Origin of the sequence: Pseudoflavonifractor sp. An44, from assembly GCF_002161675.1 — a bacterium.
Lineage (GTDB): Bacteria > Bacillota > Clostridia > Oscillospirales > Oscillospiraceae > Enterenecus > Enterenecus faecium.
Genome location: NZ_NFIH01000013.1, coordinates 1 through 57,671 on the forward strand (window position 1 = coordinate 1; position 57,671 = coordinate 57,671).

A 57,671-nucleotide genomic window follows, 5' to 3' on the forward strand; every position below is an offset into this window, starting at 1 on the left:
AACTTCATTTGGACGAATCCTCAATCCGTTGATTCTCGTTCGACTTGCATGTGTTAAGCACGCCGCCAGCGTTCATCCTGAGCCAGGATCAAACTCTCAATAAAATGGTATCTAAACGGCTTTCACCGCTTAAATCAATTTTATTGAAGCTAATCTCTTAACTTCAAAGATATGAATTGATGAGACCCTTCATTTCACTGTGTTTACCAGTTTCCATGAAGGACTCGTGTCCTTCTGGTGCTTTTCGTGTTTCTCATTGTTTAATTTACAAGGTACAAACCGCTCAAACAAGCGGAGCCTTATTATATCAGGCTCGCTCTTGGTTGTCAAGCACTTTTTCAAACTTTTTTCAAGTTTTTCTTTCGTGCTGTCATCCAACCGACTCGCTCGAACTTTTGTATCATATCACGCCGTTTCGCTCTTGTCAACACCTTTTTTGAACTTTTTCTCAACTTCCTGTTGGATTTCCGTTCCGGTGTTGCCCCTGCGTCAGGCGCTCAGTTAATATACCAAATCCATCCCCACTTGTCAACACTTTTCTTCGCCTTTTTTCGAGTTTTTTCGAACTTTTTCCTCAGGCCCCAGATATGGTGGTTTTACTCCCCCTCTACCACTATTTCCTCCGCCCCCTTGGGTACCAGGGCACACAGAACCGCCAAGGCCAGATTCCCTATGGGCCATACAATAATAGGTAGCATCTCCGTCCACCCCGTAAAGGCCACCGCGATCCCCAGGAGCACTCCCAGTACCGGGCCCTTCCCGTCTCTCCATACCCGGGCCAGCAGGCCCGCCCACACCAGGTCACAGATGAGCCACAGGGCGGACAGCAGCCCCTCCAGGCGGGCGCTCTCCCCCATGACTCCTGTGGTGACAAAGAAGGGATGGGGCAGCTCCCCGGCGGCATTGCCCAATACCCCCCGGGTGAGAGCCGCCAGAGCCACCCCCAGCAATCCCGCCAGCAGCAGCCACCGCCCCACCGGGCCGCCCTGCCGCTGACGGGGGGATACCTTATATAAATAGGGAAGCACCCATACCGCCATGGCCACGGTGCCCGCCGCCATGAGGGCGGAGGTCCAGCCGCTGCCCTGCCGGGTCCACAGGTAGGACACGGTGACCTGGGGGATGGCCAGCAGCCCTACTGCCACCAGGGCAGCCACCAGCACCATCCAGTAGATCTCCCCGCTCCGGAAGAAGGCGGCACACTTGCCCCAGCTCATCCATAGGACGGGCAGGGCCAGCAACAGCAGCAGCCAGCCGGACACCCCTTGGCTGCCCCCCACCAGCTCCACCCGCCGGGCACTCTGCACCAGCACATGGCCCAGCACCACCACCGACCAGAGGCAATAGATGCCCCGGAGGACCACGCCGTACCCGCCCCGGCACAGGGGCTTGTCCCCCTGGCGCAGCATCAGCCAGCGCAGCAGAGGCACCGCTGCCGCCGTGCCCACCAGTCCCCATGCCCAGTCCACCACACCGGCCTGGGACGCCGCCAGGGACAGCCCCGCCAGGGTCACCGCCGCCAGCACCTGGCGCAGGGACAGCTCTTTGCCTGTGTTCACGCCTCATTCCTCCCACTTACACCACCCGGTCTGTGCCAGGCGGCCACCGCTCTGCCCCACGCAGGGCAACTCCACTTGCCCCTGGGTGGTGAGGGTGGCCAGCGCCGCCGCCACCGTGGGGGCCTTGATTCCCTGATTGGTCAGGAGGGTCAGGTCCCCCTCCGGGTCGCTGCAACCCTCCAGCACCTCGCCCACCGGGTCCAGGGTCACCCACACCGTGGCGGTGGAGCCCAGCTCCTCGTCCCCCAGCACCTGGACCAGCACCTCATGGAGGTCCACGTCTGCCCCCACCACCAGATAGGACACCGAGGTGAGGGTGAGCTCCTGCTTGGCACACCAGGGGGCTTGTTCCAAGGCGGCGGCAAAGTCCACCCCCTCACAGATTCCCCCGATGGGGGTATCCTCCCCCTCGTCCAGGCCGCACACCGCCGTCAGCTCCACCGGGCCGGACCCCGCCACCCCCAGCACCCGCACCAGGGCCAGTTGGTCCGGCTCCCGGGCGGTGGGGGCGCAGCCGCACAGCACCAGGGCCAGAGACAGGGCCAACATCCACATCCGTTTCAACCTTGATTCCTCCTGTTCTGGGGATTGAGGTACCGGGGCCGGGTCTTCACCCAGGGCAGAGGCTGGCGGAACACCACGTGCCCCCGCTCCCCGCTGCCTCCGCAGGAGGCAAAGGGGGTGAGATAGGCCACCCCGAAGCTCTCCAGGGAGGCCAGGTGGTACACCAGGGCCATCCCCGCCAGCACCAGGCCCACCAGTCCCGCCACCCCGGCAGCCAAAGCGATGCCAAACCGCCACAGCCGCAGCGCCCCGGAGAAGTCCTGGCTGGGGGCGGTATACCCGGCTATGCCCGCAATGGCCACCATCACCAGCACCGCCGGGGACACCAGCTTGGCCTCCACCGCCGCACTTCCCACCACCAGGCCACCCAGGATGGACACCGTCTGCCCGATGGCGGCGGGCAGACGCAGCCCCGCCTCCTGCACCACCTCAAAGGCGATGAGCATCACCAGCACCTCCGCCAGGGTGGAAAAGGGCACGTCCGCCTTGGCGGAGATGATGGACAGCATCAGCTTCACCGGGATGAGCTCCGGGTGGTAGAGCACCGCCGCCACGTAGAGCCCCGGCAAAAACAGGGTCACCAGCATACACAGATAGCGCAGCACCGACAGGGCCGAGGCCACCATCCAGCTGGTGCTCCGGTCCTGGCCCGTGCGGTAGAAGCTGTCCAGGGTGGCGGGGAACAGCCAGCCCATGGGAATGCCGTCCACCAGCACCCCCACCCGCCCCTCGGCCAGCCCCGCACAGAAGCGGTCGGGCCGCTGGGTGTACAGGCTCATGGGGAAGGGGGTGCGAGTCTCCTCCCCCACCATATACTGCTCCAGGTTCCCCGTCATGAGCATGGCGTCAATGTCGATGGCCGCCACCTGCTCCTCCACCTGGCGGGCCAGCTGGGGGTCGGTGATACCTTTTATATAGAGAACGTCCACCGGGGTCACCGACTGCCGCCCCACAAAGGTCTCCCAGATGCGCAGCTCCGGGGCCCGGAGGCGGCGGCGCACCAGGGAGGTGTTGGTGCGGATGGACTCCACAAAGCAGTCCATGGACCCCTTCACGTCCGGCTCGTTGTCCGGGGGCGAGATGGACCGCTTCTCCTCGGTGGCGGTCATGAGGGTGAGCACCTTGTCTTTTCCCGGGAAAAACAGGGCCACCCAGCCGTTGACCAGGTCAAAGACCACCTGGTCGGCGGTGGTGCGCTCCTCCACCGCCAGGGAGTACAGGCACCCCTTGGCCATGCGGTCGTAGGCCTCGTCCAGAGTGGCCACCTCCGCCAGGTCCTTGCACTGGGTCAGGGGGCGGAGCACGTAGTCACTGGCCCGCTCGTTGCGCACCTGTCCCACAATGTAGAGCATCTCCACCGCCCGCTGAGGGTCGTCCCCCAGGTAGAGGGTGCGCCGCCCGAAATCGGCACACCCCTCAAAGACCTGGGCGATGCCGTCGGCGGTGAGGGGCACCGTCACCCGGGGCTCCCTTCGGGGGTGGGGCGGCGGTATTTGTTGGTGTCCCATGGGATTGCATTCCCCCTTTCATAAATTCCAGTATGCCGCCCTCCCCTCCCTTTTATACACTTCCTCCAATTCCCTCTTTACCATACCATTTTACTAGGAAAACACTGGACGAGCACCCAGGGGTGTGGTAGAATATCCACAGAGTCCACGCTGTGTGTGGAAATTTAGAACAAAGGTGATACCATGATTTACACAATCATCGCCCTGGTGCTGCTGGTGGCAGACCAAGTGGTGAAATACCTGGTGCGCACGGGCATCGACCTGGGCCAGTCCATCCCCTTCATCCCCCACCTGCTGGACCTGACCTTCGTACGCAACACCGGAGCCGCCTTCTCCATGTTGAAGGAACACACCTGGGTTCTCATTCTCATCTCCGCCGTGGTGGTGGTCGTCGTGGCAGTGCTCACCGCCCGGAAGGTGTTCCAGGGCTGGCTGGGCCTCACCGCCGCCATGCTGGTGATGTGCGGCGGCATCGGCAACCTCATCGACCGAGTGGTGCTGGGCTACGTCACCGACATGTTCCAGACCACCTTTATGAACTTCGCCGTGTTCAACCTGGCCGACTGCTACATCACCGTGGGCGTGGTGCTCCTGTTCATCTATGTGCTCTTTTTCTACCCGGAATCTGACACCAAGGAGGTGGACCCCCATGCTGGCTGCGACCTTCCCGGTGACGGTCACTGAGCCGGGCCGGGCCGATGCGGTGCTGTCCGCCGCCGTGGACGGGCTCACCCGCTCGGCGGCCCAGAAGTGGATGGAGGAGGGCCGGGTCACCTTAAACGGCAAGCCCGTGAAAAAGAACGCCCCCCTCAAGCCGGGGGACACCCTGCTGGTGTCCCCGCCCCAGCCCCAGGACATTGACCTCATCCCCCAGGATATCCCCCTGGACATCGTCTACGAGGACGACGACGTGGTGGTGGTCAACAAGCCCGTGGGGATGGTGGTACACCCCGCTCCGGGCCATCCTGACGGCACACTCGTCAACGCTCTGTTATATCACTGCAGAGAATCACTCTCTGGAATCAACGGAGAGCGCCGTCCGGGCATTGTCCACCGCATTGACCGGGACACCTCGGGGCTGCTCATCGTGGCCAAGAACGACAAGGCCCATCTGGCTTTGGCCGCTCAACTGCAAGACCACTCCCTGTTCCGCCTCTACCACGCCGTAGTGGTGGGGGGCTTTAAGGAGGAGTCGGGGACGGTGGACGCCCCCCTGGCCCGGCACCCGGTGGACCGGAAACGCATGGCGGTATGCCGCACCGGAGAGGGCCGGGAGGCCATCACCCACTGGCAGGTGGTGGACAGCCAAGGCGGCTACTCTCACATCACCTGTCGGCTGGAGACCGGGCGCACCCACCAGATTCGAGTCCACATGGCCTCCATCGGTCACCCCCTGGTGGGGGACCAGGTGTACGGCTCCAAGAAGCCGTTCCCCGGCCTTGTGGGCCAGTGCCTCCACGCCGCCTGCCTCACCTTCACCCACCCCACCACCGGGGAGCGCATGACGGTGGAGGCCCCGCTGCCCGACTGGTTTACCAAGACCCTCCAGCGGCTACACTTAACTTGACCATTTCCCCATCCACACCCAGAAAGGAATGATATCTATGAATCATCGCAAGGTTGCCATCATCGGCTGCGGCTTCGTGGGCGCCTCCATCGCCTTCAGCCTCATTCAGAAGGGGCTGTTCTCTGAGATGGTGCTCATTGACGCCAACCACGAGAAGGCGGAAGGCGAGGCCATGGACCTCAGCCACGGCCTGCCCTACCTCTCCCCCATGGAGATTTACGCCGGAACCTATGAGGACGTGTCCGACTGCGCCCTGGTCATCATCACCGCCGGGGCCAACCAGAAGCCCGGGGAGACCCGCCTGGACCTCATCGACAAGAACGTGGGCATCCTCAAGTCCATCATCCCCCAGATCACCGCCCGCCCCTTTGAGGGCATGCTGATGATCGTGTCCAACCCCGTGGACGTGCTCACCTACGCCGCCATGAAGATTTCCGGCTATCCCGCTCACCGGGTGTTCGGCTCCGGCACCGTGCTGGACACCGCCCGGCTGAAGTTCCTGCTGGGCCAGCACCTGGACGTGGACAGCCGCAACGTCCACGCCTTCATCATCGGCGAGCACGGGGACAGCGAGCTGGCGGTGTGGAGCGGCGCCAACGTCTCCGGCGTCCCCTTGGAGCGGTTCTGCCAGTTCCGGGGCCACAACGACCACGCCGGAGCCACCCAGCGCATCTATGAGGGGGTGCGGGACAGCGCCTACGAGATCATCCAGCGTAAGGGCGCCACCTACTACGGCATTGCCATGGCGGTGGCCCGCATCGCTGAGTGCATCGTCAAGGACCAGCGGTCGGTGCTCCCCGTGTCCGTGTGCCTGGGCGGGCAGTACGGCCTCAACGGCCTGTGCCTGTCTATCCCCTCCATTGTGGGTCGCCGGGGTGTGGAGCAGATTTTGGAGATCCCCTTGAGCGAGGAGGAGTCCAACGCCCTGCACGCCTCTGCCAAGCAGCTGCAGGAGGTCATTGAGCACCTCAATCTGTAATATTTCCAAATGAGAACCGGGAATGCAGGTGAACACTTGCATTCCCGGTTTCTTTTTTGGTAGCCTCTGTTTCTCCGATTTCTCGGGTATACACCTACGCCCCCGGTGGGGACGCTCCGCTGGGGTGACTTTCTGCCGCCAGAAAGTCACCAAAGACCGCCAAAGGCGGGGCCTTCCCCCGCCTTGTGGAATCCACCCCGCCGGTACTGGGTGTCCCTGCGTCCTCCTTTTTGCGGCCCTTGGCCTGGTGAGGTCACATGGATGGCACGGCAATTCTATTGTCAGTCTCAGCTTCTATGGCAAATAAACTTCTACCTCCAGGGCCTTACCCTGGTGAGCCGCTGTTCCCAGCTAACGAACATCTGGCTCCCGGCGGCGGGAACGCCGCTTCTCCAAGGTAGGCCCGGACGTGGAAACCACCCAGCCATAGGGCCAGCTGCCCCGTGTGGCCTGGTGTGGTGGCAGAACTAGGCGTCACAGCAAGGGTGACGGGCCGAATTTAGACTTGACGCAGGCCCAGCCTCGTACCCAAAGGGAGGTCCTTAGGGGGGAACGCCCTAAGCGGGTTTTGGTTTCTTTTGCCCGCTCAAAAGAAACCCCCAGCGGGTAGCGTCCCCACCAGGCTGGCAAGCCGGAACCATGGGCGGTTAGACCGACACCCCCTCCCTTTGCATAAGGGGGTCTTTTTGTTTCCCCCTTGACATTGTATCCCCCCTGTGATACTCTAACTGTACTAGGACAGCTAGTACAGTTCATACAGCTGAGAAAGGCGGTGAAGGCGGTGTTACATCTCAACTACCGAGACGGGCGGCCCATCTACGAACAGGTGAAGGAGGGGCTGCGGCAACTGGTGATCTCCGGGGCCATTCGCCCGGGGGATAAGCTGCCCTCGGTGCGGTCCATGGCGGCCCAGCTGGCCATTAACCCCAACACCATTCAAAAAGCCTACGAGGCGTTGGAGCAGGAGGGGTACGTGTACTCCATCCCCGGCAAAGGCAGCTTTGCCGCCGACCGCTCCGAGGTGGAGGACAAACGGCGGGAGGAATTGCTCGCCCAGCTATCCAAGGTGGTCCAGGAGCTGCGGTTTCTGGGGGTCACCGATGAGGAGATTTCCGCGGCGTGCGGACGGAAGGAGGAAGCCCCATGATTGAGGCAAAAGCAGTGAGTAAATCCTTTGACGGATTTCTAGCTTTGAACGATTTGGACATGACGGTGCCCAAAGGCTCCATCTACGGCCTGGTGGGCCCCAACGGGGCGGGCAAATCCACCATTCTCCGCCACCTGTGCGGGGTGTACCGCCCGGACGGCGGTGTCATCACCATTGAGGGCCAACCCGTATACGAAAATCCCACCATCAAGGAGCGCATGGTGGTGATTCCCGACGATGTGTACTACTACGGCTCGGCTTCGGTGCGGGAGATGATGAAGTTCTACCGGGGCATGTACCCCACCTTTTCCATGGAGCGATTTGAAAAGCTGGCGGAGGCCTTCCCCGAGGTGGACCCCAAGCGGCCCATCCGCCGCATGTCTAAAGGTATGCAGAAGCAGGCAGCCTTCTGGCTGGCCATGAGCTGCTGCCCGGACTACCTGCTGCTGGATGAGCCGGTGGACGGCCTGGACCCGGTGATGCGCCGTCAGGTGTGGTCCCTGCTGATGGGAGACGTGGCGGAACGGGGCACCACGGTGCTGGTGTCCTCCCACAACCTGCGGGAGCTGGAGGACGTGTGCGACCACGTGGGTATTTTGAGCCATGGCCAGGTGGTCATTGAGCGGTCCCTGTCCCAGCTCCAGGGCACCACGGTGAAATTGCAGGTGGCCTTCCCCGACGGGGTGCAGCCCGGGCTGCCCCAGGGGATGGAGGTGCTCCACCAGTCCCAGTTGGGCCGGGTATACACCTACATTGTCCGGGGCCGTGCGGACGAGGTACAGCAGCAGGTGGAGGCCATCCACCCCCTGTTTGTGGAGGCGCTGCCTTTGAGTTTGGAAGAGATCTTTATCTATGAGATGGGAGGGAACGACTATGCGGTGCGGGACATCGTTTTATAATGGGACCTTGGGCAAACAGCTCACCCTGCGGTTTTGGCCCCTGATTGCTCTGTATACGGTCATCTGGGCCATGTTTCTCCCCTTTGTGGCCATCACCACCCCCAGCCCCCTCCCCGATACCTGGGAGTCGCCAGAGTACATCCTCTACAATGTAAAATATGTTTTCCAGTGGGTCCCCCTGTTCCTGGCTGTGGGCTTTGGGGTGCTGGTGGCTATGGCGGTGTGCAGCCACCTGTACTCCACCCGCTCGGCCAACTTTACCGCCGCCCTGCCCCCCAAGCGCACCGCCATGTTTGCCACCCACTACCTCACCGGCCTGCTGTGGCTGGTGGTGCCCTTCCTGGTCATGGCCGCCATCGCCATGGCAATCTACCAGGTGAAGCTCCAGGATTTCACCACCGTATTCCAGGTCTTTGGGCCGGGCATGTCTATGGGCGTGGGGCTGCTGCTGTTTTTCTACTCCTTCGCCATGCTGTGCGGCATGCTCACCGGGCATCTGCTGGCCCTGCCCGCCTTTTACGCCATCTTCAACGGTCTGGTGGGGGGCGTGTGGCTGCTGCTCACCGCCATCTTCCAGGAGTTCTACTACGGCTATCCCGGCAACGTCTCCGTTGTGCCCGCCTGGGTGGCGTGGTGCACCCCTGTCTGGAACATCTTTTTCCAACATGCTACCCCGGACGGATTTGACCCCCTGGTGGTGGCCGTATACGCTGGGGTGGGTGTCCTCATGGCCCTGGGGTCCTGGCTGCTCTACCTCAAGCGGCCCATGGAGCGGGCCGGGGATGTGGTGATTTGGGCGGGTCTGCGCCCGGTGTTCCGCTACGGCGTGGCCCTCTGCTCCGGCCTGACCCTGGGCTCCTTTACCCGCATTGTGCTGAACCTGGGCCCCCTGGGTCTGGCGGTTTCTGCTATTCTTTGGAGTGTAGCGGGCTGCTTCGTGGCCCAGATGTTCCTCACCAAGTCGGTACGGGTGCTGCGGTACTGGAAGGGAGCGGGCGCCGTGGCCCTGTCCTTTGCCGCCCTGTTCGGGGTGATTCAACTGGACCTCACCGGGTACGAGACCCGGGTGCCAGACCCCGACGACGTGGCGTCTGTCTCCATCTCGGGCCTGGACAGCCTCCCCCGGGACACTGCCTCCAGCTTCCTGCACATCTCCACCAGTGACTCGGAGGCCATTTCCCTGGTCACCCAACTCCACCAGCAGTTGGTGGACCAGTTTGACACCAACGACTTCGACTGGTCCTGTGATTCCTCCACCACCCTGGACCTCTCCTACACCCTGGCCAACGGGACCCGGATTTCCCGCTCCTATCTCGTGCCCCTGTACGTGGAGGAGGAGAGTCAGCCCGGCACCATCACCTACCTGGCCCATGAGATCGTCAACAACCGCGATCTGATGCTTCAGTCCTACCTCTTCCCGCAAATGGCGAAGAACGGGTATCGGCTCACCGGCGTAGAGCTGTATGAGGAGTATGCTGTCGATTCCTCTAGTCTATCCGCCTCGGAGGCCCGCAAAGTCTACAAGGCGCTCCTCCAGGATATTCAGGAGGGCAATCTGCCCCACGGTCTGTTTGAGTACGACAATATCGTGATGCGCCTGGACCTCCTCTGGATCAGTCCTGACGTCAACAGCGCTTCCTATTATGGCGCCGCTGCCTCCGACATCCACTATATTAATGTGTGCCTCACCGAACAGGCGGAGCACACCCTGAAGGTATTGGAGGAATTGGGGTACTGATTCTCCACAAAAGCAGCCCCGGGAACATGTCTGGTTGACATTTCCCCGGAGCTGGAGTAAAATACACATAGATAAGGGTGCTACCGGCAGACGGCTAGCCCCCGTGGTTTTGGTTAAGAAGTAACCGCACGCTTGGAGGCAGGGCGGTTACTTCTTTTTACCTTGCAACAAGACAAGAAAACTGACAATCAAAATGCCAATCTGAATCAAATCAGAGTATGTCACATAATTCATCAGTCATCCCCCCTTTCCGGGGGGACTAAGAAGCACCCCCCGTTTATGTATAAGGGGGCGTCACCGCCTACCGATGCTGGTAGCACCAAAGACAGAATATCATAAATTGTGCTGTGACACAACACCCGGAGGAGGGCCACGCCATGACACCCAAGGAAGAATTTCTGGAGATCTTTCAAACCCACATTCACCGGGAGGGTTCCGCCGAGCTGCTGGACTACCTTTTAAATAAGAGCGACTTTTTCACCGCCCCCGCCTCCGCCCGCTTCCACGGCTCCTATGTGGGTGGGCTGTGCGAGCACTCGGTGAATGTGTTCCGCTGCCTGGAGGACTACCTGGCCCGCCCCCGCACCCGGGACGTGTACCAGCTGGACTACCCCATGGAGTCGGTGGCCATCGTGGCCCTGCTCCACGACCTGTGCAAAATTGGGTGCTACAAGGCAGGCACCCGCAATGTGAAAAACGACACCACTGGCCAGTGGGAAAAGGTGCCCACCTTCTTCTTTGAGGACAAGCTCCCCTACGGCCACGGGGAGAAATCGGTGTACATCATCTCCGGCTTCATGCGCCTTTCCCGGGAGGAGGCCATGGCCATCCGCTGGCACATGGGCTTCTCCGGCACCGAGGACAACCGCCTGGTGGGTCAGGCCTTCCAGCAGTTCCCCCTGGCCTTTGCTCTGGCCACCGCCGACATGGAGGCATCCTACTTCCTGGAAAAGACCTAAACAATCAGCCCCGGCTGCCACATGGCAGCCGGGGCTTACATTATTTATATATTCCATCCAAAATCTCAATGACCTGGGCCACCGCGTGGTCGTCGGTGTGGCCCACCAGCCTCGCCCCCCAGTCCTTCACCGGCTGGGCGCAGTTGGCGGGAGCAAAGGGAATGGCGGACACCTCCAGCATGGGGATGTCGTTCTGGTTGTCCCCCATGCAGTACACGTTCTCCGGCTTGATGCCCAGCAGCTTGGCCACATAGGCCACCATGGTGCCCTTGTTGGCCCCCTTGGCGGTGACCTCCAACAGATAGGGGTTGGAGAAGATCACCTCGTAGTCCTCCCCCCAGTGGGAGAGGAGATACTCCTGGGCCTGGACCAACATGGGGTGGTCCTGCTCCACAATCACCTTGGTCCAGGGGGTGGGCATCTGGTCCACCCCGCACTCCTGGTACGGCACTCCCACCCGGTTGAGGTGTTTCAGCGTGACCACGTTGGGGTTGTAGACGTAGATCTCCTCCCCGTGGTAGGCCTCAAAGGACAGGTCCGGGTACTGGGCGCACAGCTGGGCCATGTGTTCCCGGGCCTTGTGGGGCAGCTGGCTCTCTTTCACATACCGCCCCGCCTGGAAGTCATAGATTCCCGCCCCGTTGGACACCACCACCGGGGCGTTGAACTCCAGGTGTTCCTTTTCAATCTGGGGGGCAAAGGTGCGCTTGGCCCGGCCAGTGGCGATGGAAAACCGTCCGCCCTCCTGCATAAAGTACCGGATGGCCCGGTGATTCTCCTCCGACACCGTGAGGTGTTGATTATATAAGGTGTCGTCGTAATCAGTGTAGAGCAAAACCCCGTCAAACTTGCCCATGGGTATTGGCCTCCTTGTCATTCGCGTCTTATTTTCCACAATTTTATCGCCCCCCACCCAAACTTGTCAACCCCGGTCAATTTTGCCCTGATTCTGTCAGAAAGCAGATTTTTCCCCCGAAAGAGGTTGAATTTTTACCATAATTTTTCTTGCGCGGAAGGTATAAATCAAATTCAAGTCCGAATTTGACACAAAAAAACCCTTGACGGGAAGAGAAAAAGCGTGTAGGATATGACTTGTAACTGATTTGTAACTATTGAAATTTATTTGTTACCAATTCGAACTTGGGAGGGACGTTCCGTGAGGAACTGGCATCTGGACCGCGTACACAATTCAATGGCATCCCTTCGCCGTGTTTCCGGCAACGCCGCCCAGCAGGTGAAGAACCACCTGAAGGGCGCCGCCCACCGAGCCAGGGCTACCACTTACCTGTGGAAGCTCAGCGCTGGCTCCGTGGTCGCCGAGTACAAGGCCACTGCCCGGGTCACCCGTGCCGCCTGCAAGGCCAAGATGGCTCCGGTCGCCGCTAAGGTAGCTCCGGCTGTCGCCGCTTGCAAGGCCAAGGCCGCTCCCGCCGCCCAGGTGTGCAAGGAGAAGGCCGCCAGCGCCGCCATGGTCTGTTCCGACCTGGCCCGTGTGGCTGGTGTCAGCTCCTACCGCTCCGCCCGTAAGAACTGGGATAAAGCCTCCGAGTGGGGCAAGGAGAACTGGGAGAAGGCCGGCGTCGTGGCCAGCCGCGTGCGGGTCCGTGTGGACCGTCACCCCGTCTCTCCCCTTCTGTACATCACCCTGCTGTGCGTCGGCATCGGCGCTGTGGCTTTTAATGGCATGTACACCAAGGCCTATGTGGCCTATGTCAACGGCGAGGAAGTGGGCGTGGTCTCCAGCGAGGAAGAGCTGAGCAGCATCGTGGGCAACGTGGAGACCCGCGTGGCCAGCGTGCTGGGCGAGGAGTACAGCTACGATGCTGAGATCACTTTGGCTCCCACCTACCTGGATGCCGGTACCCAGACCAATGCCCGGGCCGTGGAGGATGCCCTGTTTGAGGACACCGGGGCCATGATGAATGCCTATGCCGTGTCCGTGGATGGCCAGGAGCTGGGCTACGCCCAGACCAGCGAAGAGCTGCAGACCATGCTGGACAACGTCACCGAGCCCTACCTCAATGAGCAGACCGTGGAGCACCACTTCACCCAGGACGTAGAGATCTACGAGGTGGAGGTGCCCTCCAACACCCAGTTTACCCCCGACACCCTCCAGTCCACCCTCTCCGGCAACAAGGAGGAGGCGGAGTACGTCACCGTGGAGCGTGGCGATACCTTTAACCGCATTGCCGAGGCCGCTGGCCTCACCGGCGACGAGCTCCAGGCTCTCAACCCCGACGCCGACAGCAGCCAGCTCGCCGCGGGCGATCAGCTGCTGGTGAAGCAGGCTGTGCCCATGCTCACCGTGGAGACTGTGGTCACCGAGACCTATGAGGAGACCATCCAGAGCCCCGTGGAGTACGTGGACAACCCCAACCTGTATGAGGGTACCACCCGCCTGAAGGCCGCTGGCCAGGACGGCGTGGAGAAGATCGAGGCCCGCATTACCTGCATCAACGGCCAGGAGACCCAGCGGGAAGAGGTGTCCCGCACCACCGTGCAGGAGGCCACCACCACTTACATGTACCAGGGCACCAAGGAGAAGCCTGCCACCGCTTCCACCGGTTCCTTCATCTGGCCTCTGTCCGGTACCATTACCTCTCGGTTCGGTTACCGTAATATCTTCGGCAGCACTTCCTTCCACTCCGGTCTGGATATTGCCGCTCCCTATGGCACCCAGATCTCTGCTGCTGACGGCGGCACCGTCACCTTCGCCGGTTGGCGTGGCAGCTACGGCCAGACCGTCATCATCACCCATGACGACGGCACCGTCACCTACTACGCCCACTGCTCTTCCCTGCTGGTCAACGCCGGGGACAAGGTGTATCAGGGCCAGGCCATCGCCCGGGTGGGCATGACCGGCACCGCTACCGGCTATCACTGCCACTTCGAGGTGCGTGTAAACGGCAAGAGCGTCGATCCTGAGAATTACCTGTAAGACATTCAAAGCGTGCTGTGAGAACATCTCACAGCACGTTTTTTCTGCCTTCTTACCGGAAGCAAGCTCAAGAAGGTGCGTCCTTCTCTTTTTTCGTATCAGGCTTGCCAGCCTGGTGGGGACGCTACCCGCTGGGGGTTTCTTTTGAGCGGGCAAAAGAAACCAAAACCCGCTTAGGGCGTTCCCCCCTAAGGACCCCCCTTGGGGTACGAGGCCGTCCATGCGTCAAGGCTATGTTCGGCCCGTGCCCCTTGCTGTGGCTCCTGTTTGTGCCACCATACCAGGCTACCTTGGGCAGCTGGCCCTATCATCAGGTGGTTTCCACGTCCGGGCCTACCCTGGAGAAGCGGCGTTCCCGCCGCCGGGAGCCAGGCCCCCGTTAGCTGGGAACAGCGGCACACCAGGGAAAGGCCCTGGCGGTAGAAGGACGCATGAACAGAGAAGGAAATACAAACCATAGAACGGCAAGCCATCTATGTGACCCCACCGGGCCAAGGGCTGAAAAGAGAAAGACGCAGGGACACCCAGTACCGCGGGGTGGATTCCACAAGGCGGGGGAAGGCCCCGCCTTTGGCGATTCTTTCCCCGATTTCTCATCGGGGAGAAATCGGGCCCAGCGGAGCGTCCCCGGCGGGGGCGCTGGTCTGCGCCAAGGAAATCGGAGAAGGACAAGCCCTCCTCAGCCAGGCGGCTATCCGCCTTCTTCCCCGAAGGAGGCTTTCCCAGCGGAGCGCCCCACTTGACAAAATCGAACAAATGTATTATCATACTCCTAGAACATCGGTTCGACAAATTTCGAGGAAGAGTCGTTTATGGGACTGTATTTGTGAGATACTGGACACAAATACAACAAGGAGGATTGTCTATGGAGACCACATTTTACACCGTACCTGCCCGGAGAGTGACCATGAGCAGCGTCGCCCCGGCCTATGAGAATGCCCCCACCCGGGAGCTGGTGTGTCTGTCCCGGCAAGCCCCCGCCCACGCTGGCAAGACCGGACAGATCATCGACTTTACCGCCTGGAAGCAGGACCACGACCTGGACACCCAGCAGCCCCAGGAGGTCCTGGAACCCCAGGCTCCCCGCCCCGCTGGCCGGGCCTCTGGGCTGTGGTGGCTGATGCAGCACGGGGAGTGGGTGGCCACCCTGTCGGTGATCGGGGCCATGCTGCTGCTGAGCCTCCGCATTCTGGTGGCATAATATTAAAGTTGACGGAAAATAAAAAAATCAGGAAAAATCCCTTTACAATTGGGGTATGATTATGATATGCTATTCGAGCATTTTGATGCACACCCGTCAGCTTAGTTTCGGGACATTGCCCGCTTGTTACGCGGGGGATTCACCCGCCCGATACTCAGCGTCCGGGCAGAATACAAGAAAGGTGGAAACTACCCATGATTCGCAAGGACCAGAAGACTGCCGTCATCGAGGCCAACCGCACCCACGAGACCGATACCGGTTCTCCCGAGGTTCAGATCGCCATCCTCACCGCCCGCATCCAGGAGCTCACCGAGCACCTGAAGGTGCACATCCACGACAACCACAGCCGTCGTGGCCTGCTGAAGATGGTCGGTAAGCGCCGCAAGATGCTGGACTACCTGGCTAAGAAGGACATCGAGCGTTACCGCGCTATCATTGCCAAGCTGGGCATCCGTAAGTAAGTTTTTTCAAATAGGGCGGCGTGAACCTCACGCCGCCCTTGCCTCTATTCCCCGCCATCTGCTGGAGCCTATCCTTTTAGCAGTTGAACATGGGTCTCACCAATAGGAGGGGCCTGTGTTCAAGTGCTAAAGTGTGATCGCTCCAGCTGGGCCCAAAGAAAAGGAGTGTATCAACCTATGTCTACCATCATCAAGCACAAGGAATTTGTCAACCACAAGGTGTATGAGACTGTGGTGGCTGGCCGTCCCCTGAAGATCGAAGTGGGCAAGATGGCCGAGCTGGCCAACGCTGCCGCTATGGTCACCTACGGTGAGACCAGCGTTCTGGTGGCTGTCACCGCCTCCCCCCGTCCCCGGGACGGCATCGACTTCTTCCCCCTGTCCGTGGACTTCGAGGAGAAGCTGTACGCCGTGGGCCGCATCCCCGGCTCCTTCATGCGCCGGGAAGGCCAGCCCTCCCTGCCCGCCGTGCTGGCCAGCCGTCTCATTGACCGACCCATCCGCCCCCTGTTCCCCACCGACCTGCGCAACGACGTGGTGGTCACCTGCACCGTCATGAGCGTGGACTATGACTGCTCTCCCGAGGTCACCGCCATGATCGGCGTGTCCGCCTGCCTGTCCTACTCCGACATTCCCTGGAACGGCCCCATCGGCTGCATGGAAGTGGGCTATGTGGACGGCCAGATCGTCATGAACCCCACCCGTGAGCAGAAGCACGCCTCCCAGATGGACGTGACTGTGGCCGCCACCATGGACAAGGTGGTCATGATCGAGGCCGGCGCCAAGGAGATTCCCGACGAGATCATGTACGAGGGCATCGTCAAGGCCCACGAGGAAATCCGCCGTCAGGTGGAGTTCATCAACGGCATTGTCGCCGAGATCGGCAAGCCCAAGTTCGAGTATCAGCACGCCTCCTTCAACCAGGAGCTGTTTGACGATATCGTGGCCAACTTCATGGACGAGGCCAAGGCCGCCATGGACACCGACGACAAGAACGTCCGGGAGCAGCGCTGGAACGCCATGATCGACCACTGGCACGAGAAGTATCTGGAGACCTATCCCGATATGGACCAGTACCTGGAGGAGTTCACCTACAAGTTCCAGAAGAAGATCGTCAAGGCCTGGCTGCTGGAAGGCCACCGTGTGGACGGCCGTGCCAAGAACGAGATCCGTCCTCTGGCCGCCGAGGTGGGCGTTCTGCCCCGTGTCCACGGCTCCGGCCTCTTTACCCGTGGTCAGACTCAGGTGCTGTCCGTGTGTACCCTGAACACCCTGGCCGCCTCCCAGAAGCTGGACACCATCTGGGAAGAGGAAGAGAAGCGCTACATGCACCACTACAACTTCCCCGGCTACTCTGTGGGCGAGGCCCGCGGCGCCCGTTCCACCAACCGCCGCGAGAAGGGCCACGGCGCCCTGGCTGAGCGCGCTCTGGAGCCCGTGATTCCCAGCGTGGAGGAGTTCCCCTACGCCATCCGTGTGGTCAGCGAGGTTCTGTCCTCCAACGGCTCCACCTCTCAGGGCTCCATCTGCGGCTCCACTCTGGCTCTGATGGACGCCGGCGTGCCCATCAAGGCCCCTGTGGCCGGCATCTCCTGCGGCCTCATCCAGGACGACGACGGCTCCTTCACCACCTTCATCGACATCCAGGGCGTGGAGGACTTCCACGGCGAGATGGACTTCAAGGTGGCCGGTACCAAGAAGGGCATCACCGCCATTCAGATGGACCTGAAGAACGACGGTCTGTCCCACGCCATCATCAAGGAGGCCCTGGAGATCACCCGGGACGCCCGTTTCGCCATTCTGGACGAGATCATGCTGCCCTGCATCTCTGAGCCCCGGGCTGAGGTCAGCGAGAACGCCCCCAAGATGATCAAGATGAAGATCGACGCCGACAAGATCCGCGAGGTCATCGGTTCCGGCGGCAAGGTCATCCAGAAGATCTGTGCCGACACCGGCGCCAAGATCGACATCGAGGACGACGGCACCATCTTCATTGCCGGTGTGGACAAGGCTTCCTGCGAGGCCGCCAAGAAGACCATCGAGACCATCGTGTTTGTCCCCGAGGTGGGTGCTCTGTACTACGGCAAGGTGGTGCGCATCCTCCAGTTCGGCGCCTTCGTGGAGCTGGCTCCCGGCAAGGACGGCATGGTGCACATCTCCAAGCTGGCCAACCGCCGCGTGGAGAAGGTGGAGGACGTGGTGAACATCGGCGATATGATCTGGGTCAAGGTCACGGACATTGACGAGAAGGGCCGTGTGAACCTGTCCTACAAGGACGCTCTGCGGGAAATCGAGGCCAAGAAGGCCGCTGGCGAGCCCATTAAGTAAAAACCTTCAACAAGTTTTCCAGGCGCTGTGGAAGTTTTTCCACAGCGCCTTGGATTTTTTGAATGATTAACGAAGAATGAAAAATGAAGAATGCAGGCCCTTTAGCGTCTGCCAACTCCAGATCCTCCCTCTGGGATGGAGCCTTACGCCTATTTTTCGGTCTCTGCCTCAAATTGGAATCCGTGCCGCTTGCGGCACACCACAATTATTCATGATTCATTCTTTCATGATTCATTCCTCTGCGCTGGGCGCAGAGGAAAAAATTTTCTCCCCGAAATCTGCTGACAACGACACCCCGGTTTGCTATACTAGAGGTGGAAAGATGTCAACCCTGTGTTTATAGAGATAGGAGGTTTTTTCCTATGTGGATATCACCCCACGCAGAGGAGTTTTTCGGGTGCCTGGCTCCTCTGCTGGCCTCCAAGGAGGTCAATGCCATGCGGCAATGGCGGCACCACTTCTCCGTGACCTGCTATGAGCACTCCCTGTTTGTGGCCTACATGGCCTACCGCATCGCCCAGCGCTTCGGCTGGGACTGCCGGGCCGCCGCCCGGGCGGGACTGCTCCACGACCTGTACCTCTATGACCCCGCAGACCGCAACGCCCATCCTGGCAACCAGTGCCTGGACCACCCCGTGTTTGCCCTGCGCAACGCCCAGGCCCTGTGCCCCGACCTCAGCGACCGGGAAGCCAACGCCATCGTCTCCCACATGTTCCCCCTGGCGGTGCATCTGCCCCGCTCTCGGGTGGCCATTGCGGTAAACCTGGCGGATAAGCTGTGCGCCACCATCGAAGTGGCCCAGCTGTATCGCATCATTCCCCTGCGCCGTCGGCTGATGGCCCGGGTGGGTTGCTGCTGAGTCTTCCAGAAACTGTATTTTATCTGTGTTAAATTTTCCCCGGTCTGTTGCCCATTTCACAGGCCGGGGGGAAATTTGTATGCTTCTTTTGTGTAGAAGGAAGGATTTTGGACAAATTTCAATTTCCCTCTTCAAAAACCGGTGGATTCTGATATAATATTTTAGATGCATTTTGTCAGCGATTGTGGTGGGCGGGCAACGCCCCGTCCCGGCACTGGATACCCCTACCATACATCACACACAGAGAGGAAGTACAACAATGATTTCTCACGGTAAAGATCTGAAAATCTTCTCCGGAAGCTCAAACCGTGCCCTGGCCGAGGCCATCTGCCGGGACCTGAGCATTCCCCTGGGCAGTGCCGAGGTGGGCGCCTTCTCCGATGGAGAGAACTTTGTCTCCATCCATGAGACCGTCCGTGGCTCCGACGTGTTTGTGGTTCAGTCCACCAGCTCCCCCGTCAACGACAACCTGATGGAGCTGCTGATCATGATCGACGCTCTCAAGCGGGCCTCTGCCGGCCGCATCACCGCCGTCATCCCCTACTTTGGCTACGCCCGTCAGGATCGTAAGACCAAGCCCCGTGACCCCATTTCCGCCAAACTGGTGGCCAACCTGATCACCCGGGCCGGCGCCGACCGTGTGCTGACCATGGACCTGCACGCCAACCAGATTCAGGGCTTCTTTGACATCCCCGTGGACAATCTGCTGGGCTCTCCTGTGTTTGTGGACCACTTCCTGCGCCGCTTCGCCGCCGTCCACGACGAGACCATGGTGGTCTCCCCCGACGTGGGCTCTGTGGCCCGTGCCCGTGCCTTCGCGCAGAAGCTGGACATGCCCATGGCCATTGTGGACAAGCGCCGTCAGAAGGCCAACTCCTCCGAGGTGATGAACATCATCGGCGAGGTGAAGGACAAGCACGTCATCCTGCTGGACGACATGGTGGACACCGGCGGATCTCTGTGCCACGCCGCCCAGGCTCTGGTGGACATTGGCGGCGCCAAGTCCGTCACCGCTGCCGCCTCTCACGGCGTGCTCTCCGGCCCTGCCATTGAGCGCATCAATGCCTCTGTGCTGGACGAGGTGCTGTTCCTGGACACCATCCAGCCCCGGGAGGACATCGCCGAGGTGTGCCCCAAGATCAAGTATCTGTCCGTGGCTCACATGTTCGCCGAGGCCATTGCCCGCATCTACGAGGAGCGGTCTGTGTCCAAGCTGTTCCAGTAATCACGCTCATTTGGGGGCTGTTGCAGGCTGTGCCTGCAACAGCCCTTTTTCTTCTCTTTTGGGAAAGAGGGCCTTCCACCATTGCCCTGGTGAAAACCAGCGCCCCCGGTGGGGACGCTCCGCTCTCCAAAGGTGCCCCTGAGTCAGGGGAGCTGGCACCACAGGCGACTAAGGGCTTGTCCTTCTCCAGGTTACCAGCACAGCCTTGCCAGCCTGGTAATTTGCTCCGCAGGGTGGCTTTCTCAGCGATGAGAAAGCCACCAAAGAATCGCCAAAGGAGGGGCCTTCCCCCTCCTTGTGGAATCCACCCTGCCGGTACGAGGCTGTCCTTGCGTCAAGGTGATCTTCGGCCCTTGGCCCGGTGGGGTCACATAGATGGCATGGCAATTCTATGGGTAGTGCCTGCTCCTCTGTCAGCGTGTACTTCTACCCCCGGGGCCTTACCCTGGTGTGCCGCTGTTCCCAGCGGCCGATGGCCTGGCTCCCGGCGGCGGGAACGCCGCTGCACCAAGGTAGGCCCGGATGTGAAAATCGCCCGGCCATAGGGCCAGCTACCCAGGGCAGCCTGGTGTGGTGGCAGTGACAGGGGCCACAGCAAGGGTGACGGGCCGAACACCAGCTTGACGCATTCCCAGCCTGGTACCCCAGGGGGGTACTTAGGGGGGAACGCCCTAAGCGATTCTTTCCCCGATTTCTCATCGTGGAGAAATCGGGCCCAGCGGAGCGTCCCTAGCAGGGACACTGGTTCCCGCCTGGGAAATCGGAGAAGTACCCTTCTCCAAAAATGAAATAAGAAGGAGTTTTCCCCATGTTTTTTGGTAAAAAGCTGCCGGTGACCTGGCTGGTGGTGGGTCTGGGCAACCCCGGCGACAAATACGAAAACACCCGGCACAACGCCGGGTTTATGGCCATTGACCAGCTGGCCGACCGGGGAGACTTCCCGGTGCAGCGGCTGAAATTCCACGCCCTCACCCACCAGGCCGTGGTCTCCGGCCAGGGGGTGCTGGTGATGAAGCCCACCACCTACATGAACCTGTCCGGGGACGCGGTGGCGGAGGCCGCCGCCTTCTATAAAGTGTCCGAGGAGCATATTCTGGTGCTGTGTGACGACGTGTCTCTGCCCCTGGGCAAGCTGCGCATCCGCACCAGTGGCTCTGCCGGAGGCCACAACGGCCTGAAGAGCATTATCCAGCGCCTGGGCACCGACAAATTCCCCCGGGTGAAGATCGGCGTGGGGGGCAAGCCCCACCCCGACTACGACATGGCCGACTGGGTGCTGGGCAAGTTCGTGGGCCCGGACAAGACCGCCATAGACGAGGCCACCCTGCGGGCGGCCCAGGCGGTGGAGTGCTATCTCAAGGACGGGCCCCAGAAGGCCATGAATCAGTTCAACTAACTTTGGTGGAAAAAGGAGCCGCTATGAAGGAATTACTCCACATTCTCCAACAAGTGCCCCAGTTTCCCGCCCTGGTGCAGGCCCTGGAGACGGGCCAGTCCCCGGCGGCGGTGTCGGGGCTGTCCCGCATCCACCGGGCCCACTTTGCCGCCGGACTGGGCACCGCCCTGGACCGCCCGGTGGTGATGGTGTGCGCCGACGAGGACGAGGCCCAGGCCCTGGGCCGGGACATCACCGCCTTCACCGGCTGGAGCGTGACCCTGATTGGAAGCCGGGAATTCAACTTCTACAACGGCGCTGTGGCCTCCCACCAGGGGGAACACAGCCGCCTGGCCGCCTTCTACGCCATGGCCCAGGGGGAGTGCAAGGTCATCACCGCCACGGTGGAGGGCCTGTTACAGCGCACCCTCTCCCCTGAGGAGCTTCTCGAACATGTGGTGACCATCTGCTCCGGCGGCTCCTATGACCCCACCCAGCTGGCGGATGCCCTGGCCGCCCTGGGCTACACCCGGTGCGACCAGGTGGAGGGCGTGGGCCAGTTTGCCCTGCGTGGCGGCATTCTGGACGTGTTCTCCCCCGCCCAGGACCACCCGGTGCGGGTGGAGTTCTGGGACACCGACGTGGACTCCATGGGCCTGTTTGACCCCGCCACCCAGCGCCGGGTGGGCCATCTGGACAAGGCGGTGTTCCTCCCGGTGCGGGAGGTGCTGCCCCAGCGGCAGGAAGACGGGACCTGGCAGCAGGTGCCCGACCATCAGCTGCCCCAGCGCTACCCCGTGGCCCACACCGCCGTCCACCACCTGCCCCCGGACGCCGTGGTCTGCCTGTCCGAGTCCGCCCGGGTGGCGGAACGGGGGAAAAACTGGCTGTGGCAGCTGGACGAGGACCTGAAAACCCTGGTGGAGAGCGGGGTGCAGTTGGGCAAGCACGCCACCTTCGCCCTCACCTTCCCCCAGCTCATGGAGGAGCTCCAGCAGTTCCCCCTGTGCTTTTTGGACTCCTTCTCCACCTCCACCCTGCCCCTGCCTCCCAAGGCCCTGTTCAACGCCCAGGGCCGCCAGCTGTCCACCTTCGGGGCCAACCTGGACTCCGCCGCCGCCGACCTCACCCAGCTGCAAAGCGCCAAGACGGGCACGGTGGTGCTGGTGGGCAGCGAGCAGCAGGCCCTGAACCTCCAGGCCCTGCTGCGGGAGAAGAAAATCCGCTCGGCGGTGGACTTCCAGCTCCACGAGCTGCCCGCCCCCGGGGGCATCACCATTGCCGTGGGGGGGCTGTCCGCCGGCTTTGACTACATCGGCTGCCCCTTTGCGGTGCTCACCCAGGGCCAGAGCCAGGGCAAAAAGAAGGGAAAACGGCTGAAACACGCCGCCGACCGCCGCCGGGTGGACTCCTTCACCGACCTGACCCCCGGCGACCTGGTGGTCCACGAGCACCACGGCATTGGCCGCTTTGTGGGCATGACGAAGATGAAGGTGGACGGCATCGACAAGGACTACATCAAGCTGGCCTATGCCGGAACCGACACCCTCTACCTCCCCGCTACCCAGCTGGACTCCATCTCCAAGTATATCGGCGGCGGAGACGATACCCAGCACAAAAAGCTGTCCAAACTGGGTGGCACCGAGTGGGAACGGGCCAAATCCCGCACCCGGGCCGCGGTCAAGGATTTGGCCAAGGGGCTCATTCAGCTCTACGCCCAGCGGCAGCGGCAACCGGGGTATGCCTTCGCCCCGGACTCGGCCTGGCAGCGGGAATTTGAGGACGACTTCCCCTACCAGGAGACGGAGGACCAGCTGCGCTCCATCGCCGAGATCAAAAAGGACATGGAGGCCCCCCGGCCCATGGACCGCCTTTTGTGCGGCGACGTGGGCTACGGCAAAACCGAGGTGGCCCTGCGGGCCATGATGAAGTGCGTGCTGGACGGCAAGCAGGCGGCCATTCTGGTGCCCACCACCGTGCTGGCCCGGCAGCACTACCTCACCGCCAGGAGTCGGTTTGCCAAGTACCCGGTGGAGATTGAAGTGGTGTCCCGGTTCCGCACCCCCGCCCAGATGAAAAACGCCCTCATGGGAGTGGAGGACGGCTCGGTGGACATTCTCATCGGCACCCACCGCCTGCTGCAAAAGGACGTGCACTTTAAAAACCTGGGTCTGCTGGTGGTGGACGAGGAGCAGCGGTTCGGGGTGACCCACAAGGAGCGGCTGAAAGAGCTGGCCCGGCAGGTGGACGTGCTCACCCTCTCCGCCACCCCCATTCCCCGTACCCTGAACATGGCCCTGTCCGGCATCCGGGACATGTCCGCCATTGAGGAGCCCCCCTCCAACCGCCAGCCCGTGCAGACCTACGTGCTGGAGCACAACTGGTCGGTGTTGGCCGACGCCATGCGCCGGGAATTGGAGCGTGGCGGCCAGGTGTACTACCTCCACAACCGGGTGGACACCATCCACGCCACGGCGGTAAAAATTCAGGATATGTTGGGCGAGGATGTCACTGTGGCGGTGGGCCACGGCAAGATGAGCCAGGAAGAGCTGTCCGACGTGATGACCCGCATGGGGGACGGCGAGGTGGACGTGCTGGTGTGCACCACCATCATCGAGACGGGCATTGACATTGCCAACGCCAATACCCTCATCATCGAGGACGCCGACAAGCTAGGGCTGGCCCAGCTCCACCAGATTCGAGGCCGGGTGGGCCGCTCCACCCGCAAGGCCTACGCCTACATGACCTACCGCACGGGGAAGGTCTTGAGCGAGATCGCCACCAAACGCCTCTCTGCCATCCGGGAATATGCGGAGTTTGGCTCCGGCTTCCGCATCGCCATGCGGGATTTGGAGATTCGAGGGGCGGGCAATCTGCTGGGCCCCGAGCAGTCCGGCTTCCTCATGAGCGTGGGCTATGATCTGTATCTCAAACTGCTGGAAGAGGCGGTTTTGGCGGAAAAGGGAGAGGTTCCGGTGCAGGTGCGGGAGTGCACCGCCGACCTGTCCGTGCCCGCCTCCATCCCCGAGCGGTATGTGCCGTCGGCCCAGCAGCGCATGGACCTGTATCGGCGCATTGCCCGCATCCGCACCGAGGAGGACGGGGACGACGTCACCGACGAGCTCATCGACCGCTTTGGAGACCCGCCCCGTGGGGTCAATAACCTCATTTCCATCGCCCTGCTGCGGTCCCAGGCCGCCAAGTGCGGCATGGTGGACATCTCCCAGAAGGGGGCCACCCTGCGGTTTACCCTGGAGGAATTTGACCTCCAGGCCATCGCCAACCTGGGAGGCCAGTACCCCGCCCGGCTGTTGTTCACGCCGGGGCAGGACAAGGGCCTGCTGACCTTGAAGCTGAAACAGGGGGAGGACCCGCTGCGGGTGGCGCAGCAGCTGGTGGAGAGGTACACCGCTCTATTGCCCCAAAAAGAAGCATAAAGAACCCGGCGGGGATGATTTTCACATCATCCCCGCCGGGTTGTTATTTTTGGTGTTTTCTCAGCGCTGTTCCCGCTTCTTGCGCTCTGCGGTCACCAGAGCCAAGCCGCCGCAGGCGGTGAGGGCCGCCACGGCAAAGGCCAGCAGATTGGCCTGGTCTCCGGTCTGGGGCACATCCTCCCCGTCCGGGGTCTGGCTAGGCTGGGCACTGGGCTGCTGGGTCGGCTGCGCGCTGGGCAGCTCGGGCAGTCGGCCCAGGGCGGCCAGCAGCGCCTCTGCCAGCTCATCCACCATGGCCTGGTCCTCCTGGGTCAGGCTGGTGTCGCCCAGGACCTGATAGGCCTGCTCCAGCAGCTGGTGGAGCTCCTGGAGGTCCTCCTGGTCATAGCCGCTGAGGTCCTGGCCCTCCACCTGGTCCACGGCAGCCTGAAGGCCGCTCAGGTCCACCTTGTCCTCCACCGGAATCTTGGCAAACTCCACCTGGATGGTGTGGTTGGCCTTCACGTCGGTGAAGGTGTAGCGATGATCCTCCAGCTGGACGGCCTGGCCGTCCACCAGCACCTGGGCCACCTGATAGCCTGGCTCACAGGTGATGGTGTAGGTGATGCTCTGGCCCTCCACCACCTGGGTCTGGCCGGGGTTGCTGATGGAGCCGCCCACTCCAGCAGTGGCCTCAATGGTGTAGGTCACCGGCTCCGGCTGGGCCTCGGTGACAAACTCCTGCACCTGGGTGGTGGTGATGCCGTACTGGTCGTTGGTGACCCGGGCATACCAGCCGTACTGGGTCTCGGGCTGGAGGCCCTGCCAGGTGTGCTCCACGTCCCCGGTGCTCTGGGGATAGCTGGCGATGACCTGCTGGGTCTGCAGGTCCACGGTGAGGCGGTCGGTGGTCAGGGTCTTGTCGCTGGTGTCGAAGTCCACGTCCAGCTCGCTGATGTCGATATTCACCGCTCGGGTGCCCTCGCCGTAGCTGTCCAGCTTGGGGGTGTCGTAGTAGTTGAAGTCATCCCGGTAGGGAGAGTAGGAATTGAGGTAGATCTTGTCGTTTTTCAGGTCGAAGTACAGGAACTTGATGTACTCAGAGCCGCCCTCGGGGTCGGACTGGTAGTCGGTACAGATCTGGTACACCGTGCGCTCCTTGATGCCGTCCCCGTTGTCGTCGAAGCAATCGGTCTGGATGCTGGCCCCGTGATAGTGGCCGTTGAGCACCGCAATGACGTTGGGGTTCTGGGCCACCACCTGGTCCTGGAGCAGCTTTCCGGTGTAGTCCAGCAGGCTGTCCGCCTCCTTGACGTTGGTGTAGCGGTGGAGGGCGATGATGGCCTTGCGGTCGGAATACTGCTGGAGCACCTGGTTCATCCACTCAATTTCCTCGGTGTAGATGTCCCAGCTCATGTAGAGGATGATGAGGTCCTGTCCGTTCTCGGTGAGCAGGTCATAGTGGCCCAGGTTGTTCTGGTAGGAGCCGCCGTAGGTTTCCTGGTCGGCAAAGCGGTCCTCGCCAAAGTATTTCCAGTAGTTGCCGTACCCCTCGGCGCCGGCGTACACGTCGTGGTTGCCGCCCAGCACGCCGTAGGGCATGCCCGCCTCGTCGAAGATCTGCATGGCCTCATCGGCGTTTTTCCACTGGCCCACCATGTCCACATCGTCCACAATGTCGCCGGTGTGGAGCACATAGCGGATGTTCCACTCCTGGGCGTTGTCCACAATCCACTGGTTCATGTTGGTGTAGTGGTAGGGGAAGCTCTCAGCATAGTACTGGGTGTCGGTCTCCCAGGCCAGGGCGAAGTCGTACTGCTCCGGCCGTCCGGTGCCGTCCCACTCAGACAGGCTCTGGGCCTCCAGGGCGGTGGCAGCGGAGATCTCCGGCTCCACACCCTGGGTGGCGCACTGCACCAGCAGCACGGCCTGGCCGTCCATCACATGGTCCTGGGCGGCAACGGACTTGGAAATGGTGCCGTCTGCTCCGGCCTGGGCCACCTGGTCCCAGCTCTGGGTGGTGTAGTTGTAGATGTACATGGTCACCGGGTGGGTCTGGTCGGCGTGGCTGGCGCTGCCGCTCCACGCCACGGCGAGGGTGTCGTCCGCGGCGGTGTCTCCGGTTTGGATGGTAAACAGCTGATAGGGGAAGGTGCCGTTGCCCTCGGGGTCGCCGTCAGCCACGGCAATGCTGCCATCCTCCAGGGAGAAGTTCTTACCCTCCAGGAAGGTCACGTCTGCCACCTGCTGGTCCAGCGAGACGCTGAGCTGGGCGGTGGTGGCGGTGATGCCGTCGTTGTTGGTGTCCGAGACGCTGGGGTCCACCTCCTGGGTGGTGAAGGTCACCTCAGCGGTGGACACATTGCCCGCCCGGTCCGAGGCCACCACCTTCAAGGTGTGCTCGCCCACGCTCAGCTCCCGGGGCACCAGGGTGGTGGGCAGGGTCAGGGGCTGGCCGTCCAGGCTCACCGCCAGGTGCTCCACCCCGTTGGCGTCGCTGGCCACGGCGCCCTCCTCCAGCAGCAGGGGCTGGTAGAGGACGCTGCCCTGGGCCACACCCAGGTCAAGGGCGGGGGCGGTGTTGTCCACCACCACGTTGGCGGTGGTCTGCTTGTCTCCAGAGGTGGCCACAATCTGGTGCACGCCGTCGGTGAGGGCGGTGGTGTCCAGCTGGGCGCCCACGGCGTTGACCTCAGCGGCGGGGATGCGGAAGGTGGCGTTGAGATAGGGCACCATGCCGGAGCTGTCGCCGATGGTGTGCCAGGCGTCCAGTTCGGTGCTGGGGTTGGTCTTGTCGTTGTCGGGTCCGATCTCCACCGGCAGGTAGCTGTTGCCGTTGGCCAGCACCAGCTGGAGGCCGGAGACCTCAAAGTTCTCGTGGTTCTCGTTTTTCACCACGTCGTAGATCTCCTCAAAGGGGGTACCGCTGTCGCCAGCCCAGATGGTGAGGGTCACGTCATAGGTCTGGGTCTCGGCGTTGTAGGTGAAATACTTGTTGTCCACGTGGATGGCCCGGGACAGGGGCAGCTCACACCAGGGGCTGAGAATGGTGATGATGTCCCGGCTGTCGTCGCCATAGGGGGCCGTCACCGCATTCTTGAAGTAGTTGTTCATGCCGCTGGTCTTGACCATGAAGTAGGCCCCGTCCTCCAGCACCATCTGGGTGTCCACCTCAGTGCCATCCACGGAAATGGTGGTATTGGCGTTGTCTCCGCCGTCGTTGGCGGTGACGGTGCTCACCCCGGACAGCAGGGTGTCGTCGGCCACATTCAGCCGCACGCTGTCCCCGGTGTCGTTGAGGCGCTCAATGGCCACCGTCTCCTCCGCCGTCTCGCTCATGCCGTACAGGGTGTAGGCCCGGACCTTGAAGGTGACCGAGTCATGGCCAAAGAGCACGTCGGCGGGAATCTGCATCAGGAAGTGGCCCAGACGCCACTGGGTGGTCTGCTTGATGCTGGTCCACTGGGTATCGTCGTCCAGCTTGTAGAGAATTTCCGTGCCAATGAGGTAGGGCCGGTTCTTCAGCGCTTCGCTGCCACAGTGGTAGTCCCCCTCAAAGGCGTCCAGGCGGTCATCCGAGGTGGCGCCCACGAGCAGGTCCACGTCATACATCACCTTCAGCCAGTCCCCCTCCTGGATGGACGCGGGCACAGGCAGCCCCTCGCTCTCACACACGTTCAGGGTGGGAGCCTTGCCGTCATCGGCGGGGTAGTTGGGATAGCCCTGGAAGGGGAGCAGCTGGTCCAGCACCTGCCAGGGCTCTACCTGGCCCGGGGTGGCCTGGGAGACGGTGGCGGGGATGGAGGCGTTTTCCTCGCTGGTGCCGTGGGGGCAGGCATATTGCAGGGCGGTGCGAGCCGAGGAGAACTGGTCCGAGGCGGTGTTAAACCCTGCCACGGTGAAGGCGTCCTCCTCCGAGGTGCCCAGGCGAATCCACCGGGGGGCGCTGCCGTGGAGGCCGGAATAGTTGACCTGCACGATGTCCTTGCCCAGCTCCAGGTCGGTGCCGTAGAAGTTGTTAAACTGCTCCACGGTGGTGCCGTTGCTGGTCAGCCAGTACACCATGGTCTGGCCGGGCTGGATGGTGGTGGTGAAATCCCCCACCGTCCAGGTCTTGCCGGACTGGGCGGCGGTGCGGGTGGGGTAGTCGTAGTAGTACAGCACCTTGTAGTAGCCCAGATTGATGGGCTTGTCGGTCTGGTTGTACACCTCAAAGTAGGAGTACTGGCCGCCGTCGGGGGAGCCGGGATTGGCCGCCACCTCGGTGACCACCAGGGGGGCCGCCTGGGTGTCCTGGGGCACCACGGGGCTTACGTTGGTGGTCTGCTCCTGGGTCTGGGCGGACTTGCCGGGGCCGTAGCTGGCGGTGACATACCACTGCACCTGGTCGGCGTAGATCCGCTCGGCGGGTACCTGGCCCACAAAGCTCTGCCCATCTCCGGTGGCGGTCATGTCCACTTCCTTGTAGTTGGTGTAGGCGGTCTCCTGCTGCCCTGCCATCTGGCGGTAGTGGAGGGTCACTTTCATGGCAGAGGGGGTGCCCTCATAGGGGATCTGGGCGGTGACCGTCAGGCCGTCGCCGCCCACACCCTGGACGCTTGCAATGTCCGGCATCTGCTCCACCACGTGCACCTTCTCCGGGGGCACCTGCTCCGGGGAGACGCTGCCGGGGGTGGCGTCGGCCACGCCCAGGTTGGTGCACTCCCGGCCGGCGCCGGAGTAGCCGTACTGGATGGCCTGCTTGTCCGGGTTGCCCGTGGCGATCTCGTCGCCGTGGGCGTTGGACCAGGCGGAGACGAGGATGGAATCCTCATCCTTGCCCAGGAAATAGCCACGCTTGGCGCTGTTGTGGATGCCGCTGTAGGGAATGCGCACGATGTCCACATTCTCCACCAAATCGGTGCCATAGAACTGGTTGAACTCCTTCACCGTGCGGCCACTGGTGCCCTCGCTTTGCCACAGCACCATGGTCTTCCCCGGCTGGATGTACAGATCCTGGCCCTGGGAGCCCCAGTCGGCGGGCTTGAACACCTTGCCCGTGCCCAGACCAGCCTCATAGGCGTAGTAGAAGGTGTACTCGCTGAGGTTGATGGCCTCATCGGAGTTGTTGTATACCTCGGTGTAGGTGTAGCGCTTGCCCGAGGCCTGGTCGGTGGAGACCTCGGTAATCAACAGTGGTGGGGCCTGGGTCCAGTCCACAGCCTCTGCCCCGGCCTGAGCCTGGGGTGTCTGGGCAAAGCCCGGGACGGCCTGGGACAGTGCCATGGAGGCGGCCAGAATGGACGCAGCCACAGCTCGCATGTTCTTTCTTGACATCAGTTTCTCTCTCCTTTCCTTTGTCCGCTTCACCAAGGCATTATACCGAGCCCCCGGTGGGCTTTCTATCCAGGGTTTTAGAACTTTGTGTAAAGGTTTCGTGATGTTCTATTTTTTTCCTGGTCATCAGAAAGGCGGAGATGGCAGACACCACAGGCACCGTCAAAATCACCCCAATGGAGCCGGAAATACCCTGCAGAAGCTCAATTCCAATGGCGTACTGGTTCATAAACTCCAGATAGGGCATGTTATAGGAGTAGATGATGATGAGGGTGTTGATGGAGCCCCCGGCAAAGGCCAGAATCAGGGTGTTGGACATGGTGCCCATCATGTCCCGGCCCACGTGGATGCCGGAGCGGAACAGCCGCTGGAAGTCCAGCTCCGGGCTGTTGGCGTGGATCTCCGCAATGGTGGAGGCGATGGACATGCTCACGTCCATCACCGCCCCCAGAGAGGCAATCAAAATGCCGGAAAACAGGACGCCCGCCACATCCAGGCGGCTATTCTGGGCGATAAAGGCCAGAGTCTCCACGTCGTCCACATTCAGCCCGGAGATGTGGCCCAGATACCCGAACAGGTAGGCGGTGGCCCCGGCGATGAGCACCCCGGTGACGGTGCCCAGCACCGAGCACAGGGTCTTATAGGAGCAGCCGCCAATGAGGGACATCACCACCACCGTCACGATCACCGAGGTGAGGGTGGCAGCCACAAAGGGGGACACCCCCACATACATCAGGGGCAGATAGAAAAAGAGAATGCACACGAAGGTGAATACCAGACCCACCGCAGAGCTGACCCCCTGCTTTCCGCCAATGAGGCAGAGAATGACCAGAAACAGGGCAATCAGCACCCACAACACCATGCCACGGTCGTAATTGTACACGGTGGCCACCAGATTTCCCTCCGAGTCGGTGTTCACCAGGGCGATGACCCGCAGGCCCGGCACGCACTTGGCCCCGGATTGATTGGCATAGGGGCTGGTGGCCTCACAGGTCTGCCCCTTGTAGGCCCCGCTGGTGATGCGAAGTTCCACCGTCTGATTGCCCTGGAGCTCCACGTCGCTGTCGTTCAGGTTGCTGGACATCACCTCTTCCACCACCGCCTTGGCAAAGGTGGCCCCTCCGGTGGGGCGCAGGGCGGGCCGGTCCAACCTGCCGTTGAAGGCGATGAGCGCTCCCAAAAACATCACCACGATCACAGCCCCCACCAGCAGAAATCGCTGTTTTCTACTCTGTCCAACCATCTTCATCTCTCTGACTCCTTTTTCTTCAATTCACGGATGGTTTTTTATTTTAGAAGGTGGATATTCCCCTGTCAATCGTTCTTCTAAAGCCAAACAGAAACTTTACACCCCTCTTACATAGCGCCTCCCGTTCCCTGCCTGGGGGCAAAAGCGGCATGGTGGATATCTCCCAGAAGGGGGCCACCCTGCGGTTTACCCTGGAGGAATTTGACCTCCAGGCCATCGCCAACCTGGGGGGCCAGTACCCCGCCCGGCTGCTGTTCACGCCGGGGCAGGACCAGGGCCTGCTGACCTTGAAGCTGAAACAGGGGGAGGACCCCCTGCGGGTGGCGCAGCAGCTGGTGGAAAGGTATACCGCTTTGTTGCCGCATTCATAATTTAATACGAATTAAAACAGACAGAAGGAGCGCCCCACTATATTGGGGTCACTCCTTCTGTCTGTTTTAATTTTATCTATCTTTCGTTTTTACTGAGAGTTTCCTCACATATTTCAACTGATCAATCGTTTGCAGTCAAGTCAACATAGGGAATATTGTATGCGGGATAAGGCGAAGCTGCGGTAATCCCGCTCACAATTGGACGCAAATACGAAATCAACAAGGAAACTGCATTCTTTTCCAAGAGTACTTTCCGTTCCTCCTCAGTAAAGCGATCGCTTTCCCATCTGAAATAGGCCTCTTCCACTGCTTCTACATAAAACGGTGCAGTATCATTTTTTTCACCCAAAACCAGTGTGATACTAACCCGTGCCGTATTTTCAGGAATTTCATGATCGGTATCGTTCTGCTCAATTTGCACAGAGATGTCCATACGCATTTCTACCGTTTGCCCTTTGGCAAACCCTTTGTTGATTTCAAACTCCAGCTTAGTTGTGGTCGGAGCAGTAAATTGAAATGCACTTTTTTTCATGTCTAAACGGTCCCTCCAAAATCATGCAGATTTCAAATCTTCAACGAAGGCAGACGTATAGTATTCGGTGGGCTCATTCTGATTGCGAGCAAAAGCAGAATTATAATCACAGTCCCATGTGCCTCCATGTGGCAACTCCACCGACTGGGTGTAAACAGGTTCTGCGTATGCTGGCATCACAAAACGGGTGGAAAAAATCACAGTGGGCTGGTGGTGGGAAACATTGTTTTTGATTCCTAACGCAGATAGGATTGCTTCCTCATCCAGTGAATTTGTCCGAACCACGGTGGATTCTCCCTGTTCGATCACTTGAATATCATTATCAATGGCACGAAAATAACCATCTATATTTTCGTTGCGCATGTGATTGAGCCGATATGTGAATCTATTCCACTCAGTCTCTGATAGTAAAATTCGATTGTGCGCAGCCATACGATCACCTCTCCAGTTCACAATTAACTGTTACTTTCAACATACTCTGACAAACGCTGAAAATCCTCTCCTGGCATTAAGTCCAGATACATTTTCACTGTCGTACTGTGCGGGTCCGGGTCATCCTCGTAGACAGCTGAAAATCCCCTTTTTTCATACCAAGCAACCTTATCCCGCAACGCATCCAAGACCAACAGTCGAACCGGCCATTCTCGATACAACGACCGTGCCTGAAGTACAATATACTCCAAAATCGCTGTTCCAATACCATGATCCTGCACTTTTGAATTAACAGCAATGTAGTCGAGATGGACCATAGCACGGAAGGGTGGTTCACGGGAGTAGTAATCCGCAAGTGGCGAAACTGCATTTTTTACATCCAGAGTATCAATAGAAACAGAGTAGGCACCCACCAATATCTCTTGGTCATCCTTCACTTTTAGATATACACAATATGCACGGGCTTCTCTGAGCAAACAAGCGTAATACGTCTGGTCGATCATGTTGCTGACAGATGGGTTTCCACAATCAAAGCCATGTAAATCTTCTTCTCCCATAAGTTTATAACATAGATCAGCCATGAAAATCACCTACACTGACAAGACCGTTCTATAGTGATAATAATATATTTTATTTCTATTGTCTAGACGCACAATCACCAAATTCCGTGTTTGTTTTGAGAAATGTGAAGAATTGTCCGGTTGATTCTGAGCAATTTTCTCAAAACAATTCCAAAACGCACTACATACATTCCACAGAACTGCTTCGGGCATCCTTCGATAGCTGGGCGTAGAGGCCGGGCTTGCCCCTCCCGAATCTCTCAGGGCAATACCAAGGAGACAATGGGCCGGGCAAGCTACGGCCCCTACCACAGCGCAACAAGACAGTGCTGCAAAAGCTGACGGCGGCGGGAACGCCGCTTGGCCAAGGTAGGCCCGGACGTGGAAACCACCCAGCCATAGGGCCAGCTGCCCAGGGTGGCCTGGTGTGGTGGCAGAAACAGGGGCCACAGCAAGGGTGACGGGCCGAACTTAGTTTTGACGCAGGCCCAGCCTCGTACCCCAGGGAGGTCCTTAGGGGGGAACGCCCTAAGCTGGTTTTGGTTTCTTTTGCCCGCTCAAAAGAAACCCCCAGCGGGGAGCGTCCCCACCAGGCTGGCAAGCCGGAACCTACGCCATTGGAGAAGGGCAGGTTCTCACCAACTGACCTGCTCTAAAATCCCCGTGAGGTACGCAATGGCCACCCCGTAGTTGGTCATGGGCACCCCCTGCCGTTGGGCCTGAGCCAACCGGGAGAGCACATAGGCCCGGTTGAACATGCACCCGCCGCAGTGGATAACCAGGTCGTACCCGGTGAGATCGTGGGGGAAGTCGTTGCCCGCCACCACATCCACCTGGAGGCCCTGCCCCACCCGACGGCGCAGCAGTCTGGGAATCTTCACCCGCCCGATGTCCTCTTCCAGAGGGGCGTGGGTGCACCCCTCGGCAATGAGCACCCGGCTGTTCTGGGTGAGGGTTCCAATGGCCTTTGCCCCCTGGGCAAAGGCGTCAATGTCCCCTTTATCCGCCGCCATGAGGATGGAAAAGGAGGTGAGCAGGCTCTCTTCCGGCTTTTTTGCCGCCACCAGGGGGAAGCACTGGGAATCGGTGATGATGAGCTTGGGGGGCGCGCTCAGAGCCGCCAGAGCCCCGTCCAGGCCGTGGTTGGTGGTACTCACCACGGTGCACTTCAAGTCCAGCAGATGCCGGATGGTGCGCACCTGGGGTAAAATCAACCGCCCCTTGGGGGCCTGGATGTCCTGAGGCATCACCAGCAGCACCACGTCCCCGGCGCTGCACAGCCCCCGGGTCAAGTCCTGCCGCCCGAAATCCTCGGGCACCAGGGCGGTGAGGGCGGCCCGCAGGGCCTCAATCCCTTCCCCGGTGGCGGAGCTCACCGCCACCGCCCGCTCAGCAAGCTCCTTGGGCAATTGGGCCGGAGCGGCCAAATCCCCCTTGGTCTGCACCACCAGAAAGGGGGTGTTCTGGGCTTTGAGCTGCTGGGCCCACTGCAAGTCCTCTTGGCTGGGCTGTCCTGCAATGACCAGCAGGGCCACGTCCGCCCGAGTGAGGGTGTCCCGGGTGGCCTCCACCCGCAGCTGCCCCAGCTCTCCCTCGTCGTCATACCCGGCGGTGTCGATGAACAGCACCGGGCCGATGGGGTGCAGCTCCATGGCCTTTTTCACCGGGTCGGCGGTGGTGCCCGCCACCGGGGACACCAGGGCCACCTGCTGGCCGGTGAGGGCGTTGATGAGGCTGGATTTTCCCGCATTGCGCCGCCCGTACAGGGCGATGTGCAGCCGCTGGGCGGCGGGGGTCTCCTGTAATCCGCTCATGGTCTTGTCCTCCTTAGAACCGGAAGTCCCGCATACCGCCCTCCATGTCGTGGAGGTGGCGGATGACGGTCTCCTTGACCTTGGGGTTGGTGATCTTGTCCACCTCTTTCTCAATGAGGGCCATGCCCTTTGCACGGGTCTCGGGGCTGGCGTAGTCCTCCAGGTACTCCTTGAGGGTCATCAGGGCATTGGGGTGGCAGCAGTTGACAATCTGGCCGCTCTTACACAGGGACATGAACCGGTCTCCGGTGCGGCCCTCCCGGTAGCAGGCGGTGCAGAAGCTGGGGATGTGGCCCATGTCTAACAGCCAGCTCACCACCTGGTCCAGGGTACGGGTGTCGCTGACCTCGAACTGGGAGGAGTCCTCCTCCTCTTCCTCGGCGTAGCCGCCCACGCTGGTGCGGCTGCCGCCGCTGATCTGGGACACGCCCAGCTCCAGCACCTTCTCCCGGCACTCCTTGCTCTCCCGGGTGGAGATGATGAGGCCGGTGTAGGGCACGGCAATGCGCAGCACCGCCACAATCTTGGCAAACAGCTCATCGCTGATGCCGTTGTCGAACTGGTCGGGGTCGATGTCGTCGGCCCGGCGCAGACGGGGCACGCTGATGGTGTGGGGACCCACCCCGTACACCGCCTCCAGGTGCTCGGCGTGCATGAGAAGGCCCACAAAGTCGTAGTCGTACAGGTTCAGGCCGAAGAGGACGCCGCAGCCCACGTCGTCAATGCCCCCCTCCATGGCCCGGTCCATGGCCTCGGTGTGGTAGGCGTAGTCACTCTTGGGCCCGGTGGGGTGCAGGTCCTCATACTGCTTCTGGTTGTAGGTCTCCTGGAAGAGAATGTAGGTGCCAATGCCCGCCTCTTTCAGCTTGCGGTAGTTCTCCACGGTGGTGGCGGCAATGTTCACATTCACCCGGCGGATGGCCCCGTTCTTATGGTGGATGGAGTAGATGGTGTGGATGCTCTCCAGCAGGTACTCCATGGTGTTGTGCACCGGGTCCTCGCCGGTCTCCAGGGCCAGACGCTTGTGGCCCATGTCCTGGAGGGCCACCACCTCCCGGACAATCTCCTCCTGGGTGAGCTTTTTCCGGGGAATGTGCTTGTTCTGGCCGTGGTAGGGGCAGTATTTGCAGCCGTTGATGCAGTAGTTGGACAGGTACAGGGGGGCAAACATGACGATGCGGTTGCCGTAGAACTTCTCCTTGATGCGCCTCGCCAGGTCGTACATCCGCTCCACCAAGTCGGGCTGGTCGCACTTGAGGAGCACCGCCGCCTCCCGGTGAGACAGGCCCTTGCAGTTTTCGGCCTTTTCCAGCAGCTCCTGGACCAGGGCCCGGTCATTGGCGTGTTCCTGGGCATAGGCCAGGGTGTCCCGGATTTCTCCATCGTGGATGAATTCCTGGGCGATATGGGATTTGGGATTGTACTGCATAGCTGATTCCTTCTTTCTCAAACATTCATCACAGGGGCACCCGCCCCAGGCTTCTGATCTGTTCCTCCAGCTGCTGGCGCTGGGCGGGAATGTCCGTGTCCGGCAGCTGGGCGGGATAGATTTCATACATGCGCTTGTAGCAGTTGGGGGTGATCTTCCGCATCACCACGTTGGCGCCCCCGGAAAACACCTGGCCGTTGTCCCCCCGCACGGTGAGGGCGGTGGTGGCAGGCAGGTTGGCGCTGGGCAGCATCAGCCGGGCCAGAGCCACACAGCGGCGGGTGAGCTCGGCATCTCCCGCCGTGCCATCCCGAAGGGGGGTATCCGGATGGGGCAAAAAGGGCCCGATGCCCGCCATGTCGCAGGGGATGGAGGCCAACAGCAGCAGGTCCTGGGCCAACGTCTCTAAGGTCTGACCCGGCAGGCCCACCATAAATCCGCTGCCCGTCTCGTACCCCAGACGCTTGAGGGTGCGCAGACAGCCCACCCGCTTGTCCAGGCTGCTGTCCGGGTGGAGGCGGCGGTACAGGTCGGGGTCGGCGGTCTCATGCTTGATGAGGTATCGGTCCGTCCCCGCCAGCTTCAAAAAGGCGTAGTCCTCCTCCCGCATCTCTCCGCACCCCAGGGTCACCGCCATATCGGTTTTGGCCTTGATGGCGGAGACGATTTGCCCCAGCATCAGGGGGGTATACCAGGGGTCCTCCCCGGACTGGAGCACAATGGTGCGGTAGCCCACGGCGTGGGCCTCACAGGCGGCCTGTACCACCTCCTCCGGGTCCATGCGGTAGCGGGTCAGATTTTGGCGGGGGGCCCGGAGGCCGCAGTAGGTGCACATGCGCCGACAGTGGTTGGAGATCTCCAGCAGGGCCCGGATGTGCACCGTATCTCCCACGGCTTCCGCCCGCACCTGGTCTGCCTGGGCGTAGATGGGGGAGAAATCCTCCCGCTCCAGCAGCTCCACCAACTCCCCCTGGGTAAACTCAGCTCTCATGGCTCTGGGTGGCGGGGGCGTACAGGGCCTTGGCGGACACCCCGCCCAGCTGGCCCAGCTTCCCGGTGAGGGCGCTGATGACGTCGTTGGGGGCGTCCAGAATGACGCTGATGACGCTCACCCCCCGCTGGCGGTAGGGCACCCCCATGCGGCCCACGATGTAGGTTCCATAGTCGTGGAGGAGGTTGTTGATGTGGTCGGTGGCGGACAGGTCCTCCACAATGATGCCGATGACGGCCAGGCGTGTGTCCATAGGCGTGTATCTCCTTTTTTGCAATAAAAAATGCCTGCACAGACCCACTGTGCAGGCAAAACAGGCGACAAAAGAGACTCCCCCGCACATTTGCGCGGGCGAGTGTGGAAAACAATCTGTCGTCTTTCCCTTCGGGGGACTCCCTTGGGGTCAGCACAGGATGGATGGGGACCGTTGGCGGCGGGCGAGGGCCCAGCGCCGCAGGCGTTGTGTTCAGTATACCACAGTAGGGCGGGTTTGCAAGGGGGTTTTCCGCCCCCCTATGCCTCCGTTTTGTAGGTGCGTCCTTCTCCACAGCCCAGGCTCAGGCTTGCCAGCCGGGGTTTGCTCCGCAGGGTGACTTTCTCCCCGATGAGAAAGTCACCAAAGAATCGCCAAAGGCGGGGCCTTTCCCCGCCTTGTGGAATCCACCCCGCGGTACTTGGTGTCCTTGCGTCTTTCTCTTTTCAGCCCTGGGCCCGGTGGGGTCACATAGATGGACAGGTAATTCTACCGAATATACCTGCTTCTCTGAAAAATAATCCTTCTACCCCCAGGGCCTTACCCTGGTGAGCCGCTGTTCCCAGCGATCGGGAGCCTGGCTTCCGGCGGCGGGAACGCCGCTTGGCCAGGGTAGGCCCGGAGGTGGAAACCACCCAGCCATAGGGCCAGCTGCCCAGGGTAGCCTGGTGTGGTGGCAGAACTAGGCGTCACAGCAAGGGTGACGGGCCGAACTTAGGCTTGACGCAGGTCCAGCCTCGTACCCAAAGGGAGGTCCTTAGGGGGGAACGCCCTAAGTGGCTTTTCGTCCATTTTGGCCACTCAAAATGGACCCCAGCGGAGCGTCCCTTCCAGGCTGGCAAGCCGGAACCTTGGGCGGTTAGACGAACAACCCCTTGTCAGCCTCACGGCTGACAGCTCCCCTTACACAGGGGAGCCTTTGAGCTAGGCAGTCACCGGGAGCCTGGCTTCCGGCAACTGGGAACAGTTGCACACCAGGGTGAGGCCCTGGCAATCGAAGTACAATGTTCCAGAGAAGCAGGCACGTTCCGTAGAATTTCCATGCCATCTATGTGACCCCACCGGGCCAAGGACCGAAAACAGAAAGACGCAGGGACAGCCTCGTACCCCAAGGGAGGTCCTTAGGGGGGAACGCCCTAAGTGGCTTTTCGTCCATTTTGGCCACTCAAAATGGACCCCAGCGGAGCGTCCCCGGCTGGGGCGCTGGTTTCCGCCGGGGACATCGGAGAACGGCAAGCCCAGCGGAGCACTCCCGGCTGGGGCAAGTGAAGAGTGAAGAGTGAAAAGTGAAGAAGTGCAGGGCTACCGCCCTGCGCCACAAAGGGTTTGCCTTTTCTCCCATTTGGTGATACAATGTCCCCTAGACTGTGCCGTGCACTGGCCGGCACCTGAAAAAGGAGTTACAACATGATGACTATGAAAAAGCGCATCACGTCTTTGCTTTTGGCCGCCGGGATGACCTTCTCCCTGGCCGCCTGTTCCACCCCTGCCGCCGAGCCCACCGACTCCCCCGCTCCCTCTGAGGAGATCGTGGCCGACCTGTCCAAGGATATTCTGGACTTCTCCGCCGGGCTCAAGGGCGACGAGACCATGCTCACCGCCAACGGCGAGGTGATTCCCGCCGACCTGTACCTGTACTTCCTGGCGGTGAACTGCGCCTACCTCACCCAGATGTACCAGGCCGATGTGACCGACTACGCCGACCAGCTCAAGGAGGACAGCAAGACCGTCACCGCCTACTACAAGATTCTGGAGGCCAAGTGCGAGGAGCTGGGCTGCCCCCTCACCGACGAGCAGCAGACCGAGCTCAACGAGACCCTCATGTCCGAGGGCCAGGAGAAGTACGACCAGCGCAAGACCATCAACGGCCTCAGCGACGAGACCATGAAGTTCGTCTACTCCATCAACTACTTCTATGACAACGTCCTCAACGCCACCATCGGCCAGCCCACCGAGGACGACCTGAACAACTACGTCTATCAGACCCGCCACATCCTGCTGAAGACCGTGGACACCGAGGGTACCCCCACCGTCCAGGAGGACGGCTCCTACGCCTATCCCAAGCTGGACGAGGAGACCATCAACGAGAAGAAGGCCCTGGCTGAGGACATTCTGGCCCAGCTCAACGCCAGCGACGACCCCTCCACCCTCTTCAACGACCTGATGAACGAGTACAGCGAGGACGAGGGCCTGGAGCAGAGCCCCGACGGCTACACTGCCACCCTGGGCCAGATGGTCTCCGCCTATGAGGAGGCCGCCCTGAAGCTGGACTACGGCCAGGTATCCGGCATTGTGGAGTCCGAGTACGGCTACCACATCATCATCCGGGACAAGGTGGCCGACACCAGCGAGTACGTGGACAAGTGGCGTGAGTACAAGATGGGCCAGCAGGTGGACCAGTGGATTGCCGACGCCGACATCCAGTCCACCGAGACTCTGGACAACCTGGACGTGGCCGACTTCTACAACAAGTTCAACGCCTATCAGGTGGCTCTCAACGAGAAGTACACCGCCGCCCAGGAGACTCCCTCTCCCTCCGTCAACCCCTCCGCTGACCCTGAGGCCACCGGCTCGGTGGAGGACGAGGCCGTGGGCTGAAGACAATGAAGAACGAAGAATGAAAAATGAAGAATGCAGGCCCAAAACATTGCCGCATTTCTTGGTTTGCTATGCGTAGGGGAGGGGCTTGCCCCTCCCGCAGCTCCCCTGGCATTGCCCTGGGTTTTCGGGCCGGGCAAGCCCGGCCCCTACGGCGGTCTGCCGGGGACTGTGTTCCCTTATAAAATCCGTGCCGCTTGCGGCACACCATACTTCTTCACTATTCATTATTCACTATTCATTCGTCCCCTTCCCCCCTCGCCATTTTTCCCTTGCACTCACTGTGTGCCCCTGATACAATGCACCCACAAAAGACGTGCAGCGGGCACAGAGAACAGAGAAATATAGACCAATCCGCGCAATTTTCGTGCGGATTGGTCTTTTTTTGTCCCCTCCTCCCCTGCACCCGAACAACAAAGGAGTGCATCGTTATGACCCAGTGGTACACCAAAAGCTCGGCCCAGGCCCTCCAGGAGCTGGACACCAACTCCAGCCGGGGCCTCACCTCCACCCAAGCCGCCCAGCGCCTCCAGCAATACGGCCCCAACCAGCTGGAGAAGCCCAAACCCACCCCCCTCATTCTGCGCTTTCTCCTCCAGCTCAAAGACCCCATGATCGTGGTGCTCCTCTTCGCTGCCGCCCTCTCCCTCATCTCCACCCACGGCGAGGACTGGATTGAGGCGGTAATTATCCTCCTCATTGTGGTGGTGAATGCGGTGATCTCCATCACCCAGGAGAACAGCGCCCACAAGGCCCTGGAGGCCTTGGAGCAGATGTCTGCCCCCCTGGCCAGGGTGGTGCGGGACGGCCAGACCCTCCGCCTGGACACCCGCCAGCTGGTGCCCGGGGACATCATCCTGCTGGAGGCGGGGGACCTGGTGCCCGCCGATGGCCGCATTTTACACTGTGCCAACCTGAAGGTGGACGAGTCCGCCATCACCGGGGAGTCGGTGCCGGTGTCCAAGGAGTCGGGGGCGGTGCTGGCGGAGGACACCGAGGTGGGAGACCAGTCCAACATGGTCATCTCCTCCACCGTCATCACCAATGGCCGGGCCACCTGCGTGGTCACCGCCACCGGCATGGACACCCAGGTGGGACGCATCGCCGGGATGCTCCTCAATCAGTCCGACCCCTCCACCCCCCTCCAGCGGAAGATGGGGGAGATCTCCTCCACCCTGTCCTTTGCCTGCCTGGGGGTGTGTGCGGTGATGTTCGGCATCGGCCTTCTCTACCACATCCCCCTGCTGGACATGTTCCTCACCGCCGTGGCCCTGGCGGTGGCCGCCATCCCTGAGGGCCTGCCCGCCATTGTCACCATCGTGCTGGCCCTGGGGGTGCAGCGGATGGTGCGCCACCACGCCATTGTGAAAAAGCTCCCGGCGGTGGAGACCCTGGGCTGCGCCGGGGTCATCTGCTCGGACAAGACGGGCACGTTGACCATGAACCGCATGACAGTGGTGCAAATCTGGACCGCCCGGGAAAAGCACCGCCTGGAAGCCCTCATTGTGGGGGCTTTGTGCAACGACGCCACTCTGAACCACGACTCGGACGGGGTGCCCCACCTGCTGGGGGACCCCACCGAGACCGCCCTGGTGGACGCCGCCCTGGAGGAGGGGCTGGACAAGGAGATTTTGGAACAGGAAATGCCGCGGGTGGCGGAAATTCCCTTCGATTCTCAGCGGAAACTCATGACCACCGTCCACCCCCTGCGGGGTCGGTATCGGGTGATGGTGAAGGGGGCCCCGGATGTGCTCCTGTCCCGGTGCACCCACATCCTCGCCGGGGCCTCGGTGCCCCTGGACGTGCCCACCCTGCGGCAGGTGGAGAGCGCCAACGCCGCCATGGCCCAGAACGCCCTGCGGGTGCTGGGCTGCGCCTACAAGGATGTGGACGTCATCCCGCCGCCCCGGGACATGGAGGCCCTCTTGGAGCACGATCTCACCTTTGTGGGGCTCATGGGCCTCATTGACCCGCCCCGGGTGGAGGTCAAACAGGCGGTGGCCCAGTGCTTTCAAGCGGGGATTCGCCCGGTGATGATCACCGGAGACCACAAACTCACCGCCGTGGCCATCGCCAAGGAGCTGGGCATCTTTCGGGAGGGGGACATGGCCCTCACCGGGGCGGACCTGGACTTTATGCCCCAGGAGATGCTGGAACAGGAGGCGGACAAATTCACCGTGTACGCCCGGGTGTCCCCGGAGCACAAAATGCGCATTGTCCAGGCCCTGCAAAATAAGGGCTATGTGGTGGCCATGACCGGGGACGGGGTCAACGACGCCCCCGCCCTGAAAGCCGCCGACATCGGCTGCGCCATGGGCATCACCGGCACCGACGTGGCCAAAGGGGCCGCCGACATGATTCTCACCGACGACAACTTTGCCACCATCGTCCACGCCGTGGAGCAGGGCCGGGGCATCTACGCCAACATCAAAAAGTCCATCCACTACCTGCTCTCCTGCAACATTGGGGAAATTTTGACCCTGTTTCTGGCCACCCTCTTTCACTTCCACCAGGCCCCCCTGGTGCCGGTGCAGCTTCTCTGGCTCAATCTGGTCACCGACTCCCTCCCCGCCCTGGCCCTGGGCCTGGAGCCGGTGGAGGCGGACGTGATGGAGAAGCCACCCCGCAAGGCCCACGAGCCCCTGTTCACCCCCTCCTTTACGTTTCGGCTTCTCTGGCAGGGGGCGCTGGTGGGGGCGCTGACCCTGCTGGCCTATTTTGTGGGGGAGTACGTGCTGGGGGACCCCACCACCGCCGACGCCACCGCCAACACCATGGCCTTTGCCACCCTCACCTTCTGCCAGCTGTTCCACGCCTTTGACGTGCGCAGTGAGCACCAGTCCCTGCTCTCCCTGGGGGTGTTCACCAACCCCGCCATGAACCAGGCTTTTGTGGTGGGCGCCGCCCTCCAGCTGGCTGTCCTCCTGCTGCCCCCCTTGATGGGGGTGTTTCACGTCACCTTTCTCACCTTCCAGCAATGGCTGGTCGTGGTGATTTTGTCCATAACTCCTGTTGTGGTGACAGAGGTGGAAAAGAGATTTTTTCACTCTTCGTCTAACGAATCCTCTCATTTCGCCTAATTTCCGTTGAAATCCACCAAGCATTTTTCTAATTTTTTCTATGAACTTTACAAAATTGTATTGTTGATTTTTTCACAATCTTCGGGTATAATCGGGGTAACTACGACATCCAAGAAGATCATTTTACATCATACTGGAGGTTACACATCATGAAAGAAGTATACGTGGTCAATTGCTGCCGCACCGCTGTCGGCTCCTTCGGCGGCTCCCTGAAGGACGTGCCCGCCGTGGACCTGGGCGCCACCGTGGTCAAGGAAGTTCTGAACCGTGGCGGCGTGAAGCCCGAGCAGGTGGACGAGGTCATGTTCGGCTGCATCCTCACTGCTGCCCAGGGCCAGAACCCCGCCCGTCAGGTGAGCGTGAAGGCCGGCATCCCCTACTCCGTCCCCGCTTACACCGTGGGCATGGTGTGCGGCTCCGGCATGAAGTCCGTCATCGAGGGCGCTCGCGCCATCCTGGCTGGCGACGCTGACGTGATCGTGGCTGGCGGCACCGAGAACATGTCCGCTGCTCCCTTCGCCCTGCCCAACGAGCGCTGGGGCGCCCGCATGGGTGACAAGAAGGTTGTGGATACCATGATCCGTGACGGTCTGTGGGACGCCTACAACAACTACCACATGGGCACCACCGCTGAGAACATCGCCGACGTGTGGGGCATCACCCGCGAGGAGATGGACGCCTTCGCCGTCAGCTCCCAGAACAAGACCGAGGCTGCTCAGGCCGCTGGCAAGTTCGTGGACGAGATCGTTCCCGTGATGGTGAAGAAAAAGAAGGAAATGGTGGAGTTCAAGGTGGACGAGTTCCCCAAGGCTGGCGTGACCATGGAGTCCGTGGGCAAGCTGCGTGGCGCTTTCCCCGTGGGTCCCGAGGGCGTGGAGGACGAGATCGTCCACACCTTTGAGGTGACCCAGGTCCACGAGGCCGATGCCAAGCAGCACGTGCAGCGCGTGACCGCTGCCAACGCCTCCGGCATCAACGACGGCGCTGCCGCCATCCTGCTGGCCTCCGGTGAGGCTGTGGAGAAGTACGGCCTGAAGCCCATGGCCAAGCTGGTCAGCTGGGGCCAGGGCGGCGTGGATCCCAAGATCATGGGCGTGGGCCCCGTGCCCGCTTCCCGTCAGGCCATGGCCAAGGCCGACCTGAAGATCGAGGACGTGGATCTGGTGGAGGCCAACGAGGCGTTCGCCGCTCAGTCCATCGCTGTGGCTCGTGAGCTGGGCTTCGACATGAGCAAGGTCAACGTCAACGGCGGCGCCATCTCCATCGGCCACCCCGTGGGCGCTTCCGGCGCTCGTATCATCGTCACTCTGCTCCACGAGATGCTCAAGCGCGACGAGGCCAAGCGCGGCCTGGCCACCCTGTGCATCGGCGGCGGCATGGGCGTTGCTACCATCTTCGAGAAGTGCTAATTTAAGTGCGTCTGAGCACCCGGGAGCAGGGAGCCTGGACCGGAGCGACAGGCAAAGCCCAGCAGCAGCCCACGGCTGTGCGGGTTTGCCTGGAGTCGCAGGGAAGGCGACCGTCGCGGAGGGTGTGAAGCGTATCTGTCCGTGAGGGTAGACGCACCATGCGTCCAACCCGAGCGTGATAACATCCAAGGACAAGGGTGTGGGGGGTCACCCCACACCCTTGTTTGAGTATTATCTCCTTTGATGGGTACCCCGTGGTAGGGGCCGTGGCTTGCCCGGCCCGTGGTTACCCTGGTATTGCCTTGGGGGATTCGGGAGGGGCAAGCCCCTCCCCTACGCCCAACAAATCCAAATCCGTGCCGCTGGAAGCGGCACACCATAATTCTTCATTATTCATTTTTCATTCTTCATTATTTTGGAGGTATCTTATGAGCTATCAGGAAGAATACCGTCAGAAGCTCACCACCGCTGAGGAAGCGGTGAAAGTGGTCAAGTCCGGAGACTGGGTGGACTACGGCTGGTGCACCAACACCGCCGAGGTGCTGGACCAGGCTCTGGCCGGACGCATGGGCGAGCTGTACGACGTGAAGGTGCGGGGCGGCATCCTGCTGCACATGCCCGCCATCGCCCAGATTGAGAATCCCGCCGAGCACTTCACCTGGAACTCCTGGCACATGGGCGGCACCGAGCGGAAGATGGCCAAGATCGGTCTGGCCTACTACGCCCCCATCCGCTACTCCGAGCTGCCCGGCTACTACCGGGACTGCATTGACCCCATCGACGTGGCCATGTTCCAGGTGGCTCCCATGGACCAGCACGGCTACTTCAACTTCGGCCCCAACGCCTCCCACCTGTATGACATGTGTGCCCGTGCCAAGCACATCATCGTGGAGGTCAACGAGAATATGCCCCGCTGCCTGGGCGGCTACCACACCGGGGTGCACATCTCCCAGGTCAACGCCATTGTGGAGGGCCCCAATGGCCCCATCGGCACCATGCCCGGCCTGAGCGAGCCCTCCGAGATCGACCTGGCGGTGGCCCGTCAGATCGTGGCCGAGATCCCCAACGGAGCCTGTCTCCAGCTGGGTATCGGCTCCATGCCCGGCGCTGTGGGCCAGATGATCGCTCAGTCCGATTTGAAGGACCTGGGCGTGCACACTGAGATGTACGTGGACGCCTTTGTGGCCATGACCAAAGCTGGTAAGATCACCGGCGCCCGGAAGAACTTCGACCAGGGCCGCCAGACCTACGCCTTCGCCGCCGGTACTCAGGAGCTGTACGACTTCCTGGACAACAACCCCGAGTGCATGAGCGCACCCGTGGACTACACCAACGACATCGCCCGGATGTCCACCCTGGACAACTTCATCTCCATCAACGGCGCGGTGGACATCGACCTCTTCGGCCAGGTCTCCTCCGAGTCCTCCGGCATCCACCACATCAGCGGCGCCGGCGGTCAGCAGGACTTCGTGATGGGCGCTTACCTGTCCCGTGGCGGTAAGAGCTTCATCTGCTGCTCCTCCACCTTCAAGGACAAGGCCACCGGCGAGGTGAAGTCCCGCATCCGTCCCACCCTCATTGAGGGCTCCATTGCCACCTGCACCCGGAGCAACCTCCACTATGTGGTCACCGAGCAGGGCATGTTCAATGTCAAGGGCAAGACCACTTGGGAGCGTGCCGAGGGCCTGATTTCCGTGGCTGCTCCCCAGTTCCGGGACGAGCTGATTGCCGCTGCCGAGGCTATGCACATCTGGCGCAAGTCCAACAAACGGTAAGTTCCCCTTTTCCCATTGCAAGGGCCTGTTGCAGCTGCAACAGGCCCTTGTCTTGCCCTCTCTCCTGGGGAGAGGGGCAACCTACGAATGGAGGAAGCCTGACCTTCTCCGATTTCTCTGGCGCAGACCAGCGCCCCAGCCGGGGACGCTCCGCTGGGCCCGATTTCTCCCCGATGAGAAATCGGGGAAAGAATCGCCAAAGGCGGGGCCTTCCCCCGCCTTGTGGAATCCACCCCGCGGTACTGGGTGGAAGGTGCGTCCTTCTCTGTTCGGCCCTTGGCCCGGTGAGGTCACATAGATGGCGTGGACATTCTATAGAAAGTCCCTGCTCCTCTGGTAGTTGGTACTTCTCTTGCCAGGGCCTTACCTTGGTATGCAACTATTCCTAGTTGCCGGAAGACTGGCTCCTGGCGGCGGGAACGCCGCTTCTCCAAGGTAGGCCCGGACATGGAATCAACCCAGCCATAGGGCCAGCTGCCATGGTAACTTGGTATGGTGGCACAAACAGGGGCCATAGCAAGGGTGACGGGCCGAACCTAGTCTTGACGCATGCCCAGCCTCGTACCCCCAAGGGGGGTACTTAGGGGGGAACGCCCTAAGCGGGTTTTGGTTTCTTTTGCCCGCTCAAAAGAAACCCCCAGCGGGTAGCGTCCCCGCCGCACTGGCAGGTGCGCAGAAGAGAGATTGGAGGAGGGGATGCCTCCTTTCCCCTCTTCCCTTTCCCCCATTTTTGGTGTACACTGTGGACAGTCTTACACAAGAAAGGAACCTACCATCATGTCGAAGAAAAAGAACAAGAAATCCAATCCCCACTCCGCCCCCCAGCCCAAGGCCAAGCCCACCCAGCCCGCCAAGAAGTCCAATCCCCTGGTGTGGGGCATCGGCGCCATTGTGGTGGTGGCCATTGTGATCATCGCCGCTGTGGTGCTGACCCAGAAGCCCTCCACCACCTCCGGTGCTCAGAGCTCTGCCAATCCCACTGCCACCACCAGCGCCGACACCTACACGCCCCCCGCTCTGGAGGAGGACGTGACCTACACCGCCCGCATCGACGTAAAGGACTACGGCACCATTACCGTGGAGCTGGACCAGTCCGCCGCCCCCATCACCTGCGCCAACTTCGTGGAGCTGGCCAACAGCGGCTTCTATAACGGCCTGACCTTCCACCGCATCATGGACGGCTTTATGATTCAGGGCGGCGACCCCGAGGGCAACGGCACCGGCGGCTCCGAGCATGAGATCGTGGGCGAGTTCTCCTCCAACGGCTGGGACAACCCCCTGTCCCACAAGCGGGGCACCATCTCCATGGCCCGCTCCAACGACCCCAACTCCGCCTCCTCCCAGTTCTTCATCGTCCATGAGGACTCCACCTTCCTGGACCCCGACTATGCCGCCTTTGGCACCGTCACCGAGGGTATGGACGTGGTGGACGCCATCTGTAAGGACGCCCAGCCCACCGACGGCAACGGCACCATTCCCGCCTCGGAGCAGCCCGTCATCACCTCCGTCACCATCCTCACCGACAAGTAACATGACCCACGAGGAATACATGCAGGAGGCCCTGAAGGAGGCCAAAGCCTGCATCCCCCAGGGAGACGTGCCCGTGGGCTGCGTCATCGTCTCCCCAGAGGGGGACATCATCGGCCGGGGCCGCAACCGCCGGGAGGCGGACGGCCGGGCCACCGCCCACGCCGAGGTGGAGGCCATCAACATGGCCTGTGCCGCTGTGGGCTCCTGGCGGCTCACCGGGTGCACCCTGTACGTCACCCTGGAGCCCTGCCCCATGTGCGCCGGGGCCATCATCAATTCCCGCATCGCCTGTGTGCGCTACGGGGCCCGTGAGGACAAATCCGGGTGCTGCGGGTCGGTGCTCAACCTCTTCGAGGAGCGGTTTAACCACCACCCCCGCATCTACGGCGGCCTGTTGGAAGAGGCCTGCCGGGGGATTTTGGAGGAGTTTTTTTCCACTCTCCGGTGACTTTACAAAGTCTTTGCAGCATTTAATACTTTTGTAACAATTGTGCACAAACTTTTGTAATGACTGTTGCGTATCATAACACTTGCAAGAGATATCCTTTCTTTTTCATTCTATCCTCCATCCTTCTAAAAAACTCCGGGGCTTTGCAAGCGGCCCTGGAGTTTTTGTGTTTTACCCCCAAACTATGGCCTCTTTTTAGCGTCATTTCAGCTTTCTGGTTTATACTCAGAGGGACACAACTCACTAGAAAGGTGGTCGTACCATGGCGACACAATTGGAACAAGCCCAGAGAGGCCAGCGCAAGGCCATGCTGGAGGTATATGAGGGCTGCTTCACCTCGGACGAGGACCCCGCCGCCACGGCCACCCCCACTACCACCGACGAGGACGCCTCTGCCACCGAGACCGCCACCAGCGATGAGACCGCTGACACCTACACCCCCGCTGCTCTGGAGTCTGGTGTCACCTACACCGCCCAGATTGAGGTGAAGGACTACGGCACCATCACCGTGGAGCTGGACCAGGAGGCCGCCCCCATCACCTGCGCCAACTTCGTGGAGCTGGCCAACAGCGGCTTCTATAACGGCCTCACCTTCCACCGCATCATCGAGGGCTTTATGATGCAGGGCGGCGACCCCAACGGGGACGGAACCGGCGGCTCGGACAACAACATCGTGGGCGAGTTTACCAACAACGGCTATGAGAACAACCTCTCCCACACCCGTGGCGCCATCTCCATGGCCCGCTCCTCGGACTACAACTCCGCCAGCTCTCAATTCTTCATTGTCCAGGAGGACAGCACCAATCTGGACGGGGACTATGCCGTGTTCGGCTATGTCACCCAGGGTATGGACGTGGTGGATGCCATCTGTGAGGCCGCCCAGCCCACCGACGACAACGGCACCATTTCCGCCGAGGACCAGCCGGTGATCACCTCCATCACTATTCTCACCGATCAGTAAGCAGCTATAAACCCCCGGAGCATACTCCGGGGGTTTTATACCTTTTCTCTTTTTCTATGTCTGCACATTGATAATTGCTTGGGTAGTGTCAAGAGTTTTGCGCAAATTGGTTTGCAGGCCCTGGCATGAATGAAGTCAGCCAGCAATGGAGACGTCCTCAATGGCAGCCTCCAGATGCTTCATGTTCATGTACTTCTTGTTTCCCCACTGGGTGCCAGCCACATGGCGTAGCCTGGCACAGACCAGCATGAGGGCAGAGTTGCCGTCCGGGAAACTGCCCACCACACGGGTACGGCGGCGAATCTCCCGGTTCAGCCTCTCAATGACATTGTTGGTGCGGATGCGAGTCCAGTGTTCACTGGGAAAATCACAATAGGTCAGCGTCTCCTCGATTCCGTCTTCTACCTTCTTAGCAGCTTCCTTTAGCTTCATCGAGCGCAGCTCCTCCACTACGGCCTTGGCTTTTTCTCTGGCGGCTTTCTTGCCCTCCTGGGCATGGATTGCTTTGAGCATCTTGGCTACCAGCTTTACCTTGGAGCGAGGAGTTACAGAGAATATATTGCGGTAAAAGTGGACGGTACACCGCTGATATTTGGCTTCAGGGAACACTTCTCCCACAGCCTCCAGCATACCAAGACACTTGTCACCAACGATGAGTTTCACGCCATCTAGACCACGGCTACGGAGCCACTGAAAGAAGCTGACCCAGCTGGCTTTGTCCTCTTTCATTCCCTCCGCAGCACCAAGGACTTCACGATATCCGTCCTCATTTACCGCAATCGCTACCAGAATGGCCACATTTTCAAACTATCCACCCCGAAACAAGTTGACAAGTTTTTTTAATCAAAAACAGCTACCCATTCATGGACATGGTCTTTTGTCTATGGTATAATATAAGCAAATTATGGAAGGGGATGATATTTTGGCAGGTTTTTGGGATTTTTTATCAACCCTTGTTAGTTCAAAAAAAGACAAGGATAGCAGTTCAGTTGTTGTAAAAAATTATATTAGCGGTAATAACAACCAAAAAAATAACACCACCAATAAAAGTAATGGTGGAAGGGGTACCGGAACCAGTAAATCCTTTAGACCCTCACAATCATCCCAAAATACAAAGAAGAATGTCTCCTCTAATACTCGCGTAACCTTGCAAAGTATACACCTTTATTCTACAGGTTCGAAAGGAAAGGTGTATACAGATAAGTTTTACAAATCAATCAATCATAACTTTGGTATTGAAGTGGTATTGAAGAACACGTCTAGCAGTACACAGACCATTCATTTAGGTCATTGTATTTATAACGAAAGTGGTAATGTCGTGTTCAAAGGAAACTTCACTCCGAAAATTAATCCCCACTCTACTTTGACACATAATATTTTTGTCGATGCAAAATCCTTTGCTAAAATGAAAAGTGGAAAATACAAATCACAATTTTGGATTAATAACACAAAAGTTCAAAAAGCCTTTTTTACAGTTGCTTACAAATAGCAATTTGATATGAAAGGAGAATTATTATGCAGATACCTTTAAACGTGCCATCGCAGCCAAAGCGGCCTCCGCTTGAACTATGTAAAATTAGTCTATACTCTACTGGAGCAAGAGGGAAAGTCTTTACTAGTCATTTCTATAAAGCTTTGAATCATAATTTCGGCGTCGAAATGGTTCTACGAAATAATACATCGACATCCCAAACTGTTAAGATTGGAGGATGTGTGTATGATGTTCAGGGAAATACCGTTGTCAAGTGGGGAACCACTAAGCAGATTGGTGCCCATAGTTCATCTACGCAAGATTTTTATGTGCGTGAAGAAACCTTTTCTGAATTAAAAGAAGGAAAATACAAAATACAGTTTTGGATCAATAACAAAAAGGTTCAAAAGGACTTTTTCACTATTACATTTAAATAACTAGAACACATTCAAAAATCATGGGCAGAAAACACGAATTGTTTTTCTGCCCATGATTTCACTTGTTATTGAAGCAAGCTGCTCGACGGTGTCAATGAGTATTTCTTCCTCGATGGCAGCCTCCAGATGCTTGCTTAGCACTTGCGTAAATCTTGCTTAGATTTATGTATTTGCTGAGTTTTAAGCAAAAAAATCAGGAGCGGAACACCTTGCGGTGCGCCACTCCCTACAAAAGCATTACTGCTTTTCAATGGTGCTAACATTATATGCTGTATTGGTCAAATTGTCAACAATTTTTCGAAGAAATTCATATGTACCACAAATTTTTGTGTTTGAAGCAAAGTATTCCTTATGTCGTACCACTCGCCCGTGTAAAAAATCAGACAATTCTTCATATCTCTTTTGCTTGGGAACAGGATTCATTAGCTTATCATACACATACAGCAACACCACAATATCATGGGTAAATGCGGATTTCATATTGTTCGTTCGGGAGCTTTTCGAGATTCCCTCTATGGCCTTTAGCCACTGAACCACTTCACTGGCTACCTGTTTTGTGCCGTCCAATCTTCTGGAGAGATTATTGATGAGGCAATTGCTATGTGCCGCAGCATTTCGCAAATCCCGAACGGTATTCATCAGCTTATGGTCTACGATCTTTACACCATATCGATTTCGATAAAAATGGCACAGATGGAGCAGAGTACCAAATGAAATCACTTCTACAAATACCCATATTGGAAAATCTAGCTCATACTTTTCAATCAGGTCATGACAATAGTAACTGGATTTGTGGCTCTCCACCTGCTTGCGTACCTTTTCATTGGAACATAAGAAATCTTTGACCAGTTGATATCCATCTTCCCCTGGATTTTCTGTTACAAGATGAACTAGCCGTACTTTGATGGCATGTTCGATATCCAGGCACATTTTCATGATCAAGTACCTTAGATGCATATCTATGGTGGATAGCTCCTTTAAATGTGCAAAATCCAAGCCAATATATTGCCCTTTTAGCCTTCCCTCTTGGCATTTCGAGTAATTCTCCCGATAAGCTGCCACTTTCATGTAGTAGCTGTGCTTGGCTAAAAAAGTTCTTGCCTCATCCTCTGTGATTGCGTGGAAGGTAATGCCCTTTGTCTTCATATGCTGGATTTGCTCATCTATGGATAACATCCGCTTCATTCTTACATCACCAATTCATGATTTATGATATATTGTATCATATTTTGTCCCATGATAAAAGCTTCTAACTAACAAAACTTCCACACTCTTCGCAAAGAGTGTGGAAGTTTTTCTTGTTTTATCGCTCTTCCCGGAAGTAGTTGAGGCCCAGGGCCGCAGGCTGTCCGCTGTTCTTGCTCTTTTTCACCGAGGTGGCAATGAGCACCAGAGCGGTGATGAGAAAGGGCAAGGCCTGGTACAGCTGAGAGGGCACCCCGGCCAGCCAGCCCAGGGGGCCGGGGAAGGCCATGGCCAGAGAGGGGCCGGACACCCGCAGGGTGTTGAAGAAGCCGAACACCACGGTGCCCACCATGGCGAAGGCGGGGCTCCAGTTGGCGAAGATGACCAGGGCCACGGCGATCCAGCCATAGCCGTTGATCCAGCAGCTGGAGGAGAGAGAGCCGTTCATGTTCAGGCCCATGTAGTAGCCGCCAATGCCCATGATGCCGGAGCCCAGCATAATGTGCAGGTACTTATAGCGGCGCACGTTGATGCCCACGGAGTCGGCAGCGGCGGGGTTTTCACCCACGGCCCGCAGCCTCAGCCCGGTGCGGGTGTACTTCAAATACCACCACATCACCAGGGCGATGACCACACCCAGGTACACCAGGACGTTGTGGTCAAAGAGCACCTCGCCCAGCACCGGGATGTTGGACAGCCCCGGAATGGGCAGGTCGGCAAAGCCGTTTTGGATGTTGGAGTAGTTGTTCATGGCGGGCCAACTCACCGCCTTCACGCCGTTGCCCACGAAGAAGAACACGCCCAGGCCGAAGGTGGTGATGGTCAGACCGGTGATGTTCTGGTTGGCCTGGAAGGTGACGGTGAGCACGGCGAAGATGAGGCCGCACAGGGCGGCGGTGAGGAAGGCCACCAGCACGCCCACCACCATGGAGTTGGCATAGCAGCCCAGGATATAGCCGAAGATGGCGCCCACGGCCATGGTGCCCTCCACGCCCAGGTTCAGGCTGCCCGACTTCTCAATGGTGATCTCTCCCACGGTGCCGTAGAGCAGGGGGATGTTATACACAATGATGTTGTGGAGGAATGTGGTGACAATGTTCAGCTTATCATCCATGGCGCTCCACCTCCTTTTTGGCGATGACCACACGGAAGCGTGTGAAGAAGTCCGCCGCCAGCACCAGGAACAAAATGACGCCCTGGAGCATGTCGGCAAAGCTGGAATCCACCGAGGCAAAGGTGGCGGCAGCGGCGGTGGAGCCGTATTGCAGCACGCCGATGAGGGCGGACACCAGGAAGATGCCCACGGTGCTCAGTTTGGCCAGCCAGGCCACAATGATACCGGTCCAGCCCACATCGTCGGTGATGGAGGCGGACAGGATGCCGGCGGTGCCCACCTTGAAGGCGGCGGCCAGGCCGATGAGGCAGGCGGAGAGGAACACGGTGCGCAGCACGATGGTGCTCACCTTCATGCCTGCATACCGGGCAGTGCCCATGGAGTCGCCCACCACGGCGATCTCATAGCCCTGCTTGGTGCGCTTGAGGTAGACGTACACCAGCACGCCGAGAGCCAGCGTAATGAGCACGCAGATGTTCAGCCCGAACTTGCCCAGCATAATCCGGGGGAAGGACACCATGGAGGTGAAGCTGGCGAAGGTGGGCCGGGCGGACTCTGCGCTCAAAAAGAAGTTCCAATCCGCCTTGGTCTCCCCCAGGAAGGTGAGGAAGTACAGGGCGATGTAGTTGAGCATCAGGGTGAGCAGGGTCTCGTTGGTGCCGAACTTCACCTTGAGGGCGGCCACAAACAGGCCCAGCAGTCCGGCGGCCAGCATGGCGGCCAGACACATCATCAGCAGCACCACCGGAGTGGGCAGCACGGGCCCGGCGGTAAAGGCCACCGCAGCGGCGGCAATGGCGCCCACAATGAACTGGCCCTCGCCGCCGATGTTCCAAAAGCGCATCTTAAAGGCCAGAGACAGGCCTAAGGCGGTGAGAATCAGAGGCACCAGGATTTTCAGGTAGTTTTCCGCCGCCTTATAGGCGATCTTGTTGCCCACCATGCCCATGGTGAACATTTTGAAATAGTATTCCAGGGGGTTGACGCCCATGGCCAGCAGCACCAGGCCGCCCAGCACCAGGGCCAACGCCACCGCTCCCACAATGAGGAGGATTTTTTTGAGCAGCGGGCAGTCCTCCCGCTTGACGATGTGCACACGCATGGCTTACTTCTCCTCCCCTTCCTCTTGGAATAAGCTGTCGGCGGCATAGCCGGCAGGCTTGTCCTCGTACTTGTGGGTCAGGTCCAGGCTGCCCGTCATCATCAGGCCCAGCTCCTCCTTGGTGGTCTTGTGGGCGTGGACCACGCCCATGACCTTGCCGTGACACAGCACCAGGATTTTGTCGCACAGGGCCATCATCACGTCCAAATCCTCGCCCACGAAGAGGATGCCCACGCCGCTCTTCTTCTGCTCATTGAGGATGTTGTAGATGGCATAGGAGGAGTGGATGTCCAGGCCACGCACCGGGTAGGCGGTGACGATGACGTTGGGGCCCGCCTTGATCTCTCGGCCCAGCAGCACCTTCTGCACGTTGCCGCCGGAGAGCCGACGCACCGGGGTCTCGGTGGAGGGAGTCACCACACCCAGCTCCTCAATCACCCGCTGGGCGTCCTCCCTACCCGCCTTCCGGTCCACAAAGGGGCCTTTGGCATCGTTGTAGTTCTTCAAGATCATGTTGTCCGTGATGGACATGGAGGGGGCCAGGCCCATGCCCAGACGGTCCTCGGGAATAAAGGACATGGAGATGCCCTTGGCCAGAATCTCCTTGGGGCTCAGGCCCACGATGTTCTCGCCCTTGTGAATCATCTTGCCCGCCTGGATGGGGCGCAGGCCGGCAATGGCCTCACACAGCTCCTTCTGGCCGCATCCGGCGATGCCCGCCACGCCCAGCATCTCGCCGCCTCGGATGTAGAAGCTGACGTTGTCGATGGCCACGTTGCCCTCGTCGCTGCGGATGGTCAGGTCGCGAATCTCCAGCAGCGGCTTGAGCTTCTCCATCTTGGGCCGCTCAATGTTCAAATCGATCTTGTGGCCCACCATCCACTCGGTGAGCTCCTGCTCGTTGGTCTCCTTGGTGTCCACGGTGGTGATATACTCGCCCTTGCGGAGGATGGCCACCCGGTCGGAGATGTCCATCACCTCGTTTAATTTGTGGGTGATGATGATGATGGAGTGGCCCTCGTCCCGCATGCGGCGGAGCACCCCGAAGAGCTTTTCGATCTCCTGGACGGTGAGCACGGCGGTGGGCTCGTCCAGAATGATGACCTTGGCCCCGTAGTAGAGCACCTTGATGATCTCCAGGGTCTGCTTTTCGGACACCGCCATGTTGCACACCTGCTTGCGGGGGTCCAGGTCGAAGCCGAACCTTTTGGCCATCTCCTCGATTTTACGGTAGCGGTCTTTTTTCAGCACAAAGCCCGCCTCCTGGGCCCCCATCCAGATGTTATCGGCGGCGGAGAATACATCCACCAGCTTGAAGTGCTGGTGAACCATGCCGATGCCCAGCCGCTTGGCGTCCTGGGGGGAGGAAATGGTCACCGGCTGGCCGTCCACCAGAATGGTGCCGCTGTCGGGGGTGTAGATGCCGGACAGCATGTTCATCAGGGTGGTCTTGCCGGAACCGTTCTCTCCCAACAGGGAGAGAATCTCTCCTTTTCGGAGATTCAGGTTGACGTTGTGGTTGGCCACCACCGGACCGAAGGTCTTGGTGATGCCACGAAGTTCCACGGCATAGGGTTCAGCCATGAAATCTGCCTCCTTCTCTTTTGAATGAAGAACGAAGAATGAATCATGAAGAATGCAGGCCCTCAAGTCTCTGCCCCTTATGAAATCCGTGCCGCCATGCGGCACACCATAATTATTCGTTATTCATTCTTCATTTTTCATTTCCTGGTTTTGCCCCGGGAAATAACCATCCGGGCCGGCCGTTTTTCCCGGCCGGCCCGGATGAGTTCAGGGCTGGATTCAATTTGAGGGTTGGGCCTTAGCCCACCTGCACGCCCTCCACAAAGTAGTTCATGGTACCGGTGATCACAGCGTCCTCCACGCTCTTGCCGCCGGCGGGCACGATCTCCTTGCCGTCGTTGGTCTTCAGAGCGGAGTCGGTCTGGGTGATGGTGACGGAGCCGTCGTCATTCTTGGTGTAGGACAGCTTCACGCCGGAGAACACGTCCCACTCGCCCGTGGCCAGCAGCTCGATGATGGCGTCCAGGTAAGCCTGGGTGTCGGGGGCGCAGTTGTCGCTGAGCTCGGACACGCCCACCAGGCCCTTGACCAGGCCCTCATAGTAGGCGGGGCCGCCCATGGCGGTGACGAAGTTCTCCGCGCCGCCGCAGGTCATGGCGGTGTCGATGGCCTGCTTGTAGTACACGTCCCAGTTCCACACAGCGGCGGTGAGGTGGGCCTTGGGGGCGTCCACGGTCATGTCAGAGTTGTAGCCGCAGCCGAACACGCCGGCCTTCTCAGCGGCGATCTGGGGCTGAGCGGAGTCACAGTGCTGGGCGATGACACCGCAGTCATAGCTGTTGATGAGCTCCTCGGCAAAGGCGTACTCGTTCTGCTCGTCGTTCCACTTGCCCAGCTCCTTGACGTACACGGTGGCGTCGGGGTTCACGGACTGCACGCCCAGGGCGAAGCCGTTGATGCCGGAGCAGGTCTCAGCGTACTGGGTGCCGAAGGCGGAGACATAGCCCACATGATTGTTGCCGGTCTCCAGGCTCTTCAAACCAGCGGCCACACCGGTGAGGTAGCGGGCCTGATAGATGCGGCCGAAGTAGTTGTTGAAGTTGGTCTCGTTGGACAGGTAGCCGGTGGCGTGGGAGAAGATCACCTCGGGGTACTCCTCGGCCTTGGCGTTCATGGCGTTGAGGTAGTTGAAGGAGATACCAAAGATGATATCACAGCTCTCACCCACCAGGGTGTCCACAGCGGCGGCCACCTTGTCGTCCTCCTCGGGCACCTCGTCCACGATGACCAGCTGGCTGTCAGGGTCCAGGCCCAGCTGGTCCATGGCGGTGGTAATGCCCTTGTGGTGGGCGTAGGTGTAACCGGC

General features: G+C 60.0%; 44 protein-coding genes, 1 rRNA gene and 1 pseudogene (1 of these 46 running past the window's edge). 25 read left to right on the forward strand and 21 right to left on the reverse strand.

Going from position 1 to position 57,671, the window contains the following annotated elements; genetic code table 11:
- The 4 genes from B5F98_RS12735 to B5F98_RS07350 form a co-directional block, all read right to left on the reverse strand.
- Positions 1-104, reverse strand: a 16S ribosomal RNA gene (locus B5F98_RS12735); the annotation flags it as partial.
- Positions 105-596: 492 nt separating this feature from the next.
- Entirely contained in the window at positions 597-1,559 is a 963-nt protein-coding gene (locus B5F98_RS07340) for a hypothetical protein (RefSeq protein ID WP_087370968.1), read from the reverse strand.
- A gap of 3 nt (positions 1,560-1,562) precedes the next feature.
- Complete coding sequence (locus tag B5F98_RS07345; protein WP_087370970.1) at positions 1,563-2,123, reverse strand: hypothetical protein; 561 nt, start codon at positions 2,121-2,123, stop codon at positions 1,563-1,565.
- Entirely contained in the window at positions 2,120-3,631 is a 1,512-nt protein-coding gene (locus B5F98_RS07350) for a spore germination protein (RefSeq protein ID WP_087234258.1), read from the reverse strand. Before B5F98_RS07350 ends, B5F98_RS07345 begins: the two co-directional genes overlap by 4 nt.
- Before the next feature lie 183 nt (positions 3,632-3,814).
- Between B5F98_RS07350 and lspA the strand changes: the two genes are divergently transcribed.
- From lspA to B5F98_RS07385, 7 genes are all read left to right on the forward strand, one after another.
- Positions 3,815-4,315, forward strand: coding sequence for a signal peptidase II (lspA, locus tag B5F98_RS07355; RefSeq protein WP_087234260.1), 501 nt, complete (start codon positions 3,815-3,817; stop codon positions 4,313-4,315).
- Positions 4,281-5,198 carry an RluA family pseudouridine synthase gene (locus B5F98_RS07360; protein WP_087370973.1) on the forward strand — a complete coding sequence of 306 codons (918 nt, stop codon included), beginning with the start codon at positions 4,281-4,283 and terminating at the stop codon, positions 5,196-5,198. Before lspA ends, B5F98_RS07360 begins: the two co-directional genes overlap by 35 nt.
- Before the next feature lie 28 nt (positions 5,199-5,226).
- Positions 5,227-6,177 (forward strand): L-lactate dehydrogenase, encoded by a 951-nt coding sequence (locus tag B5F98_RS07365; protein WP_343219401.1) that lies wholly within the window; start codon positions 5,227-5,229, stop codon positions 6,175-6,177.
- 781 nt (positions 6,178-6,958) lie between these two features.
- On the forward strand, positions 6,959-7,324 hold the full coding sequence (locus B5F98_RS07370) for a GntR family transcriptional regulator (RefSeq protein WP_087234266.1): 366 nt from the start codon (positions 6,959-6,961) through the stop codon (positions 7,322-7,324).
- Positions 7,321-8,223 (forward strand): ABC transporter ATP-binding protein, encoded by a 903-nt coding sequence (locus tag B5F98_RS07375; RefSeq protein WP_087370979.1) that lies wholly within the window; start codon positions 7,321-7,323, stop codon positions 8,221-8,223. Before B5F98_RS07370 ends, B5F98_RS07375 begins: the two co-directional genes overlap by 4 nt.
- A complete protein-coding gene (locus B5F98_RS07380; RefSeq protein WP_087370982.1) occupies positions 8,198-9,961 on the forward strand; it encodes a hypothetical protein in 1,764 nt (587 codons plus the stop codon). Before B5F98_RS07375 ends, B5F98_RS07380 begins: the two co-directional genes overlap by 26 nt.
- 377 nt (positions 9,962-10,338) lie before the next feature.
- A complete protein-coding gene (locus B5F98_RS07385; RefSeq protein ID WP_087370986.1) occupies positions 10,339-10,920 on the forward strand; it encodes a hydrolase in 582 nt (193 codons plus the stop codon).
- A 40-nt stretch (positions 10,921-10,960) separates the two neighbouring features.
- On the opposite strand, the gene B5F98_RS07390 is transcribed toward B5F98_RS07385, so the two are convergent.
- Positions 10,961-11,776: a Cof-type HAD-IIB family hydrolase gene (locus B5F98_RS07390; RefSeq protein WP_087370988.1), complete on the reverse strand. Its 816-nt coding sequence runs from the start codon at positions 11,774-11,776 to the stop codon at positions 10,961-10,963.
- 336 nt (positions 11,777-12,112) lie between these two features.
- On the opposite strand from B5F98_RS07390, the gene B5F98_RS07395 reads away from it, so the two are divergent.
- The 4 genes from B5F98_RS07395 to B5F98_RS07410 all read left to right on the forward strand — a co-directional run bounded on the left by B5F98_RS07395 (position 12,113) and on the right by B5F98_RS07410 (position 17,848).
- The gene (locus B5F98_RS07395; RefSeq protein ID WP_087370991.1) at positions 12,113-13,858 is read left to right on the forward strand and encodes a M23 family metallopeptidase; all 1,746 of its coding nucleotides are present in this window, start codon (positions 12,113-12,115) and stop codon (positions 13,856-13,858) included.
- 865 nt (positions 13,859-14,723) lie between these two features.
- Positions 14,724-15,059, forward strand: coding sequence for a hypothetical protein (locus B5F98_RS07400; RefSeq protein ID WP_087370993.1), 336 nt, complete (start codon positions 14,724-14,726; stop codon positions 15,057-15,059).
- A gap of 194 nt (positions 15,060-15,253) precedes the next feature.
- Positions 15,254-15,520, forward strand: a complete 267-nt coding sequence (rpsO, locus tag B5F98_RS07405; RefSeq protein WP_087232405.1) for a 30S ribosomal protein S15 — start codon at positions 15,254-15,256, stop codon at positions 15,518-15,520.
- Positions 15,521-15,697: 177 nt separating this feature from the next.
- On the forward strand, positions 15,698-17,848 hold the full coding sequence (locus B5F98_RS07410; RefSeq protein ID WP_087370996.1) for a polyribonucleotide nucleotidyltransferase: 2,151 nt from the start codon (positions 15,698-15,700) through the stop codon (positions 17,846-17,848).
- Here the strand turns inward: B5F98_RS07410 and B5F98_RS13465 are convergent.
- A complete protein-coding gene (locus B5F98_RS13465; RefSeq protein WP_275532891.1) occupies positions 17,841-17,963 on the reverse strand; it encodes a hypothetical protein in 123 nt (40 codons plus the stop codon). The two genes, B5F98_RS07410 and B5F98_RS13465, sit on opposite strands and share 8 nt — an antisense overlap.
- A gap of 247 nt (positions 17,964-18,210) precedes the next feature.
- On the opposite strand from B5F98_RS13465, the gene B5F98_RS07415 reads away from it, so the two are divergent.
- The 4 genes from B5F98_RS07415 to mfd all read left to right on the forward strand — a co-directional run bounded on the left by B5F98_RS07415 (position 18,211) and on the right by mfd (position 24,745).
- Entirely contained in the window at positions 18,211-18,708 is a 498-nt protein-coding gene (locus B5F98_RS07415; protein ID WP_087370999.1) for an HD domain-containing protein, read from the forward strand.
- A 259-nt stretch (positions 18,709-18,967) separates the two neighbouring features.
- Positions 18,968-19,933 (forward strand): ribose-phosphate pyrophosphokinase, encoded by a 966-nt coding sequence (locus B5F98_RS07420; RefSeq protein WP_087371001.1) that lies wholly within the window; start codon positions 18,968-18,970, stop codon positions 19,931-19,933.
- 808 nt (positions 19,934-20,741) lie between these two features.
- Complete coding sequence (pth, locus tag B5F98_RS07425) at positions 20,742-21,329, forward strand: aminoacyl-tRNA hydrolase (RefSeq protein WP_087371003.1); 588 nt, start codon at positions 20,742-20,744, stop codon at positions 21,327-21,329.
- Between the two features lie 23 nt (positions 21,330-21,352).
- Positions 21,353-24,745: a transcription-repair coupling factor gene (gene mfd / locus B5F98_RS07430; protein ID WP_087371006.1), complete on the forward strand. Its 3,393-nt coding sequence runs from the start codon at positions 21,353-21,355 to the stop codon at positions 24,743-24,745.
- Positions 24,746-24,805: 60 nt separating this feature from the next.
- Here mfd and B5F98_RS13470 read toward each other — a convergent pair whose 3' ends face one another.
- Positions 24,806-30,040, reverse strand: a complete 5,235-nt coding sequence (locus B5F98_RS13470; RefSeq protein ID WP_087371009.1) for a metallophosphoesterase — start codon at positions 30,038-30,040, stop codon at positions 24,806-24,808.
- Positions 30,041-30,080: 40 nt separating this feature from the next.
- Complete coding sequence (locus B5F98_RS07440; RefSeq protein WP_206418099.1) at positions 30,081-31,289, reverse strand: YibE/F family protein; 1,209 nt, start codon at positions 31,287-31,289, stop codon at positions 30,081-30,083.
- Positions 31,290-31,438: 149 nt separating this feature from the next.
- Between B5F98_RS07440 and B5F98_RS07445 the strand changes: the two genes are divergently transcribed.
- Positions 31,439-31,660, forward strand: coding sequence for a hypothetical protein (locus B5F98_RS07445; RefSeq protein ID WP_087371011.1), 222 nt, complete (start codon positions 31,439-31,441; stop codon positions 31,658-31,660).
- Positions 31,661-31,781: 121 nt separating this feature from the next.
- Here the strand turns inward: B5F98_RS07445 and B5F98_RS07450 are convergent, their stop codons facing one another.
- The 7 genes from B5F98_RS07450 to B5F98_RS07480 form a co-directional block, all read right to left on the reverse strand.
- Entirely contained in the window at positions 31,782-32,192 is a 411-nt protein-coding gene (locus B5F98_RS07450) for a protein-export chaperone SecB (RefSeq protein ID WP_087371014.1), read from the reverse strand.
- A gap of 21 nt (positions 32,193-32,213) precedes the next feature.
- Positions 32,214-32,555, reverse strand: a complete 342-nt coding sequence (locus B5F98_RS07455; RefSeq protein WP_206418100.1) for a hypothetical protein — start codon at positions 32,553-32,555, stop codon at positions 32,214-32,216.
- A gap of 92 nt (positions 32,556-32,647) precedes the next feature.
- Positions 32,648-33,181 carry a GNAT family N-acetyltransferase gene (locus B5F98_RS07460; RefSeq protein ID WP_158099815.1) on the reverse strand — a complete coding sequence of 178 codons (534 nt, stop codon included), beginning with the start codon at positions 33,179-33,181 and terminating at the stop codon, positions 32,648-32,650.
- A gap of 638 nt (positions 33,182-33,819) precedes the next feature.
- Complete coding sequence (hydF, locus tag B5F98_RS07465; RefSeq protein ID WP_087371023.1) at positions 33,820-34,998, reverse strand: [FeFe] hydrogenase H-cluster maturation GTPase HydF; 1,179 nt, start codon at positions 34,996-34,998, stop codon at positions 33,820-33,822.
- Positions 34,999-35,011: 13 nt separating this feature from the next.
- Positions 35,012-36,427, reverse strand: coding sequence for a [FeFe] hydrogenase H-cluster radical SAM maturase HydG (gene hydG / locus B5F98_RS07470; protein WP_087371026.1), 1,416 nt, complete (start codon positions 36,425-36,427; stop codon positions 35,012-35,014).
- 28 nt (positions 36,428-36,455) lie between these two features.
- Positions 36,456-37,418, reverse strand: coding sequence for a [FeFe] hydrogenase H-cluster radical SAM maturase HydE (gene hydE, locus B5F98_RS07475; protein WP_087371029.1), 963 nt, complete (start codon positions 37,416-37,418; stop codon positions 36,456-36,458).
- Positions 37,408-37,671: a TM1266 family iron-only hydrogenase system putative regulator gene (locus B5F98_RS07480; RefSeq protein WP_087232376.1), complete on the reverse strand. Its 264-nt coding sequence runs from the start codon at positions 37,669-37,671 to the stop codon at positions 37,408-37,410. Before B5F98_RS07480 ends, hydE begins: the two co-directional genes overlap by 11 nt.
- A gap of 1,407 nt (positions 37,672-39,078) precedes the next feature.
- Here B5F98_RS07480 and B5F98_RS07485 point away from each other — a divergent pair.
- From B5F98_RS07485 to B5F98_RS07515, 7 genes are all read left to right on the forward strand, one after another.
- Entirely contained in the window at positions 39,079-40,269 is a 1,191-nt protein-coding gene (locus B5F98_RS07485; protein WP_087371032.1) for a peptidylprolyl isomerase, read from the forward strand.
- A gap of 431 nt (positions 40,270-40,700) precedes the next feature.
- Positions 40,701-43,349, forward strand: a complete 2,649-nt coding sequence (locus B5F98_RS07490; protein ID WP_087371035.1) for a calcium-translocating P-type ATPase, PMCA-type — start codon at positions 40,701-40,703, stop codon at positions 43,347-43,349.
- A gap of 149 nt (positions 43,350-43,498) precedes the next feature.
- The gene (locus B5F98_RS07495) at positions 43,499-44,758 is read left to right on the forward strand and encodes an acetyl-CoA C-acetyltransferase (protein WP_087232367.1); all 1,260 of its coding nucleotides are present in this window, start codon (positions 43,499-43,501) and stop codon (positions 44,756-44,758) included.
- A 428-nt stretch (positions 44,759-45,186) separates the two neighbouring features.
- Positions 45,187-46,533, forward strand: a complete 1,347-nt coding sequence (locus B5F98_RS07500) for a butyryl-CoA:acetate CoA-transferase (RefSeq protein WP_087371038.1) — start codon at positions 45,187-45,189, stop codon at positions 46,531-46,533.
- A 777-nt stretch (positions 46,534-47,310) separates the two neighbouring features.
- A complete protein-coding gene (locus B5F98_RS07505; protein ID WP_087371041.1) occupies positions 47,311-48,063 on the forward strand; it encodes a peptidylprolyl isomerase in 753 nt (250 codons plus the stop codon).
- A 1-nt stretch (position 48,064) separates the two neighbouring features.
- Positions 48,065-48,511 (forward strand): nucleoside deaminase, encoded by a 447-nt coding sequence (locus B5F98_RS07510; protein ID WP_087371044.1) that lies wholly within the window; start codon positions 48,065-48,067, stop codon positions 48,509-48,511.
- Between the two features lie 262 nt (positions 48,512-48,773).
- The gene (locus tag B5F98_RS07515) at positions 48,774-49,472 is read left to right on the forward strand and encodes a peptidylprolyl isomerase (protein ID WP_242961625.1); all 699 of its coding nucleotides are present in this window, start codon (positions 48,774-48,776) and stop codon (positions 49,470-49,472) included.
- A 135-nt stretch (positions 49,473-49,607) separates the two neighbouring features.
- On the opposite strand, the pseudogene B5F98_RS07520 reads toward B5F98_RS07515, so the two are convergent.
- Positions 49,608-50,288: pseudogene (locus B5F98_RS07520) on the reverse strand (IS256 family transposase); the annotation flags it as partial.
- Between the two features lie 88 nt (positions 50,289-50,376).
- Between B5F98_RS07520 and B5F98_RS12740 the strand changes: the two are divergent.
- Both B5F98_RS12740 and B5F98_RS12745 read left to right on the forward strand, forming a co-directional pair.
- Positions 50,377-50,961, forward strand: a complete 585-nt coding sequence (locus tag B5F98_RS12740) for a hypothetical protein (RefSeq protein ID WP_143482352.1) — start codon at positions 50,377-50,379, stop codon at positions 50,959-50,961.
- 26 nt (positions 50,962-50,987) lie between these two features.
- Complete coding sequence (locus B5F98_RS12745) at positions 50,988-51,380, forward strand: hypothetical protein (protein WP_143482351.1); 393 nt, start codon at positions 50,988-50,990, stop codon at positions 51,378-51,380.
- A 237-nt stretch (positions 51,381-51,617) separates the two neighbouring features.
- Here B5F98_RS12745 and B5F98_RS07530 read toward each other — a convergent pair whose 3' ends face one another.
- From B5F98_RS07530 to B5F98_RS07550, 5 genes are all read right to left on the reverse strand, one after another.
- Entirely contained in the window at positions 51,618-52,565 is a 948-nt protein-coding gene (locus B5F98_RS07530; protein ID WP_087371047.1) for an Abi family protein, read from the reverse strand.
- 118 nt (positions 52,566-52,683) lie between these two features.
- Positions 52,684-53,679: an ABC transporter permease gene (locus tag B5F98_RS07535; RefSeq protein WP_087232348.1), complete on the reverse strand. Its 996-nt coding sequence runs from the start codon at positions 53,677-53,679 to the stop codon at positions 52,684-52,686.
- On the reverse strand, positions 53,672-54,781 hold the full coding sequence (locus tag B5F98_RS07540) for an ABC transporter permease (protein ID WP_087371050.1): 1,110 nt from the start codon (positions 54,779-54,781) through the stop codon (positions 53,672-53,674). The genes B5F98_RS07535 and B5F98_RS07540 overlap by 8 nt, the downstream gene beginning before the upstream one ends.
- Positions 54,782-54,784: 3 nt before the next feature.
- Positions 54,785-56,365: an ABC transporter ATP-binding protein gene (locus B5F98_RS07545; protein WP_087371052.1), complete on the reverse strand. Its 1,581-nt coding sequence runs from the start codon at positions 56,363-56,365 to the stop codon at positions 54,785-54,787.
- 238 nt (positions 56,366-56,603) lie between these two features.
- A protein-coding gene (locus B5F98_RS07550; RefSeq protein WP_087371055.1) for a BMP family ABC transporter substrate-binding protein crosses the window boundary here: on the reverse strand, positions 56,604-57,671 show its 3' portion. It continues 156 nt past the right edge of the window; the window shows 1,068 of its 1,224 coding nt (coding positions 157-1,224); its start codon lies beyond the right edge, outside the window — the gene reads right to left on this strand; its stop codon occupies positions 56,604-56,606.

Excerpts from the sequence above, each read along its gene's own strand:
- hydF (WP_087371023.1), bottom strand. The coding sequence starts at position 34,998 with ATGAGCGGATTACAGGAGACCCCCGCCGCCCAGCGGCTGCACATCGCC.
- pth (WP_087371003.1), top strand. The coding sequence starts at position 20,742 with ATGTTTTTTGGTAAAAAGCTGCCGGTGACCTGGCTGGTGGTGGGTCTG.
- mfd (WP_087371006.1), top strand. The coding sequence starts at position 21,353 with ATGAAGGAATTACTCCACATTCTCCAACAAGTGCCCCAGTTTCCCGCC.
- B5F98_RS07440 (WP_206418099.1), bottom strand. The coding sequence starts at position 31,289 with ATGAAGATGGTTGGACAGAGTAGAAAACAGCGATTTCTGCTGGTGGGG.
- B5F98_RS07495 (WP_087232367.1), top strand. The coding sequence starts at position 43,499 with ATGAAAGAAGTATACGTGGTCAATTGCTGCCGCACCGCTGTCGGCTCC.
- B5F98_RS07530 (WP_087371047.1), bottom strand. The coding sequence starts at position 52,565 with ATGAAGCGGATGTTATCCATAGATGAGCAAATCCAGCATATGAAGACA.
- B5F98_RS07420 (WP_087371001.1), top strand. The coding sequence starts at position 18,968 with ATGATTTCTCACGGTAAAGATCTGAAAATCTTCTCCGGAAGCTCAAAC.
- B5F98_RS07515 (WP_242961625.1), top strand. The coding sequence starts at position 48,774 with ATGGCGACACAATTGGAACAAGCCCAGAGAGGCCAGCGCAAGGCCATG.
- B5F98_RS07410 (WP_087370996.1), top strand. The coding sequence starts at position 15,698 with ATGTCTACCATCATCAAGCACAAGGAATTTGTCAACCACAAGGTGTAT.
- B5F98_RS07350 (WP_087234258.1), bottom strand. The coding sequence starts at position 3,631 with ATGGGACACCAACAAATACCGCCGCCCCACCCCCGAAGGGAGCCCCGG.
- B5F98_RS07395 (WP_087370991.1), top strand. The coding sequence starts at position 12,113 with ATGGCATCCCTTCGCCGTGTTTCCGGCAACGCCGCCCAGCAGGTGAAG.
- B5F98_RS07505 (WP_087371041.1), top strand. The coding sequence starts at position 47,311 with ATGTCGAAGAAAAAGAACAAGAAATCCAATCCCCACTCCGCCCCCCAG.
- B5F98_RS13470 (WP_087371009.1), bottom strand. The coding sequence starts at position 30,040 with ATGTCAAGAAAGAACATGCGAGCTGTGGCTGCGTCCATTCTGGCCGCC.
- B5F98_RS07400 (WP_087370993.1), top strand. The coding sequence starts at position 14,724 with ATGGAGACCACATTTTACACCGTACCTGCCCGGAGAGTGACCATGAGC.
- B5F98_RS07445 (WP_087371011.1), top strand. The coding sequence starts at position 31,439 with ATGGTGGATATCTCCCAGAAGGGGGCCACCCTGCGGTTTACCCTGGAG.
- B5F98_RS07415 (WP_087370999.1), top strand. The coding sequence starts at position 18,211 with ATGTGGATATCACCCCACGCAGAGGAGTTTTTCGGGTGCCTGGCTCCT.
- B5F98_RS07390 (WP_087370988.1), bottom strand. The coding sequence starts at position 11,776 with ATGGGCAAGTTTGACGGGGTTTTGCTCTACACTGATTACGACGACACC.
- B5F98_RS12745 (WP_143482351.1), top strand. The coding sequence starts at position 50,988 with ATGCAGATACCTTTAAACGTGCCATCGCAGCCAAAGCGGCCTCCGCTT.
- lspA (WP_087234260.1), top strand. The coding sequence starts at position 3,815 with ATGATTTACACAATCATCGCCCTGGTGCTGCTGGTGGCAGACCAAGTG.
- B5F98_RS07500 (WP_087371038.1), top strand. The coding sequence starts at position 45,187 with ATGAGCTATCAGGAAGAATACCGTCAGAAGCTCACCACCGCTGAGGAA.
- B5F98_RS12740 (WP_143482352.1), top strand. The coding sequence starts at position 50,377 with ATGGAAGGGGATGATATTTTGGCAGGTTTTTGGGATTTTTTATCAACC.
- hydE (WP_087371029.1), bottom strand. The coding sequence starts at position 37,418 with ATGAGAGCTGAGTTTACCCAGGGGGAGTTGGTGGAGCTGCTGGAGCGG.
- B5F98_RS07490 (WP_087371035.1), top strand. The coding sequence starts at position 40,701 with ATGACCCAGTGGTACACCAAAAGCTCGGCCCAGGCCCTCCAGGAGCTG.
- B5F98_RS07380 (WP_087370982.1), top strand. The coding sequence starts at position 8,198 with ATGCGGTGCGGGACATCGTTTTATAATGGGACCTTGGGCAAACAGCTC.
- B5F98_RS07535 (WP_087232348.1), bottom strand. The coding sequence starts at position 53,679 with ATGGATGATAAGCTGAACATTGTCACCACATTCCTCCACAACATCATT.
- B5F98_RS07450 (WP_087371014.1), bottom strand. The coding sequence starts at position 32,192 with ATGAAAAAAAGTGCATTTCAATTTACTGCTCCGACCACAACTAAGCTG.
- B5F98_RS07375 (WP_087370979.1), top strand. The coding sequence starts at position 7,321 with ATGATTGAGGCAAAAGCAGTGAGTAAATCCTTTGACGGATTTCTAGCT.
- B5F98_RS07480 (WP_087232376.1), bottom strand. The coding sequence starts at position 37,671 with ATGGACACACGCCTGGCCGTCATCGGCATCATTGTGGAGGACCTGTCC.
- B5F98_RS07460 (WP_158099815.1), bottom strand. The coding sequence starts at position 33,181 with ATGGGAGAAGAAGATTTACATGGCTTTGATTGTGGAAACCCATCTGTC.
- B5F98_RS07510 (WP_087371044.1), top strand. The coding sequence starts at position 48,065 with ATGACCCACGAGGAATACATGCAGGAGGCCCTGAAGGAGGCCAAAGCC.
- hydG (WP_087371026.1), bottom strand. The coding sequence starts at position 36,427 with ATGCAGTACAATCCCAAATCCCATATCGCCCAGGAATTCATCCACGAT.
- B5F98_RS07360 (WP_087370973.1), top strand. The coding sequence starts at position 4,281 with ATGCTGGCTGCGACCTTCCCGGTGACGGTCACTGAGCCGGGCCGGGCC.
- B5F98_RS07385 (WP_087370986.1), top strand. The coding sequence starts at position 10,339 with ATGACACCCAAGGAAGAATTTCTGGAGATCTTTCAAACCCACATTCAC.
- B5F98_RS07545 (WP_087371052.1), bottom strand. The coding sequence starts at position 56,365 with ATGGCTGAACCCTATGCCGTGGAACTTCGTGGCATCACCAAGACCTTC.
- B5F98_RS07455 (WP_206418100.1), bottom strand. The coding sequence starts at position 32,555 with ATGCGCAACGAAAATATAGATGGTTATTTTCGTGCCATTGATAATGAT.
- B5F98_RS07485 (WP_087371032.1), top strand. The coding sequence starts at position 39,079 with ATGATGACTATGAAAAAGCGCATCACGTCTTTGCTTTTGGCCGCCGGG.
- B5F98_RS07540 (WP_087371050.1), bottom strand. The coding sequence starts at position 54,781 with ATGCGTGTGCACATCGTCAAGCGGGAGGACTGCCCGCTGCTCAAAAAA.
- rpsO (WP_087232405.1), top strand. The coding sequence starts at position 15,254 with ATGATTCGCAAGGACCAGAAGACTGCCGTCATCGAGGCCAACCGCACC.
- B5F98_RS07365 (WP_343219401.1), top strand. The coding sequence starts at position 5,227 with ATGATATCTATGAATCATCGCAAGGTTGCCATCATCGGCTGCGGCTTC.